Below are 56283 nucleotides of genomic sequence, written 5' to 3'. Positions count from 1 at the left end.
GTCTGCGTCCTCTATGGTGTCATAGATACGGACATCCCGCAGGTTCAGGCTGTCCTCCAAAATCTTATAAGCATTGGCACGGCTGGTTCCATAGGTAGTGTAAGCTGCCACATCGTTGTAGGATACAGAAGATTTCCCCTTGATCTGCCATTCAGCAGTAAAGGAGGAATAGTTGACCTCAATGCTGCGCTGGAGATAAACCGGGGTGTTGAAGGTCTCGTACATAAACTGCTGGATGTACTCCTTGTCAATCCATGTAGCGCCCAGACGCACCTCAATTTCCGACGCATCCAGGTCTTTGGGCTGGGCGGCGGTAAGAGCTTCCACATTGACTGCAAAAGAAGGGTCCTGCTGTGCCGCCCTCTGTGCCTGACGCAGTTTGCGGCGTACATTGCCGGAAAGGTATTCATCAGCAGTCACATAATGGGGCGATCCGTCCTGTTCCAGCTGTCCCGGTACACGGAAGATCACACCTTGCAGTTCTCCCTCCAGTTCTTCTTTTGTTTTTCCGCTAAGCTGGCTCATATAGCCCATATCTACGCAGGCTTTTTCCGAGATGGACACCGCCAGTGCTTCGCTTGCCGTATCCACAGTAGCCACTGCCTGATGGGGCTTGATGGTTCGTTTGGTGAACATATCCGCCTTACGTTCCAGTTTCCCGTCCTCGTCGATGACTTCCAGCGCACAGAGCAGGTAATAGGAAGAATCATCTGCATAGGCCAGCCGATTTGCACGGTCATTGATAAGGCCATATTTTGCAGAAAAGCTGTCATAGAGGCTGTTCAGTTCCGCCTGCTTTTGGGTAATGGTGCTGTCCGGAACCGCTGCGTCCATCTGAAGGTCGATCAGTTCCTGCACACAATCCCGCAGTCCCACAAGACCTTTCACGCGGGCTTCGGCGGTGGCGTTGAGGTCAGGGCGCACCATACGACTGTTTTCCCGGTAGTACACCTGCCCGTCTACAATGGCATAGGAATAGTTCTTCACATTGGGGTCGGCAGGAATGGAGGTGTCAATGGCTTCGCATTCGCCCAGCTCCGGCAGCTCTGCCTCCTGATAAGTGCCATGAATATACTTCACCGCATCATGCAGTTGGTCGGAAAGCTCCAGTCCCTCGATAGGGTTCACGGTGTAGTCCATACCATGAGCAGTGCTTACCGGCTCCTGTCTGCCCAGCACCATTTCCGGGTGGTCCAAGAAATAGCGGTTGATGGAAAAGCCGTCCTGCGTCGTCGCGGACTGCGCCTGCTCGTTTCCGCCTTGCGGCGAAAAGCTCGCTTGCTCCGTCGCTCCTCCTTCTCCCACAAAGTCTTGCGACTTTGCGGGAACCCTGATAATGCCGGTCTGGGTCCACTCTGGTGCAATGTCCAGCGGACGGTCACGCTTTTGCAGGAAAATGATGTCCGATACCACCTCGGCACCGGCATTCTTTTTGAACGCGTCATTGGGCAGACGGATCGCTCCCAGCAGCTCGGCACGCTGGGCAAGATAGCGGCGCACGGTGGAATCCTTGGCGTCCATGGTATAGCGGGAGGTTACAAAAGCCACCACACCACCGGGACGCACCTGGTCCAGTGATTTGGCGAAAAAGTAGTTGTGAATACTAAAATTCAGCTTGTTGTAGGCTTTGTCATTGACCTGATACTGACCGAAAGGCACATTGCCGATGGCAAGGTCAAAGAAGTCACGCCTGTCGGTGGTCTCAAAGCCGCCTACTGTGATGTCCGCCTTGGGATAGAGCTGCTTTGCGATGCGCCCGGAAACAGGGTCCAGCTCCACGCCATACAGACGACTGTTTCGCATTTCCTCCGGCAGCATACCGAAGAAATTGCCCACACCCATAGACGGCTCCAGAATATTTCCGGTCTCAAATCCCATACGGCTCACCGCTTCATAGATTGCCTGAATGACCGTAGGGCTGGTGTAGTGGGCGTTGAGGGTGGAGCTTCTGGCGGCGGCATATTCCTCCGGGGTCAGCAGCTCTTTCAGCTGGGCATACTCGGAAGCCCATGCCGGTTTTTCCGGGTCAAAGGCATCGGCAAGGCCACCCCAGCCCACATAACGGGAAAGAATCTCCTGTTGTTCGGGGCTTGCCTGCTGTCCGGCAGCTTCCAGCTCTTTCAGCAAACGAATGGCATTAACATTTGCCTGGAACTTGGTTTTTGGACCGCCTTCGCCCAAATGCTCATCGGTAATGCGGAAGTTCTGTGCATTGCGGCGCAGGTTAGCCTTGTATTCCTCATAGGAGGCTTCCTCGGCAGCTTTGGCATTGGGGAAGGTCTGCCACTGGCCGTTGACCTGAATGGAAACCGGGTGTTCATCCAGCACTTCCTCAAAGGTTTTCTCCGGCTCTGTTGCAGGGGCTGGCGGCTCTGGCTCCTCGATATGCAGCCGTTCCACCACCACATCATAAGGCAGATGGTTCTTATCGCCCGGATAGACGGCCACGGTCTCGGAATGAAAGGCTGGGGATTCGGCAGACGGTTGGGGCTGTTCTTGTCCAAAGCCATCCAGCTGACGGGCATACATCCCGCGCAACAAAGGCACAACCTCATCCCAGCGGAAATATAGCATAGCCAGACGCTTTTCCTCTGCATCCATGACTTCCAGTTCTATGCCCTGTGCCGTGGTACGGTAATCGGCAATATCGCCGGTCTCCAGATTCAGGGTCTCAATCTCATGAGGGTAGGCTCTGCTCAGCCAGTAGGCGATCTCACTGTTGCTCCTGCCAGATTGCAGTAGCGTGGAAAGCTGCTGTTTATCTGCTTCATCCATCAGTCCATGGGACAATACATCCCGCAAGTCCTGATCTGCCTTGTCCGGGTCAATGGGAAGAGACTCGGTATAGTAAGCATTACGGCGATCTGCCCGAAGCAGCTGCTCGAACTGTTCTTTACGCTCTGCCCGGTAGATGGGATATACCATACCGGTGGGCAGAAGCTGTACGGTGTCATCCCGCAGCTCGGTGATCTGATAGGCGTCATCCTCGATATACACGGTATCGCCCACGGCATAAACCGGGGCGGCAGGGTCATAGGAGGTTCTTTGCGGAGTTGGGCGGCGAACTGCATCATATTCCTCATCGGAAATGGAAACTTCGGAAGTCTGCTCTGTCTCGGCAGCTGCGATCTGCTCTGCATCCGACATCACCTGCTGGATAAACGGGTCATTGTCCAGTTTTTCCGGGTCTGCCACCTGACCGTTGACAATCCCTCTTTCCTCCAGGGCTTCCCGGATGGCGATAGGGTCGATGTTGTCAAAACGGTCCTGTTCTTCTTCGGTATAGAACCGGTCCTCCTGAATGAGCTGGGCAATCCGGCGCTGTACCTTCGGCCAGGGCAGCTGCGTTTCCTCTGGACTTCCGGCACGGACAACGAACAGTCTGTTGCTGTCACCGTATTCCTGAGCCAGCCATGCAGCGGTATCTTTCTCCCTTGCATGGTCTTTCATATAGCGGACGACAGCGTGTTTACTCTCAATATTGCCGTTCCATGCACAAAGGGCAGTATCAATATCTTCCTGAGACAGAGGGCGCAGAAGTTCATGGAGCTTTGGATAGGTCTCGTCGATCACTTCCCGGTGCAGGCGCTGGCGGAACTCCGGCACATCCGAATAAAGGCGGATCAGCTCCATATCCTTAGAACCAAGAACCGCACGGCGCACAGCGGCATTGCCCTCGATGACAGCATTTTCACGGTCGGAATGACCGCAGGCATTTCGATATGCCACATCCTCAGATATGGCGGCAGTCACCACAGGCTTATACTGCTCGAAGGGTAGGCTTTGGCGTTTCTTCCTCTATCTCCGGCTGCTGGGCTTGAATGGCATCTTCTTCTGCCAGATCCTTTTCAGCCTGGATCTTGTCATACTGCGCTTGTTCCTGTTCGGTAAGATAGCGGCCTTTCTGGACAAGTGAGGTAATGCGCTTGGCAACCTTTTCCCAGTTCAAGTGAACATCCGGGCAGTCCTGCTTTTTATAGTGCAGTCCTTTCCCATCGTGATCTTCGCCGCTGTGTGTTGCGCCGGACAGGGCATGAGAGCGTCCGCCAATGCCATACTCGTCTTTAAGGAATCTCACTTTTTCCTTATCCGTATGGTTTTCCATGAAGAACGCATAGATACGGCCTTTTCCTCCGGCAAAACTGCTGCCGCCGGTCATGGCGGCGTCGATCTCATCCTCGGTAATGAAATGCTGGACGGTTGGCACTTGGGAAAGGTCCGAAGAAAAGGTCCTGCGGGGCAGGTCAAGGTCCTTCAGGTTCTCCCAGATTTCCCTTGGCCTATGGTAATGAAAGCGCAACAGGTCACGGTCCTGCTGATAGTCAGTCCAGAAGGCAGCGTATTCTTCCTTTAGGGTTTGGCGGAAAGCCGGGTCACTCAGCTGCTCGGCAAGCCATGCAGTTTCTTCCGGGAACCCGGTTCTCTGAATACCGGACAGACAGGACAGATACCCGGAATCTCTGGCTTTATCGCTGAAATCGTGGTACAGATGCCAAAGTTTTTCTGCAAGGAGGGAGCGTTCATAGCCTGCCGCTTCTGCAAGCTCCACATTGGAGGCAAACTGGCCACTTTCCAAAAGTTCCCCGATGCGCTCTGCGGCACTCTCCCAGGAAATGACCTGGGCAGACCTGTCATAACGGACAGACTTCCCGTGGGAAAGATGGATACCATCCTCGGCATACCATGCGCTCACGCTGCCAAGGCCATTGCCGCCGTGGTACAGCGTTTTCAGTATCTCGGCAATCTCAGCGGTGGTTTTCAGCTTTTCAAATGCTGCAACCACACGCTCTCTCTGGCGGTCTGTATTGCCGCCCAAACGCAGCACATGGTCAATATCATTTTGGGCAAAAGAAAAAGCAGAGGATGTATGCGCTACATTCTCTGCTTCATCTATGGATTGGATCTGCTCCGCTTCGGAGAGGAACAGGTTTAGGGTCAGCTGTTGATAAGCTCCGCCATCAGGATCTCCTCTGCCTGGGCTTTGCAGGTGTTCATCAGGCCCACCCACTTCATGGGATCGCTGGCTTTCAGTTCCTCGGTGGCTCCCGCTTCCTTCGCCAGCTGGGGCATCATCTGTTCCAGTCTGCTCTGGGCGGTCTCGTCGATCTCGATGAGGTGCGGGTATAGCTTCTCGCTCAGCAACATCTGGTTGTAGAGGATGGGACGGTGTTCTTTCAGGTAGGTTTTCCTCATCCTGCCGTACTTGCCCAGGGGTTTCTCCGGCTGCTGGCTCAGCTTCAGGTCGGGAATCTGATAGTCTCCGTTCTGGATGTAGGTCATGGGATTGTTCATCTTGCTTGCTCCTTTCTTGGTTGGCTTCGCGCTCTGCATTTCGGACGGTAACGCCGATCTGCCGCAGCACCTGCTGGTTGATCTGGCTGACCGCTGTTCCCAGCGCCCCGATGGTGGACGGGGTGTTGAAATCAAAGATCGCCATGAAATCTTCGTGGTCGAAGTAGCGTTCCGGCTCCAGTCCACAGCGGGACATCAAAGCGTAAGTGATGCTGACGGTGGCGGCTGCCTTGAACTGCACTCCGATGTTATACTCATCATATTCCTCCAAAAAGGAGCCGTCAACGATATAGAAGAAGTCCTGCTGATGCTCCGTCCAATATTCCTCGGCCAGTTTTCCAGCTACCTCCGTGAGCTGTCCGGCAAGATCATCACCGGAAACATCATAGGTGCGCTCCAGCATGGCCTGCACGGAATCCAGATGGCGCTCCTCCAACTGCCACAGCCAGGGAGTGCGGGAATGTTCACGGGTTCCGGTGTCGGAAATGTCAAAGACATAACGCAGGCGAGGTCTGTCCCCGGAATCATCCACCAGAGCGATTCCCTTGGAACCGCGCCTTACATAACGGCCCATCTTTTCATTCCACAAATCGTACTCCGCACAGGCGGTGGCGTCCGGTCGCTGGGCATAGATCATCAGCTGCTCATGGAATGGGTACTTGTAAAGGCGGGAAGCAGTGGTGAGAAACCCTGCCCATTCCTGCCAGCTCCCCGTGAGCTGTGTTGCCACCTTGTCCGCCATCTGTGCATATAGTTCAGCTTTGGTTGGCATAGTGTTCTGTCCTCCTTTCAGTTTTGGGGTAAAAAGGCGGGGTGGCAGATCGCCACCCCATCCCTGCGGTTATGTTGTTTACTGGTCAAAATCCGGGTACAGCTCCAGTTCGGCAAACTCGGCATCACTCATGGCCTGGAGCTTGCCCAGTGCGCTGTCTGTCAACTCCCGCAGCTCGGTTTCCTCCGGCGAAAGCTCGCCGCGCATCTCACGCAAACTGTCAATCAGCCCGGTGCGGCTGCCGGTATTGTAAATGCACATCAGGTTCATTTCCTCAAAAGTAAAGTTTCCCATATCAAATCTCCCTTTCCGCACTCTTTTTGGGTGCTGTCTTTTTGTGTTCTGCCTTGGGCTGGCTTTTCAGCTGCTCCATGACGGACTTTTTCTTTTCCCGTTCCTCCCGATGGGCAGCGGCAGCCAGATCCATCAGGGAAATGGGCTGACCGCTTCGGGCCTGCTGTTCCAGCTCTGCCACCGTAGGTTCTTTTGCGCCATTGTTGATGATACCGTCGATCATGCCGTAATCGTCCTCCAGCATCATTTCCGCATTTTTCAGCGGGTTTTCTGGCAGGAATCCGGGGATCTGGGTAAAACCAACACTGTCACAGTAATGACAGGATACCTTACCGTCCTGTCTGATCGCAACGATGTCGCTGACGCTCATGGAGGGACTGTGAAAGTCCACGGGCTTTTCCAGATTGAATTGCTGATAGAGTTTTTCCAGCTGCTCCGGCACAGTGCCAGACTCCCTCAGAGGAGCTGTGTAAATGAGGTCATAATTGCTGCGGTCTATGGAAATGTCGTGGGACTTTAACCAATCCAGATTCATAAAGCGCACATTCTGCGGATCGTCACTACTTACCTGATAGATGGCAAAGCAATCTCTGTTCTGAGAGAGAAATGCCTGTTCGCGTTCCTGCTGATGTTCCTGACGCTCCATGACCTTTTCGTGGAACTGAGGGCTTTTCTCCCATTCATCACGGCCTACGCCGAAAAGACCGCCATGATCCATGATTTCCTGCGGGTCAAACACCATGCTCTCCGTATTGTCCTCATGCAGCACATAGACAGTCAAACCGGCGGCATCCAGTTCCAGCGCCCGTTCTCTGGTAACAGGGAGCATCCCATCATAGGAGTAGCCGTATTCCTGCATATCCGGTGTGGAGACCTGCTCATCCGGCATGGGGTATTCATCCAGTGCCTGCTCCTGTGCCTCCGGCAACTGGGAAGAAGCAATCATCTGACTGGTCTCTGCCTGCATTTGCTGATAGGCCGCTTCCTGCAAGGTCTCAATCATGGACATAGGAGCGTGTCTGAGCGAAGTGCTGTCCAGATTGTTGTCATCACAAATCTGGAGAACTGCATTTTTGCGGGAAAGCTCCGGCATATCCAGCTGACCACCATCCAGCTCTTTCATGGATGCGGCATCGTAAAGGGTATAGTCCCATCCGCTGTCACAGGGCTGAATATGAAGATAGGTGGCATCGTCAATTAGAAACAAAGCCTCCTGCTGGTTTGCCTCCGCATCAAGAACCGCCATTTCCGGCTCTTTTTTTGCATTGGGGTCAATTCCACGCTCTTTGCAGATTTCCTTATAGTGGCGCTCAATGTCAGAGATCAAAGTGCCGGAGGTCTTATTGATGGTCTCCAAACTGGCTCTCAGCTCTTTCAGTTCCTTGCCCTGACTCCAGCTTGCAATATAGCCGAAGCTGTTTTCTCCGGTCTCAATGCCAAAATATTTGCAGACCGCATAGGAGATGCTTTCAGCCTCCACTTCCTCCGTGTGGCGGTCTTTCCTCTGTTCTTGCAAAAACTGGGCGAGGGTAGAAAAGCCGCCAACAAAATTCAGCCCTTCTTCCTCGGTCAGGATCAGGCGTCCATCTTCCGCCAGCTCCAGCGGCTCTGTCAGCAGAACGGAACCTGCATGGTTTACAACCACTTGTTCTTCTACACAGACCGGCTCTCCGGGGTCGTAGTCAGAACCGCGCAGGTCATAGCAATAAACGCCCTCCGGCAGATTATCACGGACAATCCGCCCATTGGAGAACAGACCGGATTTATCAAACAGCTCGATTTCCTGATACTTCTCGTCATTGGCAATCTGAATCTTTTTCTGATTGTGGAGCTTGCTGTGGGCAATCTCGTGTACTGTGGCCGAAACCGTCTGCACCTCACTCATGCCCTGACGAATGGCAATTTTCTGATGATCGGCAGAAAAATAGCCGTCCGTATCGGCGGCCATTGCTTCAAAAGTGATCGGCACCGGCGCGCTGCGGCGCAGGGCCTCCATGAATGCCTCATAATTTGGCACATTGCCGGAAAGGGAGGAAGCAAGCTCCGGCAAAGGTTTCCCGTCAGTCTGGCTCACATCAAAGACCTTGACCGGGCGAAACATGGGGATCTCGATTTCTTTTTCCTCTGTAACGATCTTTCCGTCTTTATCCAGAATCGGAGCCTTGGTATCCGGGTCCAGTTTCTGCTCCTCAATTTTCTTCTTGTACGGTGTGGGGGCGATGATGGTAATGCCATGCTCTCCCTTTTTAACATGACGCTCAAACTGGTCTTTCCACTTATTGTATCCGGCTACCAAAGTGGCGTCCGGCTTCTGCATATAGATGAGCATGGTGTTGTTTACCGAATAGCGGTGGAAGCGGGACATAACGGACAGATAGCGCATATACTTTTCACTCTCAAACAGTTCCTTGATGCCCTGCTCGATGCCGTCTGTGATTTCCCTTAGCCGCTCTCGGTTGGTGGGTTTGTTCTCAGCCATGATTTTCAATCTCCTTTCCAAATGTGTGATTTCTGCTGTGTGTTCTGCAATCCATGCCTTTTGTTCTTCTTCACTTTCATAAAGAAAAAGGTCCAACAGGTACTCTACATAGGTTTTCTTCTGGATTGCTTCCACAAAACGGGGGTGCGGTTCTTCCTCCGGTGTCCGGGGAGAATTGTCGGCCTCCCATTTTTTCAGCAGATAGTAGTAATCGGACAGTACGCGATAACACCGCTGCCGGTCCTCCCGAAACTTTTGTGCCTCTGTTTTCTGCCGGACATATCTCCTACGGGGAGGGGCCTGACTGTCATAGATCAGGCCAAAGTCCTGTGCCAGTTTCTCCGCCGCTTCTTTTGGGGAGAGGTCAAAGAGCTTTGCGGTAAAGTCGATCACATCCCCATCTTCACCGCAGCCAAAGCAGTGGAACCGCTGGTCTACCTTCATGCTGGGGTTCTTATCATCGTGAAAGGGACAGCAGGCCATGCCATTTCGTTTGACCTCGATCCCATAAAACGCTGCCGCATCTCTGGTGCTGACCGACTGCTTGACTGCTTCAAATACATTCTCTGTCATGTGCCTTTAACTGCTGGACTTTCTCACAGGGGGCTGGTATCCGGCAGCTTTCGCACGCTCACTGGCGGCTTTGCGGCGTTCTACGCTATATGGCTCCCGGACTGATACACACCGCTTTGGGACGGTAAAGTTATGGGCGTCCTTTCGGGTGATCTGGTCGGGGTGCTTTTTTGCCAGCAGTTCCAGCTTCTCCATCAGACGAGGATCGTGGGTGTAGACCTCAGCCATTGGTTCTGCCTGGTTATAAAGGAGAATGGTTTCCCGTTCCACTAAAGAGAGCTTCATCGGCTGCCTCCTTTCCGCTGATCAAATTCCAGCTTGAAGTTGGCGTACTGTCCATCGTCCTCCAAAACCACAGTGGCATCGTAGGTCTTGCCGGTTTTCTCCGAATATAGCCCCGTCACACGGACACGGCCATCGTTAAGCAGTGCAGACACCACAGCCTTGGTCGGCTGTTTTTTCTTGGCAGCCCACCATTTGTTATTTTTCCAGATTGCAAATTTGCAAGAATCATTCTGACAGAAGAAGCCTTTTTGCAGTTCTGCAACTTCACCGCCGCAGCGAGGGCATTTGCCCACCACCTCACGGGGCGGAGTGAACAGGTACTCAGTTCCTTTGATGACCTGATAAGTTCCCACCAGATCTTTCAGCATGGTGCTGATCCCGTCCAAAAACTCCTCCGGGACAAGCTGCCCGCGCTCGATCTCGCCCAGTCGGTACTCCCACTCGGCAGTCAGAAGCGGCGATTGCAGTTGTTCCGGCAGAACGGTGATCAGGGAAACTGCATCGTGGGAAGGGAGAAGCTGCACCGTTTTCCTGCTCTTTTTTCGTTCCAGAAAACCGGCAGATACCAGCTTTTCCAAAATACCGGCACGGGTTGCCGGTGTCCCCAGGCCCTTTCGCTCGGCATCCTCCGGCATATCCTCTTTTCCGGCAGTCTCCATCGCGGACAATAGGGTGTCCTCCGTAAAGTGCTGAGGAGGACTGCTTTTGCCTTCTTTGATGATTGCAGCAGCAACCGAAAGGGTCTGTCCTTCGGTCAGCTCCGGCAGGGCTTTCTCTGCGCCCTCTTTTTTCGGCTCTGCATCCTTCATTTTGGCACGGTAGGCGTCCTCCAGTGCTTTCCATCCGGGGTGCTTCACCGTTTTTCCTTTGGCGGTAAACTCCCTACCGGCACACGCTGCAATCACAACGGTTTCCGAATAGATATGGGGCTGGGCCACGGCACACAGCAGACGCAGGGCCACCAGCTCCAGCACCGCTTTTTCTCCCGCAGGAAGGGCAGAAAGGTCTGCATCCTTGAGATTTCTGGTAGGGATTACTGCGTGGTGGTCGGTTACTTTCTTATCGTTGATGACCGTCTGCGGATCACAGGTAATGGCGATCCCTTTGCGAAACGGCATAGCATTGGCAACCAGATTCACCAGCACCGGCAGGCTGTCTGCCATATCACTGGTCAGATAGCGGCTGTCAGTACGGGGATAGGTGCAGAGCTTCTTTTCATACAGGCTTTGCAGATAGTCCAGGGTCTGCTGGGCTGTAAATCCAAGCAGGCGATTGGCATCTCTTTGCAGAGTAGTCAGATCATAGAGGGCAGGCGGCTTTTCGGACTTTTCCTTGCACTCCACCTTTTTGATTGTGACATTTGCACCCTGACAGGCTTCTTTCAGCTGCTCAGCAGCAACCTTATCCGCCATGCGCTCCCCGGATACGGTAAGACCGGGCAGCTCCAGCGCCACGGTATAAAAGGGAATCGGCTTAAAGGTGTCGATCTCAGCTTCTCGCTGAACAATAAGCGCCAGCGTCGGGGACATCACGCGCCCGATGTTGAGGGTTCGGTGATACAGCACGGAAAAAAGCCTTGTGGCATTGATCCCCACCAGCCAGTCGGCCTTGGCACGGCAGAGGGCAGCATCCCGAAGTCCGTCATAATCCGCACCGGGGCGCAGGTTTGCAAAGCCCTCCCTTATGGCAAAGTCCTCCATCGAAGAAATCCAGAGCCTTTTCATAGGCTTTTGACAGTCTGCCAGCTCATAGACGCTGCGGAAGATCAGCTCACCCTCGCGTCCGGCATCGCAGGCATTTACCACTTCCGTCACATCCGGGGCATTCATCAGCTTTTTGAGAATATCAAACTGCTTTTTCTTATCCTTTCCCACCACCATCTGCCAATGCTCCGGCAGGATAGGCAGGTCATCATATCGCCACTTGGCATACTTGGGATCATAACTGTCTGCATCCGCAAGACCAGCCAGATGGCCCACGCACCAGCTGACACGCCAGCCGTTACCCTCCAGATACCCATCCTTACGAGCAGTTGCACCGATTACCGCAGCCAGACTTTGTGCAACCGATGGTTTTTCAGCGATTACCAGTTTATATCTCATCATCTTCAGCCTCCCATTCATTCTGCCAATTATCAGACAGTTTTTTTGCAATGCTGTGTTCTGAGGCAAGTGTAATGTCATAGCCAAAGCGATAATCATATCGGTACAACCTGCCAATCAAATCATTGATTATGATATTGCAGGCCATAATCACACGCTCTTTATCCACCTGCATCAGTTGATAGCGTTGATAATTGTTGTAATATTCTCGATGTCTGTGGGTTCTGCTGACCGTATCTTCCATCAGACAATCTATGGCATCTTTTTCACCATCTTCTTTGCTGCCCTGTGTATAAGACAACAGTTCCTTAACCATGGGAAAACTTTGTTCATCTACCGTTGCTTCTTCGCTCAAAAAACCGATATAAGCTTTTAGTAACAGGCTAACTGCTGTTTTTTCAGCTTCAGATAAAGCGTTCATGGTCTCCGCTGCATCAGGCAACAGTTCCTTTTCCACAAATTCATCTATCTCACCAGAATAAAGCATTCGGATTGAGTCCACACATAAAGAGCGCTTTTGGGGTGCGGTCTCAATTTCAAAATCATAAAGATCCAAGTCATCGTCCTTCTTTGATTTTTTTTGAACTTTGCTGATAGCAGTGAAAAGAATGTCTCCTCCAAAGTAAATTCCGAAGGCGACCAGATCAAAAATAATCAGAAAGTGTAATAACCAGTTCCATGTGTTCATTGTGAGGTCCTCCTTTCTTTGACCATGTGCTGATTTTGGGTGTGGATTTACAGTAAGAGAGTGAGTAGAGCAGCAGAGGACAGTAATTTCTCCCTGTCCTCTGTCCCTTATCCCGCAATGATTTGAAATACGCTACGCTCAAATGGTTCAATCTGCTCTATCGCGTTCCTCATTAGGGTCAGAACCCTCAAAACCATCCTCAAGGACTTCCTCATCTTCGGTTTCCCATTCCTCGGAATCTTCCTCACCATAATCATAATCGTCCAGACTGTCATTGCCCTTGGTCTTAGGCTTATTCTTAACGAGCTTCAAGTAGGCAAATACGCCACCGCCGCCCAGCAGAGCCAGCAGAAGGATCAGCGCAGCCGGGTTCAGTCCGGCAGGCTTCTCTTTTTCCGGCTCCGGTGTTTCTGCCGGAGGTTCCGGTGCTTTTCCCGTACATTTACTCTTATCAGTTACACAGACCGGACAGGCCGTATTAACTGCCCCTGCTTCACATTTCTTCGTGCAGCTGCACACAGCAGGCGGCTCCTCTTTGGGTTTTCCATCTTCCATCAGCGCCATCAGGTCCGCTTCATCCACCTGGTTCAGAAAGTGAACAGCAGTCTTTTTATCCTCGTTGGCCCTGTCGATCAGGATATAAAAATAGTTGCCCGCCTTGGTGGTAACGGTAATGAGCTGTTTATTGCCCCCGAAATCATCCACCAGAGCGGCGTTGCCCTCCGGGGTCAGCGGAGGTGCTTTTTCCGTTTCTTCCACCACCACATTGCTGTCATTGGTGGTATCCTCTGCCGGGGGCGGCGCTGCGCCCTGGGCAAAAGCGGGAACGGTAAAGCCCGATGCCAGCACCAGCGTCAGGCAAAGGGCGGAAAGTGTTCGGAGCAATCGTTTATTCCTCATAGCTGTTTTCCTCCTGTTCGTTGTTGTCATCAGCAAAACTGCCGGGAACTGTGCCTCCGGACAGCATGGCGCTCAGCTGAGCCGGGGTCATACGCAGTGCGCGCACCATCTGGACGATCTCCAGATTTTCTGCCTCGGTTTTCTGTACCTCCAGCGCCTTGAGCTTTTCCTGATACTCTGCGATCTTCTCGCGGACCTTAGCAATCTCCTGGTCAATGCGTTCAATTTTGTTCTTTGCCATCGTCTATCACTCCTTCTAAAAAATCTCTGTTACCAGTTCATCAGGCCGTAGCCCTTGATACTCTGATAATTCAGGTCATAACTTTTGATCTTGCAGGCATCGCCGGAATTTCCCTCCACGGTATAAACACGGCTGCCATCGGTGCCGACAACAATTCCCACATGGTCTGCGGAACCATCCAGATCCCAATCGAAGAAAATGGCATCACCGGGGGCGATGTTTTCATATCCTCGTGCGCCCCACTGTCCATGAGACTGGAACCACGGAACACCCTGAGACTGACAACCAGCAAAGCGTGGTTCCGTTCGACCGGATTGACCATAGCACCATGATACAAAGCAGGCACACCATTCCACACGGGAGTCAAAGCCGTACCAGCTCCAATAAGGTTGTCCTCCCACATTGCCCACCTGACTTTTCGCCAGTTCCACCAGCTGCGGATTGCCGGGGCGGGTGCCATTGATAAATTCAACACCAGTCAAATCTTCAGAAACACCTGTATCGGGAGAACCGCCACCAAATAACAGCGGCTTATTGCCCATAGTCTGTCGGTAGACCTGGTACATCTCCATCTGCTCCGGAGTCAGTAGTTCTGGCGCAAGAGAGGCAATGGAACGGCTTGTTAAAGTTACATGGAGAATACGATATTCATATTCATGCTCATCACCATCTTCGTCAGTGTAAGTGCGAATCTGAATTTCTTCTCTCAGCGTAAGCTGATACTGTGCATCAAACACACGATCCAGCTCTGCCTGTGCGCTGTGGCGTGTATAGCCTTGCAAGACAGCAGAGAGAACTGCCGCCAGCTCATGGGGGTCATGGCCAATCATATCCAGGTTATAGCGATACTCGTCATACCCTGGGTGGCTGCTTTCGATGTTGTCGATTTTCTCCTGCAACCGAGCTTCTCTGTCTGCATAATCTGCCTCCACCGCCAGCATTTCCGGGTCATCCGATGGATAGGTAGTGCCGGAAATTACAGAACCAATACTCTGTGCCATCATAGAGCAGGAGGACATGGTATTCATCAGCATACAGGCGATGAGGAAAAAAAACCCTGCCATCAGGAAGCCCTTCTTGTGGCGCATGACGAATGCCCCTGCCTGCTGTGCCTTTTCTTTTACCGTCCTTGCGGCTTTTCCGGTTTTGGACGCAGCCTGGGCGGTATTTCCGGCAGTCTGACCGGTGCGCTTGGCGACGGCATACTGCTTTTTGATACTCTGTTTTTGCTGCCAGCGGGAGAGAGGGTTGCTGGTAAACTGAGGATTTTCCCGTAGGGACTTCTGGTACAGGGCATTTACATTTGCCTTTTCCAGCTTCTGCTCGGCCTGGGCTGCTTTGCGGTACGGCTTCAGCTTGTGGCTGCGATAGCCCTCCCGCACCAGATAAGCGCTGGTCTCCACCGCCTCCTCGGACTTGTGGGCGCTTTCCACGCCCACATTGTCCTGTTCTGTTTCCCGGATCTCTTTGTGAAACTTGCCCGCGACCAGATGGACGGGAGCTTCCTTAACCCCTTGAGAAAGTTTGGAAGGTGGTTTTTTCTTGTCCTCAAAGGTCAGCTTCGAGGTCTTTTTCCCGGTGTCCGGGTCAATGACCGTCTGTCTGACTTTTTTCTTTGGAATATTGGCCTGCGCCTTATCTGCTCTGGCCGTAGCTTTCTCCGTTTTGCGGATCGGCTTTTCCAGTGCAGGGTCAGCCCGTTCCTCATCAGTAAAGCGCAGGCGCGGCTCTTTATTCAAACCAATCACCCATTAGGATAGCATCCATCATGTGGTGCAGCTCCACATAGAGGGCCAAACCTTCCGGATCATATAGCGGATGCACGGTGAGATACGCATGGACTTGCGCCAGAATCTCAGAGAGCATTGTGATAGGTCTGCACCCTACAATGGTTGCTGCACCAGGGGCACACATCATATTCGCCCAAATCGAAAAGAGACGGGCAAGACCAATTTCGCCATCCTCATTCAAGGTTTTGAGTTCTTTGTCAGCGGTACGACACTCAACAACAGCGGAGGCCATTACCGGAAGCAACATGAATTCGTGAGCCTCCAATGCCTCACGGAAAAAAATCATGGTATCAAGTTCGCAAATATTCTGTTTCATAGTTATTCATCCTCCTTTTTCAGTTCCTGGGGTTTGGTGGTCATAATGCGGTAAAGCTCAGTATTCTTCGGGAAGTGGTCAACGAAGGGCAGGATGGTGGAGCCATAGAACAGCAGGCCCTCGCCCTCACCGGAGTGGGTCACATAGCTAAGCTGGTGCGTGGAAATGCCCAGCTGCTTGGCGAGAATCTGACGGTCTCCGCCTGCCTGGTTGAGCATATACACGAAGTCGGAGTTTTCAAAGATGTTCTCCACCTCGCGGCTGCTCAAAAGGTCTTTGACATTCTGGGTGATACCTGTCGGAATACCGCCCCATTTGCGGAATCGCTTCCAGATTTCCACCGTATAAGCGGCGGTCTGCTCCTCCTTCAAAAGCAGGTGCATCTCGTCGATGTAATAACGGGTGGACTTGTGGGCAGCGCGGTTAATGGTAACGCGGTTCCACACCTGATCCTGGACCACCAACATACCGATTTTCTTGAGTTGCTTGCCCAGCTCCTTAATGTCATAGCAGACAATGCGGTTATTGATGTCCACATTGCTCTGGTGATTGAACACATTGAGGGAGCCGGTTACATAGATTTCAAGGGCCGTGGCGATATACTGGGCTTCCTTTTCCTCCTGTGAACGGAGCAGGTTATATAGGTCCTCCAGTATGGGCATATTCTCCGGGCGCGGGTCATTGAGGTAGGTCTGATAGACCAGACGCACACAACGGTCGATGATGGTTTTCTGCACCGGCTGCAATCCGTCCTTACCGCCCACGATCAGCTCACACAAGCTGAGGATAAAGTCAGACTTGAGGGACAGCGGGCTTTCATCATCCGAATAGTCCAGGTTCAGATCCATCGGATTGATGTAGTTGGTTGAGGTAGGCGAGATCTTGATGACCTGCCCATGCAGACGATCCACCAGAGGTGCGTACTCCGCTTCCGGGTCACAGATGATGACATCATCATTGGTAAGCAAAAAGCAGTTGGCAATCTCACGCTTGGCGCTGAAAGACTTACCGGAACCCGGCGTACCCAAAATCAAGCCGTTGGGGTTTTTCAGCAGCTTTCTATCCACCATGATGAGGTTGTTGGACAGGGCATTGATGCCGTAGTACAGGGCTTCCTTGCCGTTCTGGAATAATTCCTGTGTGGTGAATGGTACAAAGATAGCCGTAGAACTGGTGGTCAGCCCTCGCTGAATCTCGATCTGATTGAGTCCCAGGGGCAGACAGCTCATCAGCCCTTCTTCCTGCTGGAAGTCCAGTCTGGTCAGCTGGCAGTTATACTTCTGGGCAATAGAGCCTGCCTGAAAGATGTTGTTGCCAAGCTGACGGGGGGTGTCCGCTGTGTTCAGCACCAAAAAGGAGACCAGGAACATTCTCTCGTTTCGGCTCTGCAAATCCTGCAACAGCTTTTTCGCTTCGCTGCCGTAGGTGGCAAGGTCAGAAGGAATGATGTCCATGTCGTATCCGGCGCGGACTGCTTTTTTCTGTTCCTCGATCTTACTGCGGTCCAGATCGGTAATCTTACGCTTTACCGTTTTGATGGCTTTCACCTGATCCACCGACTGAATGTGCATACTCACAATGAGCGAGCTTTCCATATCCAGAAAATCAGCCAGCAGACGGTCATTCAGCTCTGGGGCTAAAATCTGCAAAAAAGAAACAGCCCCGTATTTCTTGCCCATACGGAACTGCTTGCCGGTGCGGAACTCAAAGGAGCTTGGTGCAATAAAATCTTTCGTGGACAGGCCGGAAGGAGCCAGCCAGTCCCATTCAAACTGAAACGGGAGCTGTTCATCCATGTGGAATACCGCATGAAGCTGGGAAAGCCTTTCCTTACCGTCCAATGTTCTGGCGGCTACACCAAGACGCTTGAAGTTATTGAGTATATCGGTCTCAATACGCTCCAGACGGGGCTTGGCGGCTTTGATGCTGTCAGCGTTGATACCAAAGGTCAGGTATTTGGTCTTGATGAGACCGTTGTTGCCTCTGACCAGCTGATTTTGCAGCATCGTGGTATATTCCTCACGGATACTGTCAAAGGCATCCCCCTGGGGCGGAATGGAAATGGAGTTGGCAAAGGTCTCCTCCGATGCCGCAAGGTTCAAAAAAGACAGCTGGAAGTGAATCGAGCTGTCGAAATAATTGAGGAAATCACACCAGCCCTCAAAGATCGCGGTCTTATCTTCATTTTGGGAGAGCTGATAGTTGATGTCCTGAAACTGAATGGTCTTTGTGTAGTGGCTGTCCGATACGCGGCAGATCCCGTCCGGCCACATTCGTTCATAGGGGATACTGTCCTGTGCCGATTTTCCTTTTTTGTCCGTGCGGTTGGCGCGGGCAATGGCCGCTTCGATCTGCTTCTTATCGGCGCGGGACAGCTTTTTCTTTGTCTTTACCGGATGCACGGTCTTTTCTTCCGGTTTTCCCAGCAGACGGCGCAGCCAGCTTTTCATTGCGGTGAACAATGTCATACACCTCCTTATCGAGCATTTCCTGCCGCTTTAATACGGCATAAAAGTTATTGGTCTGGTAGGGACGCTGCTTGGGACGGATCACAGCTACTTTGAGGATGTTGCCGACGATCTTTTCCAGGGGCTGTCCATGCTTTTCATACATTGCCAGCAGGAAGAAGGGCATCATGACCAGCATCATACACATGGCAGCCATGCTGTTTCCCGCAGGCTCACGGAGCCACAAGAACAGCGGTACACCTACAAGCGCCCCGGCGGTAAAGCAGACCAGCTGCCTTCGTGTCAGATTGAACATGACCTTGGTTTTGACTTTGGTTAAATCTTTGGGTACGGGTACATAAGCCATATTATCCACCTCCTTTATGGGAATGAAATAGAGCTGTCCACTTCATTTCCCCACACATCCCAACCGGGTGTGGATTGACGAGCAAACAATTCTATGCGCGGGAGATCACCCATCAATGAGACAATGCGTTCTCTGGCTTCCTGCGGTTTTTTTGAATGTTCTTCAATGTGAGAGACAATGACCTGATGAACAGCTGCGTTTATACGCTTGGGATGTCCTTTCGTTGCGAGGATACAAAGTTCCACATTGGAGCGCGTCCAATATCCCATTCCCCAGAACAAGCTATCTGCCTTTCGATTTTGCTTTACCCAAACAAAGCCGACGGTTTTATAGGTAAATCCCCATGCCTTCAGAACTGAGAGACCTTCCAGTAAACATGGAATCGTGACCCATAAAAACAAGGCACAGTCTTTATCCGCCAAGTTGCCTACTGGCAGCGCACAAATATCCTCGATACTCATGGTCGGATAGTGACTTTCTGCACTGCGTCCCAATCCTTTCTTGGAATATACTTTGTAGTTCCATGGCGGGTCTGCGTAAATGATTTGATATTTTTTCATACAGAACCCTCCTTTAGTGCGCCTGAAAGACTGATTTTGCGAGACTGCCGGTTTTGAACAGCGTAAAGCACAGCAGTACGGTGTAGCCCACGCAGCTCCAGATTGCCATGATGATGTCATCTTCCAGAGCGATGTTCTGCACCAGCACAGCATAAATTGCCACGCAGACGATAATGAGAAACGCCTGAAAGCCCAGCGCCAGCAGGGATCGGAGGTAATTCTGTCCCATACCGCCCCATTCTTTACCCATCATTGCAGCCATTGGAACGGGAGCCACCGAAGTCACAAGGTAGATTTCGATCATACGGCCATAAATAACGATAAAGATACAGATATATAACGCCCACATAGTAATGCCAATAAAGAGGGATTGGAACCACAGTCCGAACAGCGGTCCCAGATCCATTTCCATCAGCCTCGGTTCCAGATCGGTCATAACTGAGGAAATGTCAATGGACGCATCCGAATTGATAACCCCTGCCGCCTGCGCCACTACGCTCTGCGCCATATCAAAGACGCCCATCACGATATTCCATGTATTTGTGACAATGAGGATGGCAGCGGCTGATTTGAACACCCACTTGAAAATCATCCAGGTGTCCACATCATGCAGGTTGTTCTTGTCTGCGATCATCTGGATCAGGTCTACGGTCATCACGATAGCCAGGATCACGCCTGCAATCGGCACCATGATGGAGTTGGACAGATTCTCAATCATGCTGAAAATACTGCCATTCCATCCCTGTGGGGTCTGGCCTACCTGTACGGATATATCCGCGACCTGCTGGTTTACACTGTCAAACATCCCCGAAAGGTTGCTCATAATGCCGCCCACCAGCATTTCTTTCAGCCAATTTGTCAGGGCTTCAAGTAAGAAATCCATACGGTGTCAACCTCCTTTCCGCCGCCCCCGCAAAACTGCGGGAGCGGCAAGGATTTCATACGGAGACGCTTAGACAGAGAAAAGCCCGGAGAGCAGAGGTACAAGGACCATGCCTACCACGGCTACACCAGCACCGGCCATGAGCTGTTTTATCCCCAATTAGGTGTAAAACTCTGCTCGATGGCGGGCGGCGGCGTACAAGAAATCTATATGGTGTTTTTAAGAGAACCGTCCCGGCGGGACAGGTCAGGCAGTGACCTGTTCCACCTCCGGGATGGGTTTGAGATTAAAATGAATTTCGATAGAAATGTGTCTTGTTTTATCTTCGTCTATGCGCTCATGCACGACGATTTCTTTGATTAAGCGGTTGAGGGTGGCTGCGTCCAGCTCTGTGATATTGGCGTATTCCTGAACGGCTTCCACCCATTGTTTTGCGTCATTGGCAAGCTGGACTTCATCGGACAGCCGCTTTCTGCCCTCGGACACTTTTGTTTTAAGCTCCGTCTGCTCGGTCTGTGTCTTTTCCAGCATGGTGTTGAAATTCTGCTCACTGATACGCCCTGCAATCATATCCTCATAAAGCCGCATTACCATTTTGTCCAGAACCTCAATCCGTTCCTCGTCCCTTGTAAGGGAGCGTTCCATTGCTTCCCGCTGTTCCCGCTGCTCGGCTTCACAGGTATTGGTCAGGCGGTCGGCAACCGCTTCCCCGTCCATCAGGGCAGCTCTGGCACATTCCCGGATTTTCCGCAGCACATGGCTGTAAAGGGTGTCATAGTCAATCCGGTGCTGGGTGCAGTGGTTCTTTCCAAAGGCATTGTAGGTCTTGCAGGAGTAAATCCGCTGGGGATGTTTTGCGTTTGTGTAGCGTATCGTCAGCGACTTCCCACACTCGCCGCATTTTATCAGTCCGGCAAACAGGCTGATTTCATTGGTCTGCCCCGGACGCTGGCGGGATTTCAGCTTGTTCTGCACAATATCAAAGCTCATGCGGTCAACCAGCGGTTCATGCTGTCCCTCCACCACAATCCAGTCCTCCGGCTTCTTTTCCCCAATCGTGCCGATTTTGAAACGGTAGTCCTTTTTCTGGGAAGCAATCGCCCCGGTGTAGACGGGATTCATCAAAAGGTCTTTGATAACGGAGAAGTCCCACATATACCGCCCGTTTTCCGGGTCTTTCTTTTCCCATTTGGTGCGGGTATTGCGAAGCCCCCGTTCCCGGTTCCACCATGTGGGGCAGGGGATTTTTTCTTCCTCCAGCCGTCTGCGGATATAGTTCGGACCATGACCGTTTAGGGCATATCCGAAAATCAGCCGCACAATGGGGGCGGTTTCCTCGTCAATAAGCAGATGGTTTTTGTCCTCCGGGTCTTTCCGATACCCAAACGGGGCAAGACACCCGGTAAACTGTCCTTTCTGCGCTTTCAGAAGATAAGAGGAATGGACTTTCTTGGAAATATCCTTGCTGTACATCTCGTTCAGGATATTCTTGAACGGGGCAATATCGTTGTTATCCCGCAGGGTGTCGATACCGTCATTCATGGCGATATAGCGGACACCGTTTCTTGGGAAAAAGTCCTCAATCAAATGCCCGGTTTGCAGATAGTTACGCCCCAGTCGGCTGAGGTCTTTCGTGATGACAAGGTTGATTTGCCTGCGCTCAATGGCTCTCAACATTCTCTGTAAATCAGGACGCTCCATATTAAGACCTGTGAAGCCATCGTCCTGATAGACTGCCACAACCTCCCATCCCTGCTTTTCGCAGTATTTTTCCAGCATATCACGCTGGTTTGCGATACTGGCACTTTCGCCTTGCAGGTCATCGTCCTTTGACAGCCTGCAATAGACCGCCGCACGATAGCCCCCGGCAAGTACCGAACCGATTGTTCTGTATTCCATTTCGTTCATCATAGCCATTTACCCACACAATCCAGACGGTATCTGGCTCTTTTGAACCTCATCTTCATTATACTTCAAAACTTTCTTTTTAGCAAGATATTCTTTCGTATTTGTCCTTCCATATTTCTGGGAAATCAGGCTGACGAACACATCGGTTGCGTCCAGTTCCCCGTCAAACACCGTTGTAACATGAATCTCTGTTTTGTTTTTTGCCATAGGCAGTTATCCTCCATACATGAAAATAACCAGACAGAGGGTGTCGGCAACGAAGTCCGGCAACGGGCTTCAAAAGACCTTGCAAACAATCTCAATCTGGCGATGGTTACTATTTATACTTTTCTTTTATTTTTCTGTTGTTTTGGTTGTCATAGGGGAGAAAAGCCGATAGTTTCGGGATTTTCCACGGCAACCGGCTCGGCAACGGGATAGCAACAGGGGGTGCAACGGGCTGTCATTTTCAGAATGGAAGCTCCATCTGTTCTGTGACCTCCACAAAACCGTCCATCGTTTTTTCAGACGGGTTGCCGAAGTCCGTTGCCGGGTTTTCACGCTCCCAGCCCTTTTGTCTGCCATATTCTGAAAACATTCTTGGGTTCGTGAAGTACCGCCAGCCGGAAATGCACTGGTTCATAATCTCGTTGATTTCCCGGATTTCCCATTGCTTCGGTTCGTCAAAGGCATGGTTCAAGGCTTCCTTGTAGAGCTGCTTGGAGCAGACCATGCTCCCGGTGTACTTATCAAGATACGCCTGTATCATTCCGGCTTTGGTGTCCTCCGGCATAAAATCCCGCTGGTGTTCTTTGAGATACCGCTGCATGGCGGGGCTGAAAGCCAGCTTGAACCTGCCGCTTCGGTAAATCTCCATCGCTTCCGCCCACATCTGCTCAATATAGGCTCTGGAAGCAGCTTCATCCTCCAAAATGTGAACCTCGGCTTGCTCCGGGTACACCATGACGGGGATAAAGCGGCGGTTGCCGGAACGGTCAAGGGGCAGGAAGTCAAGGGCATTGGAAGTGCCGCCAAACACGCACTGACGGGGGCGGTCTGCCGGGTGGGTTTCATAGGGTATCTTGTAAACCTCTTTCTGCCGGCTTAAAAATGACTTGATTTCCTCAATGCTCTTGGCATTGGCGGTTGCCATCATTTCCGACATTTCGATAATCCAGTGACCTTGCAGCTTGCGGTACACATTGTCATCGTCCAGCTTCCGCAAATCATCGGAGAACCACTCGTCCCGGATTGCCAACAGACGGAAGAAAGTGGACTTGCCAGCCCCCTGACCGCCGACCAGACAGAGCATGATTTCAAACTTGCACCCCGGCTGAAAGGCTCGTGAGATTGCACCCAGCAGGAACAGCTTCAACGCTTCATAGGTGTAATCGTCTGCGTCAGCCCCCAGAAAGTGCCGCAGGCAGAAACGGATTCGTTCTGTCCCGTCCCACACACGGGTATTGAGATAGTCCCGGATGGGATGGTACTTGTTTTCATTTGCCACAATCCCGATGGCGTTATCAATCTTTTTCTCATTGGTAAGCCCATAGGTTTCTTCCAGATAGAGAAGCAGATACTTCATGTCCGTATCGTTCAGGGCTGTGCTTTCCCTGTGGAAGCCGATGGGCTTTATGATGTCCTTGCGGTCGGTCAGGATGTTGTATGCGATAGCCCCGGAAAGCAGCGGGTCATGCTGGAATACGGTCAGGCAGTTCCGTATGCTCTGACGGACACCGCCTTTCTCGGTAGTTTCCAGTCCCACCTTGATTTCCTCAACGCTCTGGGGCGGCTGTATGGTGTTCATGGTGTTTTTTAGTTCTTGCTGCGTCTGCGGCTGCAAGCTCTGCCATTCGCTGTTCAAGCTGTATCACATCCTTTCCGTAGTCCGTAATCAAAGCCGCTTTTTCCTCCGTTTCCCCGAACAGCAGCACATCCAGCAGATATTCCACTTGGTCTTGCTTCTGTAAGGCTTCCACAAACCGGGGATGAAAGGCTTCCTCCGGGGAGTGCGGGGCATATTCCTTTCTCCATGCCCGGAGCAGGTGGAGATAGTCGGCAAGAATACGGAAGCAGCGGCTCTTTGCTTCCTGAAACTGTTCCTCCGGGGATTTCTGCCGGGGCTTTGGTTTTTTTGCCTTTCCCGGCGGTTTCCAGTCCTCATAGGAAAGCCCGAAGTCCTGTGCCAGTTGTACGGCGGCTTCTTTCTTTCCCAGCCCATACAGGGCGGCGGCAAAATCAATCACATCCCCATCAGCACCGCAGCCGAAGCAGTGGTAACGCCGATCCAGCTTCATGCTTGGGGTTTTATCGTTATGGAACGGGCAGCAAGCCATCCCGTTCCGACCTACATGGATTCCATAATGCTCCGCAGCCTGTCTTGTTGTGACGGACTGCTTCACAGCTTCAAATACATTCAAATCTATCCCTCCTTGAAAACAAAAAAGCACCTGACATTCTCTGATTGAAAATGGCAAGTGCCTGTTAAAGTTCCATATCCTGTTGTTTGTGTTTCGTCTGTGCCGGGACAGTTCTTTGTGCTTTTTTCTCGTCAGCCTTATCCTGCAAGACTTCCTTGATAAGCTGCTTCTTGGGCGGCTCTTTGCTTTCTTCTGTGCCGGGTGTAGCTTTCCGTACCCAGTAGCGGATGTCCCGCAGCTTCTTCAAATCAGCCTGTACCTCGGTCAAAGGTTCTTTCAGCTCTGCGATTTCGCTGAGAAGTTTTTCCTGCTCCTCTTGCAGCTCATTTTGGGTACTGTCCTTATCGTCCGGGTGCTTGGCAAGGTAGGCGGCGGCTTTCTCATACCGGGCAACCTCCGGGTGTTCCTGTTTGAATTTCTCCTTTGTTTTCTTAAAAAATATCTTCTGGTACTTCTCATAGACAGGTTTACATTCCTTGCAGTCCGTTCGGGCAGCAAGAATCCCGTCAATCACTTTGCTGCGGGCTTCCTTTGGCTTCATCTGACTGCGGTAATCGGAGGCTGATTTCCCGGAAGATTCCAGAAATGCTTCTAAGTCCTCCACAGTGGAAAGCCCCTTTTGCCGGAGATAGGACAGTGCTTCGCTGACTGCCTTTAAGTCCTGTGAAGTCCCCCGGTTCTGTCCAGCCCTTGTCCAGTCTTTCCGTTCTTCCTTTCGTATCTCCATATACTTCATCAGCAGATTAGGAAGAAGTGTCGCTTCCTCCGCCGCTTTTTGTGCAAGCAGCTCTTTCCGTTTTTCGCCCAGCTCGGTAATCCAGCCTTTGAGGTTTTGGATGAGCTGACGGATAGACTTCATCAGGCGGTTGGCGGCTTTGATTTCCCGGTTCAGGTTGCCGATATTCGTTTGGATACCCCGCTTTTCCATCTGCCGGACAGCAGCTCCCTCATGGACAGTAGGGATAATATCAAGCCCCTGTCTGGCATAAGAACGCAAGTCCACACGTTCCGGGCGGTCATTGGCTTCCAGATAGCGGTTCTGGATGACCTCCCATTTATGCCGCCAGATTTCGCAATACTTCTGGTCGTTCCAATCAACCGTATCCTCCTTGTGGCTTTTCCACCTGCCGGACGGAAGTTTTATCCGTTCCCCGTTTTCGTCAAGGTCATAAACCTTGCGGCTCTTGGGAAGCCATTTTCCATGTTCGTCCATTGCCCTCATAGTCAGCAGGACATGGGCGTGGGGATTGTGTCCCGGCGGATGGGGGTCATGGATGGCAAAGTCAGCAATCATGCCTTTGGAAACAAACTGCTGCTGGCAGAACTCCCGGACAAGGACAGCGTACTGGTCGGGCGGTATCTCTCTGGGGATGGTAAGCACCCACCGCCTTGCAAGCTGGGAGTTCCATTGCTTCTCCATCGCTTCGACTGCGTTCCATAAAATATTGCGGTCTGCATACTCCGGCGGGGCATTAGGTGGGAGCAGGATTTCATTGTGGACGATACCACGCTTTTCCGGGTAGTGCTTCACTTGCTGGTCGTATTCACAGAACAGCTTTTCGCCGCTTTGGTAAGCAGCGGCGGCAACCGCAGACTGCCGCTGGCTTCGCTGAACAATTGTGATTTCGTTGTGTGGACAGGGCATTTCGTGTCCCTCCTTTCTATGCTTGGCAGATGGGGTGGCGTTTTACCACCTCATTTTGGGCAGAAAAAAAGCAGGAGACCTTTTTCAGATTTCCTGCTCGGTGTGCCGCTGTGTGGGCGGCGGGTATTTAGTTGTAAAAGTTCGGGACAAGTTGACCCGATGTAAAGCTAACAAACTGAAATTTGACTTGCCTATTTTCTTAAAATCTCATGTGGAGCTTCTATTTCATTTGCCAAGGTATGCTCTGTTAATTCTGACATCAATTTCAATTTTTTATTAATCAATGGTCGCATACAATTAGGAACATGTTCCTGATGCGCTCTGTGGATTGCTACACATTCCTTACAGTTTCCGTGATAACGACAGGCTTTCAGGCAAGGACAGTGATCTTTGTCTTTATACTCCTTACGAAATTCCGCTGCAAATTCTTCTTGCAGTCTCAGCCCCTCGACACGGTTTCCCTTATGAAATTCTACCATTGCATCCAGTTCTTTCTGGTTCCCTTCAATCTTCATGTTATTATAGCGCCTCCATTTCAACTATTCCTCATTTTCTGATAAATTACGATTTATTGCTGACTTTATTATACTTTATTGCCTATCAAAAAGATAGCATATTTTATGAAACTTGTCGGCTGGGAACAGCTTGCAACGCAAGGTGTCCCCAGATGGCAAGTCCACAAAAGGGTAGCTGGCGAAAGCCAGCGCAGGGGAAGCGTAGCGTCCCCTGTTTGATTTGGAGCAGACCATGACTGCGGAAAATCACAGCCCTCCGGCGAGGAGCCTTCGGAGAACGCAATGCACCAACCTCTGGGTGGTGTATAATTGCGCCCTTAGTAAACTAAGGGGTTTCCGGCTTCTTCCGTTCCAGCAGTTTTTTCAATAGTTCCTGCGTGTCCTGCCTGTGAAAAATGAGTTTTAACAACAGCATGACATCATCGTCTGTCAGGCGTTCCGGCTCTTGCAGAAAACTTTCCAGCATACCGCCACGAGTGCAGAGCCGGTGCGTCCGTTCCTTTCGGGTAAGCTGCTTCAACTGGTGTTGTAATGCCTTTTCATCATTGATAGCTTTCCGCAGTTTCTTTTCGCTTTTTTCCAGCTCCCGGTTGAGTTTTTCCAGCTTTGAGGTATCAGGCAAGGGCAGCGTCCTCCTTTCCCGGTATCAGCACATAAATTCGGTTCGGTTCTCCAACACCCTGATGCACCCGCATGATAAGTCCGGCGGCTTCCAGTTCATTCAAAGAACGCTTGACCGTCATGGGACTGCGGGACAGGACTGCGGCAATGGCTGTGACAGGGAAGCAGACAAACAGGATTCCGTTCTCGTCCTCCTGTCCTTTAGAGAGTATAGCATCCAACATCCGGCAGTACATGACCTTTGCGGTGCTGCCGACTGGAAATCCTGTCAACGCTCTGGGAAATGGCATACATGGCGGCAATGGTGTGTCTATCGTCATAAATTCAAAATTCATTCGGTGTGTCCCTCCTTTTTCTTTGCTCGTTTGGATAAATAACGGGGGCAGTCAATCACAACCGCCCGGAAGCTCTGCTTGCACCCATGCTGGCATTTCCGGCATAATTCGTTGTAAGTGACACGCCCCCGGTCATTAAGGTAAAAGGAAAGCTCATGCTTCCTCTTTTTGCTCATTCTCGGCATATTGCACTTCCTCCCGTTTTAGTGTATGGTTTCGGGGCGATTTTCGGCAAAATTACAGCCATAGAGCCGCCTAAAATCTCCCGAAGTATCAGCGATAGGGTAGACTATCCCCCTATCAGATTGTCGTGTTTCGGTATCATTTCGGTATCAGTTCGCCAGTTCTCCCCGGTGTCGTTCCTCCCCTGAATCTCACAGCGGCGTATCGCTCCCTTTGGTACGCTCGTTTCGGTCAGGGTTCCTCCATATCCCTGCCAAAAGTCATGGCGCTACATCGCCGGGGAAGCATATCCCACACAGGCTGGTCATTCGATTGGAATAATCCATCGATGAACTACCTGTATCATAGAACATTTTTGTGCCCTGTGCCGTATGTCCACAAAGTAGGAATTAAGGGTAAAAATCAGAAATTTCCACGATTGCGGAAAGTATGATATAATCCAGTTAAGCGGCAGTAATGAAACCGCCGGAAAGGAGCGTGCGCCCATGAAAGGAGCGACAAGCATACAGGAACGCCTTTGGGAACTCCGCAAGGACAAAGGCTTAAATCTGGAAGAATTATCAGAGCTGACGGGCATTTCCAAATCAGCTCTTGGCAGTTATGAAAAAGAGGATTATAAGGAAATCAATCATGGCAACCTTATCACGCTGGCAGACTTCTATGGGGTTTCCGTTGATTATCTGCTGTGCCGGACAGAGAACCGGGAGCAGATCAACACGCCACTAACAGAGCTGCATTTGAATGATGAGATGGTGGCACTTCTGAAAGGCGGTCGGATTAACAACCGTCTGCTCTGTGAGCTTGCCACTCATAAGGACTTTATCAAGTTTCTTGCGGACATTGAGATTTATGTAGATGGGATTGCCACCATGCAGATTCAAAACCTCAACGCCCTTGTCGATACTGTCCGGCATGAAATCATTGAACGGTATCGCCCCGGCGAAGACGACCCGCATTTGAAAGTGCTGCAAGCCGCCCATATCAGCGATGATGAATATTTCAGCCACATGGTTCTTGATGACCTCAATCTCATTATCCGGGATATTCGGGAAGCCCACAAAAAGGACAGCGAGAGTGCGCCCCAGACCACCGTTGCCGATGAATTGAAAGAAAATTTGGAAGCGGTTGAAAATTTCAAGGGCAGTCGGGATGAAAAGCTGGTTGTCTTTTACTGCAAGCAGCTCGGCATCAACTATAAAAATCTGTCAGACGAAGAATTTCGCTGGCTCATTCGGATTCTACAAAAATCAAAGAAAACAGGAACTCCTATCAGTCAAAGGAAAAAACGGTAAAGAAAAACCGCTGTTGCATGGTTGTGTTTGCTTCCATGTAGCAGCGGTTGGTGCTATACTTATTCAGTTAAAATTTCAAAGCGATAAAGTGGAATTTATCTTAGAAATTACAGCAATGTTATTTTGATAAACTTTCAAGAATTGAAATATCATGCTTATCTTTATCTCTTAATTCATAACCTGAGTGGAAAACTCTTTGGCCTTTTAAGGATATACAAGGAATTGTTTTTCCTTCAAAAAAAGCACTACCAAAGTAATCTTTTTCAAACTCATACCAGCCACCCTCTAAATCAGCTTGTTTTGAAGTTCCGTCCTCATTTAAAACGAACGGGTGAATGTCTAAGTAACCAAGTTCATCACTATATAACTCTATTCTAACCGGTTTCCAGTCTGTATCAATTTTATAGCCCAGATTCAAAAGCACATTTAACAATTTTTCCGTATGTTGAGCATCAAAATTTATATCTATATCTCTATGAATTCTTGTTTGTTTACCAGCTAAAATATCTACACCCCATCCGCCATCCAACCAGTATGTAATTCCAGTATTTTCGAATAATTCTATTACTTTCATTAAATCTTCTTTTGTTGTTATTTCTTTTCTACCCATACAAAGTCTCCTTTACAACTTCTAATTTGTAATAATCATTCTACCATACCGTTATGAATAAATCATCTCATGTAAAACAATTTCTTCTGCCCGGTTGTGAATGTTATTGCAACGCTGCACCCATTCCATTTGACGGGTACGCTTCAATTCCTCGGTCACGCCCTCGGCAGCTTTCATCTGCTCCATGATGGTGTCTAACCGTTTCTGTGCCTGTTCGTTCAGGTCTGCAAGATATGTCCACAATTCCCCGGTCAGGGTCAATGTGTGTAATCTGGCTGGGCAGACTTCTCTTAAATATTCCCGGTGCATCCGTCCGTACTTTCCGATGGGGCGGTGTTCCTCCGGCAACTTCAAGTCCGGGATGTAGTAATCTCCAACAAGGATATAATCAATTCCGTTTTCTTTTATTCTTGGTTTCAATTCGCTCATGTTCCTTACCTCCTGTGGAAGCAGGCTCGTCTGGTACTAACTCAATCACATCGGTAATCTCACAATTCAGCGTTTCGCAGATACGGGCTAATGTATCCATGCTGATGTGCTTTCCCTCTTTGCTCATGTTGGCAATCATATTTGTTGTCATACCAGCAGCAAGCCTTAAATCCTCTTTTCTCATATCACGCTCTAACAGTGTGTGCCAGAGTGGTTTATAGCTGATGTGCATATTGTTTTCCTGCCTTTCTATCCATACCACCGGAGCGGCTGCCCCGGCAGGCACTTTTCTCTTATTATAGCACCAATCTTGTGAAATCACAATTTATTCTTGTAGCCTGCCGCTGATACCGTCTGGATTGGCTTTTCCTTTCTTTTTGTTCCCTTTAATTAGCCATGAACTGCTTCATGCCCTGGCTCTTTATTGATGTATGATAAAGAAGCAATAGAAGTGTAAAAAATTTTGCCGTTCCTATCCGGCACTTGGCCATTGTGTCGGATAGGTCGGGCGTTAGGCTTCGGGCAAGTCAATCTTGCCGACAAAGCTGTAATAAATCTCAATGTCCTGCCTGCGGGTGCCGTTCTCGTCATAACTGCACTCATGCACGACGATTTTCTCAATCATCTCCCGCAAGAGGGTGGGGGTAAGTTCCTCAAAGGCAAGGTGCTTTCGGACGATACCCATAAACTTTTCCGCGTTGACGGTGGCGGCCTGCGACTTGTCCAGTTCGGCCTGCAAAGCGGCGGCGCGGTCTTTCAGTTCCCGCTGTTCCTGCTCATAGTCTGCCGACAGTTCCATGAAACGCTCGTCGCTGATTTTGCCGTTCACATTGTCCTCATACAGCCGCTTGATAATGCGGCTCACTTCGGCAATGCGCTCCTGTGCCTGTTCAAGCTGCTTGGTGGCTGCGGCGGTCTTTCTCTTGCCGCCGATCTCGTTCTGCTGGATAAGCAGCTTCACAAAGCGGCTCTCATGCTTGGCGGCATACTCGGTCACTTGCCGGAGATTGGAGAGGACACCGGCGGTCAACAGGTCGGTGCGGATAAAGTGCGCCGTACAGTCGCGGGTGCGCTTCTTGTAGCTGCCGCAAATGTAACAGTCCTGCTTGCGGTTTTTGTTCTGATACCGCTGCTGGTACATCACATGGCCGCAGTCGGCGCAGAACAGCATACCGGAGAACAGTCCCACTTCATCATAGCGGTTCGGGCGTTTGCGCTGCTTGCGTAACTCCTGCACGCGCTCCCATGTTTCCCGGTCTATGATAGGCTCATGGTGGTTCTCAAAAACAGCCTGCTTCTCCACGGGGTTCTCTACACTGTGCTTGACCTTGTAAGAGGGCTTCTCCGTCTTGAAGTTTACCAGACAGCCGGTGTACTCCCGGTTTTCGAGGATATGAACGACGGTGTTCGTCGCCCATTTGCACTCATAGCCGGGGTGGTAGCGTCGTGTGCTGCCCGTCCTGCGGTATTCCAGCGTCCCCGGCGTGGGGATTTGCTGCTCCGTAAGCATACGGGCAATCTTGGTCGGGCCATTCCCGGCAAGGCAAAGCTGGTATATCTGCTGGACAACCGGCGCGGTTTCTTCGTCAACGAGATAGTTCTCGTCCTCGTCCATGAGATAGCCATATACCGGCTTGCTGGTAACGGGCTTGCCGCTCATGCCTTTTGCTCTTTTAACTGCCTTGATTTTCTTGCTCGTATCTCTCACCAGCCATTCGTTGAACAGATTTCGCAGAGGGGTAAAATCGTTGTCCATGCCGCCGTTTGCGCTGTCCACATTGTCGTTGACAGCGATAAAACGCACTCCCTTTTGAGGGAACAGCATTTCCGTGTAAAATCCCACCTGCAAGTAGTTTCGCCCTAACCGGCTCATGTCCTTGACGATGACCGTACCCACTTTCCCGGCTTCAATGTCTGCAAGCATGGCTTGAAAACCGGGGCGCTGGAAGTTTGCGCCGGAGAAGCCGTCGTCGGTGTACCAGCGCAGATTGGTAAAGCCGTTCTGCTTGGCGTAGGTTTCCAAAATCCGCTTTTGGTTGGAAATGGAATTGCTCTCGCCTTGCAACTCGTCCTCATGGGACAATCTCGGATAAAGGGCGGTAATGAGGTTTTGGGTGGCTTGTCTTAACATAAAATCCTCCGTTTCCGACAGCCAGCCCCACTATTCCGTAGCTTTATTGTACCACGGAATAGCGGGGGCTGTATAGCGGCAAAAGTGTAAAATCTGCTTCTTTATGATTTGTCAAATTTCCGGTTTTTGTGTAGCAGCGGCTTCCGCTTCCAGTACCCGCGCCATTTTGTCGGCGGCGGTGGTCGTGGTATCTTTCTTGAAATAGCCGAACACGACAAGGACGGAATTGCCCATGCGGATTTCCGTCACGCAGTCGGGGCGGCGGGTGGTGCGGGTGTCGTGCTGCTTGTTATCTGTCATAGGCAATACTCCTTTCAGTCGGTAATCAGTTTCTTCATGCTCTCCATTTTCCGCTGCGCGGCTTCCTGCCGGAAGTTGTCGCCGGTAAAGCGTACCGGGACGCACATGGAAAGCAGCCGGTCATAAATCCGGGAATGGGCGGTGTCCTCCGGGTTCCGCAGGTCGTCCAGCGTGAGGTTGGTCGTGACGATCAGCGGCTTGCCGCTGCGGTAACGGCTGTCAATCACATTGAAAACCTGTTCCAATCCGTACTCGGTGCCGCGCTCCATGCCGAAGTCGTCAATGATAAGCAGCGGATAGCGGCAAAGGCGGGAAATGTACTCGTTGCGGTTCTCAAAGCTGGCGGCAAGGTCGTTGAGGATAAGGGCAAAGTTCGTCATCTGGACGGGGATTTCTTTCTCCATGAGGGCGTTTGCGATACAGCCCGCAAGGTAGCTTTTCCCGGTTCCCACGCCGCCCCAGAACAGGCAGCCGATATTGTCGGCTCGCATATCCTCCCAATGCTCCACATACCGGCGGGCAATCCCGGCCTGCGGGTTCCTGCCGTTGTCGTTCTCAAAAGTCCAGTCCCGCATGGTGGGGTCGGTAAAGCCCCGGCGTTTCAGTTCCTCCACGGTGTCAAGGTGCCTGCGCCGCTTCTCGGCGGCCTCCCGTTCCTCGCGGGCGGCTCTCTGGCAGTCGCACTCTGCCGGGTGGCGGTCACGGCCAAAGATAGCGGCCTTATCCGGCGCAAAATAGGCTTCTTTCGGTTTGCGGCACTTGCCGCAGTACAGTAAACCGTCCTCGCCGGTGTAGTCCTCCGGCTCCGGGGTGGCAGTCGTCATATTCTCCAAAACAGCGTTGATTTCGTTCTTCATAAACTTTCGCCCTCCTTGCATGAGTAGTCTGGTATGCCCTTTTTCGGGGCTTTCTTGGCTGCGTCCTCCTGCGCCCATTTGTAGATTGTGGCGGCATGGCTGCGGTATCGCTTGCCGCTGGACGCGATATGGCAGGATAGCCGGTCAATGTAGTAGTTCCATTTGTCGGGCAGGTCTGCTTTCAGCCCGTCCAGTTCCGATTGCGAAAGAAAGACATTTTCATACCGGCCATAGGCGGCGCGGGCGGGCTGTCCCTTATCTAACTCTCGCTCTCTCTCTTTTTCTATCTCTATCTCTTTCTCTATCTCTATCTCTGGTGGACAAATGTCCGCTTGATATGGTGGACATTTGTCCGCCCCGGCCTTTGGCAAGGCTTTTTGCTCCTGCAAAGCCAGCCTTGCCCGCCGTTTCCGCTCCCCCTCGGTAGAGGATTGACCGATCAGCAGTTCGATGTTGCTCATATACAGCGCGCCGCTTGGCAGCGGCTCCACAAGCCCCAGCTTCATAAAAATCTGCAAGGCTCGTTCTACGGTGCCGACTTGCTGGCGGGTAATGGTGGCAATCATCTGCGCGGTGTAGGGGATATTTTCATCAAGCTGCAACTTCCCGCCGTTTTTCAGCGATTTCAGGTACAGTTTCAAGAGAATGTTGGAATAGAGGATACCGTCCTGCATACTTTCCAGCAGTACGATAGCGTCCTCGTCAAAGTAATTCTCTTTCAGCTTGAGGTAGTAGTATTTTCGGTTGTCTGACATGGTTCCTCCTTTGGGTGGATTTGGGGCGTTTGTACGCATTTAGAACGCCGTTTCCGGGGGAAAAGGATAAATGTATCAAGCCCCCGTTGAGGGCGGGCAAAAAAGCCTTGATTTACAAGGGTTTGACAGCCCCTAAATGCGTAGAAAGGTGGTAGCGTTTGCGCTGTCGCTCGGCTTCTTTGCGTCGGCGTACTCTGGCGGCGCAGTCGGGGCAGTATTTCCCCCGGTTGGATTTGGGGACAAATGCCGCGCCGCAGACCGCACACCGTTTCCGGCTCCCCCGGTACAAAAGGGCTGCGGCCAGCTCCCCGTCAAGGGGCAGGACAGCCACACGGAACCAGCGGCACATGAGAGAAAGGGAAATGCTCTGGACGCACACGCAAGGCTCCCCGTCGTCCAGCAGCAGGCAGTTTCCCCCGTCGTAGTTACAGCACTCATGCACCAGCCGCCGCGCCCGCCGGTGCTGGCGGTAGTCCATGCGGGGCAGGTTATCGCTCATGGCTCTGCTCCTTTCTGCGGTGGGGTTCCTCCCGGCGCAAAATCTGGTCGATGTTCCGCTTGACGGTCTGCAACTCCTTGAACCGCTGTTTCTGTTCGTGATAGGTGTTATACAGGCCATCTTTCTCGGAGATAAGCTGCTCGATCTCGGCCTGCAACGCTTTCCGGGCGGGCAGCTTGGTAATGCCATGCGCCTTGAAATACCGGGCGGCGGCTTCGGCTATGATAAAATCGCTCTCGTTTGCCTGCCGGTAGGCGGCGCGGGCTTTCTCGGATTTCTGCGCTTTCAGCCCGTCGCGGGCGGGCCTGGTCTTGGCATAGGCAAGTACCTGTTGCTGCAACTCCTTTTTCCCTTGTAGCTTTGTTTCCAGCGTTTTCAGCTTGCCGCTGGTCTGGTGCATTTCCTGATAGGCGGTATCAACGGCGGCTTCTAACTGCTCCGGGGAAGTAAAGCCGTGTTCCTGATACACATTCAGCGTCGCGGCCATTTGTTTGAGGTTGTGCATGGTCGCCCAGCGTTCATAGCCCCGGCCTTTGCCCTCGGCCAGCTTCTTTTCAATGTCCACAAGCCGCTGTACACTTGGGGCCCCCGCAAAGCCGTCTGGCTTTGTGGGGAGAGGAGAAGCAGCGGAATGAGTGAGCTTTCCCGCTTGCGGGGAAGCGAAGGATATGGAGCTTGCGCCGACGAGTTTCGGGGCGGTTTGTGGGGCTTTTGCGGGCTGTATGCCGGTTTTCTCCTGCCGGGGGTATTCGGGTATGGCTGCGGCCTTTTCTGCGGCTCTGGCGGCGTTCTGCTCCAAAACGGCAAGGACGGCGGCGCGGTCAAAGTCGTCGCCCAGCTTCCGGGCAGTAATGGGCTTCGTCCTGTCCGGCGTAAGGTAAGACAGCCGCCCCCGGCTCTCCTTGACGGTCACGCCCTCCCGCAGCAGCAGAGAAGAAAACTCGTCAAAGCTGGCGGCGGTGGCAAGGGCTTTCCGTATGGTCTGCCGCAGCTTCTCCTTGTTCGTTTCAAACTTGGTCTGCCGGGGCGTGATACCGCCTGCAATCATGGGGGCGTTCTGCTTGTCCAGCGCGGCCTGTCCCTTTTTCTGCGCCCAATACTCCCGGTCTGTGACGCGGTTCTTGCTGCCGTTCAAGAGGTCGATTTGATAAAGCCCCTCCCGGTGGCACATTTCCATGACTTCGGACTTGAAGCAGCGCAAGGCCGCGTCGGTACAGCGGTGCTTGCAACCGGCTTTCGTGTCGGCTGGCCTGTCCATGTAGGGCAGGAACGGCACTTCCTCAATCCGCAGGCTGTTAATGACGATATGCACATGAATGTTGCCGCTGTGGTTATGCCCGTCCGGGTGGGTGCATACAAGGGCTTGGTGGCCGGGGAAATGCTGGGCGCAAAACTTCTCGCCCAATTCCTGTGCCCGGTCTACGGTCAAGCCGTTGTCCGGCCCGTCCCGTGGGTCAAAGCTGATGATATAGTGATGGCTTTTCACATCTTCCCGCCGCTGGTTCTTCCCATAGCGGAGATTTGCCCGCATACAGGCAACGGCAAAATCCTCGCCGCCGCAGTTCAGCGTGGACAGCCGGTAGTTCTCGCGGGGGATAAGCCTGCCGGTTTCATCAAGGACGGGCTTCATGGTAAACTCGTCATGCTCAAAAAGCAGGTATTGTTCGGCGGCTCCGTAGTCGGCATTTTTAGAGTTGATATGCTTGAGTGTTGCCAACCGCGTCACCTACTTTCTGTAAGACTTCATACTTGAGGGCGGCAAGGTCGGCTATGGCGGCGCGTACCTCGCCGGAGAGGGCGTTGTAGGGTGCGCCGTACTCGTTCAGATACCGGGCTATCTGGTTGAGGTTGCCGCCGATCCTGCCGTACTCGGCGGCCAGCTTCCCGACAGCGGAGAGCAGTTCATCATTGACCGCCGACACATGGATAACGGGGCGTATGGTGGTGCGCCGTATCGCCTGCCGGAGAAATTCGGACTGGCTGATACCATAGGGCGCAAGCCGCGCTGTGAAGTCGGCGTATTCATCTTCGGACAGCCGGGTTTTCACAACGCGGCTGCGGTGGGGTGTGTTGTATTTCTTTCGCATGGTCGTGACCTCCTTTCTTGCCGCATGAGCGCGGCGGGGATAAACGGCGCAAGCCGCAAAGCAGGGTTTGGGGAAGGCACTCCCCAACAAGTTTCCCGCGAGGGGCAAAACCGCAGAATTGCGGATTTTGGCACCGTGGTAGAAACTTGCTCTTAGTAAGCCGCAGACTGCCTCTGTCCGGGCTTTTCCGTACATAGAGCGAACGGGGCGGGGCTTTCAGCCCGCTGTGCGCGGTCTTTTTCCCTTTCGCCAAAGATACATTTGAAAGGCCGTCAGCTACCCGCTGAACGGGGATTTTTCAAATTTTCTTTTGCCTTAGTAATCCGGGAAACAGGATTTTGGCAACCGGCGGGGCAGAGAAATTTTCCTTTCACTCCCTACAACACCGCGTTTTGAAATTTGCCAAACGGGGCAGGCAGCTTTTTCTGGCTTCACCTACCTACTACGGGTGGCTTTGCGATTTTGCCAAACGGACAACAAAAAAAGCAGCAAATCTTTTTCAGACTTACTGCTTTCGCTGGCCGCCGGTGACGGCTGGTATTCAGTTTAGTAAAAGGCTATCAGGCAAATGATGTTGAAAGTGATTTTGCGGTGTCTTAAAGCAGTTCCAACGCTCTTTTATACAGTGGGTCTAATTCACACCCGCAACTTCCACATTCCTCATCAGCCTGCTTAATTGCTGATATTAAAGATTCTTTATCAGATTTTCCGTCTAACCATTGTTGCGCGGGAATAGCTATTAAATCCCAACCGGATGCAACAAATTTTTGCATAATAGTTTTTAATTCTTCCATAGTGCGGCTCCTTTCAAGATAGCAACTGACAAATTTGCGGTTACTCTGATTTTACCATATCTACAGTGCAATGTCTATGCTTATCGGTCAAATCTGAACTTGAATAGCGCGGCAATTAGCTGTTGTTTCACATATTCCTCAACCTCGGCGTTGACCTGCCCGCGTACTTTGGAAAAGTAGCGGATATATCCGGCGTAGTGGGAAAGAACGGCGTTTACCGCGTCCGGGTCGCCCTCATGCGCTTTGACGATTGTTTCATAGGGGAGAAGTTTACTCATAGTCTTTCCCCTCCATGAGCCGCCGCAACCGTTTCAAAGCAAGCTGGATATGCCGCCCCGCTGTGCTGCGTGTCCGTCCGATATGTACGCCGATCACTCGCTGCGGCTGGCGCAGGAAGTAATAGCGGAAAATTTCTTCCTGTGTCTGCTCCGGCAAACGGGCAAGGGCGGCGGCATGTTCCGCATGATACAAAACGGCGGTTTGGTCGCAGGCGGTAAAAAGATATTCTTCAAGCTGCTCCGGCTCGGCAAGCTGGACAAACTTCTCATTCATCAGATAGTCAAGGGAAACTTCCCGTTCCCACCTCCGGCGCAGATTCAAAATTTTATCTATGGCTGCGTGACGAATGACAATCTTGCAAAAGGCATTAAAGGTGTACTGGATATGGACTTTATAGGCTTCATCTTCGGTCATGGAAATTCCCCCTCTCTGATAATAGTGCGGGGCGGCAGCACTCCTTGCTGTCGCCCCTTGATTGCCTGCCAGCAAAGGCGGGCGGGGCTGTCAACGGCGGCGCGTATGCGCCGTTCATCTTGACCGTTGACTGGCTCGGCTGGCTTTGCTATTCCGTTATCTCTTTCAGTTATTGTCAAAGGAAATGTAGATAGTTAGACTATCGGGTATGTAGCTGATACTTAACCACTTTTTGTCGTTTGATAAAAGTGTCCCGATAGAAACATAGTTTTCTCCCTCGATTTCCTCTGACACATTTTCAATTACGGAAAAGCCTTCTTGGTTCAAAAGCTCCATATACTCGTTATAGTCGTTTTCGCTAATGCCGGTAAGGTTGATATTGCAATTCTCATGTTCTGTATCAAGTGTAGCCCATGCAACCGTACCAGGCGCAACAGGAAGCCCCTCTGTGTACTCATTCGCAGGCCAAACACCCTCGTCCAATTTTGTAACACTATTAGATTGCGTATTGTTCTCATTGCTTGTCGGTGTAGATGATGTATTTTGATTAGAACACGCAGCCAAAAAAATCATAACCATGATTGTGAATACAGAAATATACTTTTTCATTAGTTACCTCCTGTTTTTGTGTATGGTTCGGATAATTAACAAAACAGCAATAGCTGTTGCTGCAAACCCAATAGCCAAAAGGATTTGCGAAATATCAAAGGCAAACGCGCCCTCAATCTGTATATTTGTTGTCGCGTCTGCTTGTCCGATTGCTCCTTCTGGTACTTTTCCTGATTGCGTAACAGCATATACCGAAAAGGCGGCAACCGCGATAACAAGCGCAGCAAGAGTAGAAATGATACCGTTCCTTTTTTTCGATTTGGTGTTATCAATGCCAAACTGTTCTGCGGTGCTGTCTGCAAATTCTTTTGGCGTCCCCAAACGCTGGATAATCTGCTGCTCTGTTTCTCCATGCTCCATAGCAGACGCAAAAACTTCATTCAAGTCACGCACAACCTCTTTTTTCATTTTGCGTGGTAAAGATAGTTCCTTTTCAACCTGTTTGATATATTGTTCTTTCATTTGGACACCCTCGCTTGTTGATAACTTTCTATAAAGCCGTTTACGCAGTTTTCATAGCTTGACCAAAATAAGATTAGTTCATCAAGTACATTCCTGCCTTTATCCGTTAAAGAATAATACTTTTTTGAGCCGCCATTTGCCGCAGCCGGAGCCAATCGGCATTTGATTAGTTCTGCTTCCTGTAAACGATACAGAATGGGGTAAATGGTTCCCTCTTTCGCATATCCCAAAACAGACGCACTATTGTTCAATTCGGTTATAATTTCATATCCATAAGTTTCCTTGCGTCCGATTAGGCATAAGAGTATCATTTCCAGAGAGCCTTTTTTGAATTGCTGGACATATTTGCTATTCATATCGTCGCCTCTCTTTAGTTTCGCTATTTAGGTTCGCTAAGTAGCAACTATATTATATCTCTTCCGAGGTATCAGAGTCAATAGGCTTAACGAAAAAGTTACAAGGTGTGTGCGTAAGGTAATAACGGAATAGTGGGCTGCTGTCTATCAAATTCTTGTGTGTTACTTTATGGCACATGAGCATTGGCGCCGGGGTTGTCGTTGCCGTAACCTTCCAGCAGGTTGATAACGCCCCAGATACCGAGACCGGCACCGAGCGCGATAACGAGGGTCTGAAGAACGGTGATTGCCTGTTCAAAAAATGCCATATAGTTTGTTAGCCGGAATCTGATTAAAAAATAGGTTTGTCATGTTTCATAGGCATACAAAAGCCGGAACAATCTGCCGCCCGGTTTCCGGGGGCATGATTCCGGCTGTCCTCCTTTTTCATTATTTTTTCTCGCGATTGTCCGCTTTGTACGCCAATGGCCCATAGAGGGCAGATGCGGCGAATAGATAAGATCACTCCCTTCTAAAGCGGAACGAAATTAAGCGCCCTTTGTGTCTACTTCATATACATCGCAGACCTCATTGGGCTTGAGTTTCAGCCTTGCGGACAAGAATGCTTCAATATCAAAAGCGTTCTTGTCATCCGCGTCGGCAGTGTACTTGAAATTGGGGTGCTTGGTGATGTCGTACTTATCCGAAAGGAAAGGACGCACACCGCGCAGCTGGAGGATACACTTGCCGCCATCCATAACAGCAAGCTCATCCTGGCTCATCAGCTCTTTCCCCAATTTTTGATAGTTGAGTGAATGGGATGTTTCCCTCCCACGGCTCTCTCCGGTGTTGTAGGTGTCGATGGTTTCCTTACCCAGCACGGCGGCCAGCTCCTTGAGAGTGGTCGGCTCCTTACCGCCCAGAAAGATGGAAGTATCCATGTTTCCGATAATGGTATCTGCGTTATCCTTATAAATCGCCTTGAGCTGACTCTGCGCCTGCAACACCAGACAGGCGGAGATCTCACGGCTTCGGATGGTGGCCACCAGCTTTTCCAACTTGGGTATCTGGCCAATGTTGGCGCACTCGTCGATCAGACAGCGCACATGAACCGGCAGTCTGCCGTCGTACACATCGTCGGCCTTTTCGCAGAGCAGGTTAAACAGCTGGGTATAACACATGGATATAAGGAAATTAAAGCTGTCATCAGTGTCACTCATGATGAGGAACAGGGCAGTTTTCCTGTCTCCCAGAGTATCCAGCTCCAGCTCATCATAAGCCGTGACCTCACGCAACTCTGCAATGTCGAACACGGCAAGGCGAGCGCCGCAGGAAATCAAAATCGACTTGGCTGTTTTTCCAGAGACGAAAAGTCAAGGACTTTTTCATCAAATTCACAAAGAAGTCACATTTTGAGGACTTCCTCACGGAGCAGACGCTTGATTTTGTCCTCCATCGTCTCTTTTGCGGTCTGGCTGAAATGGACACGGACGATATAGGTGGTCTTGCCGATCTGCTTTCTGACAGTCGGGCAAGGGGTGTTGGTGGTGGTGCTGTGGGTTGCGGTATTGTTCATTCAAAATCCTCCTGTAAATGAAAAATGCCCGGTGACTGTTCATCATCGGGCGGTGTCGGTATGAGGGAACAAGGCAAGGCGGCAACATTAAGGTATCTATAAAACCTTTGCCGTCTTTGCCACGCTTGCCGTGTTCCCGTTGTCAGTCTCGGAGATAGCAGACCCATGCTGTGCCGTCTTTCTCGGTCACAAGTCTGTCCCCGATACGGCTCTTTGCCGTTCTCATGGTGCGTGAGGAAATCCCACGCTCATTGACCGCTTTTTCCAGCTCTGCGCTCGGCATACGCTTTCCGTCCGCAAGCAGTTCCAGAATGAGCATTTGCGCCTGTGCGGTCTTACTCTCGGTCTTGCCGGAGTCCGTCCCAGCAAGAAGCTCGTCAGCGGTAATGTCATAAGCTCCTATCCACTCAAAACCTTTCTCGTCTCCCAGAGAAAAGGCAAGGGACTGTCCGGGCGGCGCAAGGGAGCTTTTCTCATGGATAAGCACCCTCATTGTGGGGCTGTCCTTCAGCTTGCCGATAAAGAGCAGACTGCGGACTGCCGCCGTAATGTCGATAGACCCTAATCCCCGGTAGGTGCTTTGCGTTCCTGCGGCTTTGTTGAGGTGTCCGATCAGCACGATAGCGCACCCGGTAGCCTGTGCAATGTCTCCCAGACTGCGGAATATCGGGCGCACCTCGTTTGCTCTGTTCATGTCCACATCTGCACCCAGAAAAGCCTGTACCGGATCGATGATAACCAGCCTTGCGCTGTTTTCCCGGATTGCCCTTGCTATGCGTTCATCGGCAAGGGTCAGCGGCGTGTCTCTATCGTCAATGACAAGCACTCGTTCAAGGTCTGCGTCTGCTTCTATCAGTCGGGGCTTGACGGTATCACCCAGACCGTCCTCGGCGGTCTGATAGATGATATTGAAAGGTTCAAGTGTCTCCATACCGGGCAAAGGCTTTCGATTGGTGCAAGCCGCCGCAAGGCGCATGGCAAAGTAGGTCTTGCCCTCGCCGGGATTGCCCTGGATAATTGTCAGCTTTCCAAATGGGATATAGGGAAACCATAGCCATTCCACGCTCGTCAGCTCCACATCAGCCATACGGAGCATTGGGACAGGCTGGGCGGTTGGCAGCTCTCGCAGCGTGATTGTCTCGGCTATGAATTTGCGGCTCGGAATATTCCCTTGCTGGCGGAGAACATCGTTCCAGTCTTTCCTTGCCGGGACAAGGCGAATGACGGCGATCTCGCAGGGAATGGACTGTGCCAGTCGGGTACAAGCTTCATTTCCTGCGGTGTCGCTGTCAAGGCAGAGGAACACTTTTTGGGTGTCCTTGCGCTCAGAAAGAAAACGGTCAAGGGCTTTGCCAGAAACGCCGCCCAGGGCAAGATAGCTCCTTGTCTGCCAGTCCTGCGGATAAAGGCAGATAAAGGACAAAAGGTCTATCGGCGCTTCAAAGACAAAGAGCTGGTTGCCGTTTCCCTCATAGCGGAACGGATAGGACTTGTCAGACCCGGTAATATCCTGTCTGAATGTGTCTGCCGTTCCTCGCACATGGGCGTATCTCGGTGTGCCGTTTCGGTCTCTGCCGACAAAGACAACATTGTGCCGCTTTGCGTCCTCATAAATATCCCCGGAAAGAAGAAAAGTCTCAACCAGTTTCGGGTCGAGACCTCGGCTTTCGCAAAGATATTGAATTGCTCTGTCGGCTGTTCGGTTGTGCAAGGGCAAGTGGAACGCTGTGGGCGGTGCTGTGGTGGCTTCAGTCTGTCCCTCACCGTTTTCTCCGGTCAACATCTGGATAGCTTCGGGAAAGGACTTGCCGTAAAACTCTATGACAAAATCAATGGGATAGCCGCCCCTGCTCTGGCTGTGGCGAAACCACTTGTTTCCCCGGACGGTCAGACTGTCATGTTCTTTCCAGCGGTATTCTCGTCCGCTTTTTATCAGTGTCTCTCCCTGTGTGCGGAGAAAATCTTCCAGACTGACGGCATTTGCCCGGTCAATCTGTGCTTGGGTGTAATTCATCGGGATAGTTCCTCCTTTTTCTGTCGTGTTTGGGGTCGATTTTGGAGCTTTTGTTCCTCTGTACGCTCGTTAAATCGGGCGGCAGTATCTACACATGACTTGACCTTCCAAAGGCGGTGCAAATCGTCTCTGACAGCCTTAAACTCGCCATAGGTGGTTTCGTGCGCCTGTTCCAGCTCGTCATACTTGTCGGACAGCTTTTTCATATCCACCTTGCCGTCCGGGAACTCCTCGGTCAGCTTTCGTCTGGCGGCGTAGAACTGTATCAGTTCCGCTTCATGCTCTGCCTTGTACTTGGCTCTGGGCTTCTCAAACTTGATTTTCTGCAAGCCGTCATAGACAGGCTTCAAGTTCTGGAAAGCAGCGGAGCTGTCATAGAGCTGCTTAATTGCTTTCATTCGGGCGGTCTGTTCGTCCAGCGTTTTCTTCAAGCTCTCTGTGGCAGCACTGTGTTCGCTGACACGGCTTTCCAAATCTTCAAGGGAGTAAATGCCGTTTGCCCGGAGATAATTGAAAGTCTCGTTCATCTCCTTTAGATTGCTGACCTTGCCTTTCTGCGAATACGCCCCGGCTCTGCGCTGGGTGTAATAGGCGTTCAGCAGAGAAACAAGGTCGGGGGCCTGCGGCTTGGCAAGCTCTGCTTTTGCTTCGGCAATCCAATCGAACAGGAGAGCGATTTTCTTCTTGATGTCCCGGATAACGGCATTGGTTGCCTTGATCCAGCGGTTGAACTCGCCCTTTTCGGTGCGTATGCCTTTCTTCTCCATCGCCCGGACGGTTGCGCCCTCATGGACGGTGGGAAGAAGCTCCACGCCCTGACGCTCATAGCTTCGGTGGTCGATGCGAACATCAAGCCCTTTCTCTGCAAACTTGGCGTTGCATAGTTCCGCCCATGCTTCACGCCAATGTTCCAGCGTTTCGGGACTGCCCCAGTCGGTAGTGGGAACGGCATTGAAAACAAACTCGCCGTTCTGGTCTCGGATACGGTTGCCGTCCTCGTCCAGCTCATACACCCGGCGTTGCTTTAGCCCCCATTTGCCGTCCTGCTCGATGGGGCGGATAGGGCAAAGCACATGAAAATGCGGGTTTGGTATGCCGCCGTCCTCCCGGTCTGGCTGGTGTACGGCGAAGTCAACCACCATGCCCCGGCTCACAAAGTTCTCCAATAAAAATTGCCTTGCAAGAGCGATGTTTTCCTCAAGGGAAAATTCATTCTGCAAGGCAATGTCAAAGCTGTATGCAAGCTGGGCGTTCTTTCCACGCTCGGCTTTTTCCACGGCGTTCCATAGGGTCTGGCGGTCTGCGTATTCGGGCGGTGCATGGGACGGCAGGAGAATGTCAGAGCAGATCACGCCGCCCTTTCTGGTGTAGTCGCTGTATTCGCCGTAATACTCGCTATACAATCGCTCCCCGGCACGGTAGGCGGCAGAAGCAATAGCGGACTGTCCTGCGCTTCGCTTAGTCTGCGTGACGCTCAGATGAAATAGTGCCATCGGCTTTCAACTCCTTTTCTCTGTTTGCTTGGCTGATGTGGGTAATCGCCATGTGACGGACGGCTCGCTGGACTTCGGACAAAGAAAAGATTTGTTCCATCAGCTCTGTCATTTCGGTGCGTGTGAGATCTTTGACCTCCGGGGCAAGGCTCTCAATCGTGCCGCCCAGATTGCAAAGACGATGGGTGCGTTTCTGCCTTTCGCCTTTCTCCAGATATTTCTTTCTGTTCTCAAGACGGTTGAGCTTGTGCTGTTCCTGTGCAAGCTGCGTCTCGGCCCGTTCCTTTTCGGCTCGGAGCTGGTCAAGGGTTTTCGGTTTTGTCATTGTGATTGACCTCCTATTTTTGATTTTGGGGATAAAAAAAGACCGTCAACTTTTCGCAGATTGCGACCAGTCAACGGTCAGTTTTTCGGTATTCAGTTGTTGTGTTCAGTTCGGTAAATTGAAGTTGGTCAAAGTTGTTGGCGAAGATATTCCACAACATTTCCATTCGTATCATAGAAACAGATGTTTCCTACATTGAGGGGCAGGACAATGGCGAAAGGCTTGCCACTATCAATATCAATCACCTGAATGCCGTTGCCATCATCTACTTCAAGTCGAACAATATTTTGGGTATTCATTGAGATAAATGCCCTTTCGTTATTTCCCTCAACAACAAACTCTGCAATGTAATCATCAACCTCAACTATATCTCCACCACTACGGAAGAAATATCCAAAAGACAAGCCAGGGCGATTTACATAGACAGAAAAAGTGTGGTCTGTCTTGTCCTGTGGGTAAGAAATAAATGCAGCCATTGTGTCGGAAATGCTTCCATCAACAATCCAATCATCCAAAATTTTTTGAGATTGGCGAATGTCTGCTTCTAAACTGTTTGCGGTTTTACCAATGTCATTGTTTGCATAAAGGAAACCGAAAACCAACACACAAGCCAAAATAACACCCAAGAGGATTATGGGTAATTTCTTTTTCATAGAATCACACTCCTTTATCAAATTAAGATTCTTGATTTTCAAACTTGCTGGCGGCGAACGGTTTGTCAAAACCGTTTGCGGACGGCAAGTCCACAGGGGATAGCCGCTTTAGCGGCGCAAGGGGGTGTAGCCACCTTGACGGAACGAAGTGACGCAACATTCTCGGTCATGCAGTTTTCTTCTGCTGACGGAGAATGAAGCTCCGCAGGACGCACGATACTCCCGATAGGAGAGTATAGAAGTGCGCCCTTAGAGTTCTAAGGGTATTTTTAGATAATTGGGAATGTTTCTTTGTCAAACTGCGTAACATTGAACACGATACGCCACTCGACATCATCACCAACCGGTTCAAAGTGCAGAGCAGAACAAGCAGCATGAAGTTTTTCTTGTGAATTTGTTCCATATATAACTGCTGTCGGACCATCTGCACCACCAATAACACCAACAACAAAACAGGAACTACTGCCAACTGGACGGAACGAATGATCGTCTGGTGTAACTTCTATCGGTCTATCGCCTTCATCACAATCAAAAACCGAAATGTTCTCCATCGGTTCAGGGGTAAGTGTATAACTCATGGCAATATAATGTGTCGGATAAATCCAGCGATCAGAACCAAAACTATTTTGAGGAACTGTCTGCTGTTCTATTTCCTGCACGGTCAGTGTATGGGTTATTCCGCTAACAGGATGGGAAAACATAAATGAATCTCCGGGTGCGTGAACTTTGAAATGTGAGCCTGGAACTTGTCCTGGTTGCTGCTCCATTGTAAGAAAAAGTTTATTGATTTCAGGGTGATGCTTGGTTCCCCAAGGAAATACGTCTCTGCATATGACCCAGCCATAAGTACTATCCAGCCCATAATGGTCGATTGCCCATTTTGCTTCCAACTCATTGATAACGCCATCTGGCAGACAAGGATTAAAGCTCACAGCGCAGCCATGGGTTGTCTGTAATATTTTCTCGTTTAACTTCAAGCAAGGTTTGAAGTTAAAACAAAGTGGGTTTTCCCATTCCATCTGCATCTGTTGCTCACGGGTAAAATTTTCACATGAGTCATTTTCCCAGTCCAGATTCCATTTTTTCATGAAGTCACGGATGCTTTCTGAATCAACTCGCATACAAAAATCAACGACAAGTCCTTTGCTACATGAATAAGCTGCCGGAATTACCCAATGATATCCAGCCCAATCGAATTGTTTATCCAGCTTGATCTCTTTTCCGGCACGGTCTTTACCTCGATGTCCCCAGAAATCTCCATCAAAGTAGACCTTCCATTCAGGGGCAACCAATTCTGCTTCTGAAGTCATATCATTATCGTAATAATCTTCTGTGTATTTAATCTGACTGTAATCAAAGGAAGATTGCAGGTTTTTGATATATGTCCACGGTTGTTCCATAGGCAACAAATTCATCTTCTCTGAAATTTCCGATAAAGTTTGCTGTTGTTCCTGGGTTGTAGGGTTTTCATTGAGAAAGGCTTCAAACTGTGCTTCGTTCCACATCCACGCTTGTTCCACTGCCGCCACATCACCACAAGCCAGTATAAGCCGCAGAAAGTCGGTAAAATTTTCAGCTACTGGATGAACATAATCAGGAGAAGTATTCATGGGGCTGACAGAGAAAACCATCTCTCCAAATCCACGAATGAAACAGAAGTGGATACCATCTATCCCTGCCCATCCAAAAACCGATGCCCCTTTTGGGGTACAAAAATAATTTGTATTATCCTCACGGAGTTCAACTCCCACAGGACTTAAATCGACACCCCGCTGTAAAAATTTTTTCAAAATTCTATTCATTAAGCATCCCCCCATAAAATTAGTGCTATCACGCTCTTGATTGTAGTAAATTTTATCACAAGAGTGTGAATAAATCTACTGGCGAATGCTGAAACCGCCCGAACAGTTTCTTTCTGCTCAGGCGGCTTTCTTCATCCATTTTTCTTTCTTCTGCTGCACTTGTTCATGGGCTTCCTGCTGAACATCAGCCCAGCGGAAAAGCCATACTTGAAGTGACTTTCACTTTCTTCACATTGGGCGATTGCTGTCTGCGCCCGGAGTTCCTGCACCAGCTCATAGTCCTCTTTGCTGAGCCGCTGGGACAACTGCTCCATGAGCTTTTCACAAGCTATGACTGCCTTTCGGTATTCCGGTGATGTAGGTACAACTGTCTCGCAGGGATAAAACTCCCCATTATACATGGCTTCCAAAATCATAGCTTTACCTCTCTCAACAGTAGATTAGTTCCGTCTTGATGATTTCCTCTGCCCGGCAGCGGATGGAGTTCATTGACTGCACCCATAACATCTGATTTTCCGCTTTCATGGCTTCGGTCACGCCCTCGGCTTTCATCATCTGCCGGATAATCAAGTCCAGCCTGTCTGCCGCCTGCTCGTTCAGATCGGCAACGACGGTGTGGAGGCTGCCGGACAAAATTAGCTCGTTGTAAAGCATGGGACGGTGCAATTTCAGATAGGACTGGTGCAAGCGTCCCCAATGCCCAATAGGTCGGCGTTCCTCCGGCAGCTTCAAGTCCGGCACATAGTAGTCGCCCACCAACACATAGTCCATACCGTTCTCATGGATTCTCGGTTTCAACTCTTTCATAAAATCACGCTCCCTTTCTCGGTCCCAGCTGCGGCAAACTGCTCACCGGGATAAATACCCCTCTGGCAATATCCTCGGTGCGGATTGCCTGTTTTCTGGCTTCAATCTCCGCTTTTTTCTTGGCTTTCGTGCGCTCCTCATACTCTTTCTGTTTACCATTGGCTTTCCGCTTCAAGTAGTTCTGGTGGAGCCTGTCCTTGCGTTCCTCACGCTTGCGGATTTCCTCTAATTCCTCCGGGGTAAGCTCCACTTCGCCAAACGCAGGGGGAACGAAACGACCCACGAAATTGAAGTAAATCTCGACCTCCTGTGTGGTCTGAATACTGCCCTTGCGGTCACGCTCATGCACAAGGATTTTCTCAATAAACTCATTGAGCATGGCAATGGTCAGCTTGTCGAAGTTCTCATACTTGTCAATCAGAGCGATAAAACGGTCAGCGTCCTTTTCGTGCTTCTCGTAGCTCTTGATAGCCTTTTCCAGATCGGAGATTTCAACGGTAAGCTCGGACTGTTCCTTTTCGTATTGAGCGTCCAGAGTGGCGTATCTGCTGTCGGACAGCTTTCCTAAAATGTTGTCCTCATAGATTTTGCAGAGCAGGACTTCCAGCTCGGAAACTCTCTGCTTTGCGGTGGCAAGGCGTGTCCGCTGTTTCTTGACCTCTGCCGTCTGCTGGCTGGACTGCGCTTCCTGCACCACACGGACAAACTCGGCTCGGTCATGCTTCGCATACTCGGCAATGGCTTTCAGCATTTCAGAGACAAGGGACAGTACCACATCTTCATTGATACGGTGCTGTGTCGTGCAGAGCTTTCCAACTGGGACTTTGCTGTATTGGGAACAGGTATATTGAGAAATACGCTTGCCGTTGTTGGTGCGGTGGACATACATCTTGCCACCGCAATCGGCGCAATAGAGCAAGCCCGTGAGGGGAGCCGCTTCGCCCCAGCCGTCTGGGTAGCGTCTGACATTCCCACGGATTTTCTGCACAAGGTCAAAGGTCTGCTGGTCAATGATAGCTTCATGGGTATTCTCGAAAATCGTCCATTCGTCCTCCGGGACATAATGGCTTTTCTTGTCCTTGAAGTGCTTTCGGGTCTTGAAGTTGATGGTGTGTCCCAGATATTCACGCTTTTCAAGAATGTTGCAGATGGTGGAAGAACCCCAGCCGTACACATCTTTGAAGGTCTTATTTTTGTTCACGCCCTCGCCGTGCCGGGCAAGGTAAGCGGACGGAATGAGGACTTTTTCTTCTTTCAGCTTGCTGGCGATCTGATACGGACCGTAGCCGTCAATCGTCATGGCAAAGATGCGCTTGACCATCTCGGCGGCTTCGGGGTCAACCAACCATTGGTCTCTGGCTTCGTTCCAGAGATAGCCGTAAATGACCGTGCCTGTAAGGTGCTTGCCGGACTTGCCTTTGGACTGGAAAGTGGAACGGATTTTACGGCTGGTATCTCTGGCGTAATACTCGTTCATAATGTTGCGGAAAGGGGTAAAATCATCATCACCTCTGGCACTGTCCACGCCGTCATTGATGGCGATAAGGCGAACGCCACGCTGACGCAGGATTTCCATAATCTGACCGACTTTCAGATAGTCACGACCCATGCGGCTCATGTCCTTGATACACAGATACTCCACATTCCCGGCTTCAACCTCTCTCATCATTGCCAAAAATCCGGGACGGTCAAAGCAGGTGCCGCTAATGCCATCGTCCGTGAAATGGACAATGTTTGTAAAGCCCTGCCGTGCGGCGAACTCCTCCAACATAGCTTTTTGATTGGAAATGGAATTGCTCTCACGCTGTTGGTCATCATCTTTGCCCAAGTCATCACGGCTCAATCGTTCGTACAGAGCTGTGATTTTCTCGTTTTTTCTCATAACTTGCGCTCCTTTCTTCGGTTTTAGGTTGTGTGTTCTAAGAGACTTCCCAACCGCTTGATTAAGAAGTCTTTTAGAGCATACAACACCGGCGGCCAGCTTATATTTCTTATACTGGCGCACCGCAAAGTGGTTTGGCTTCTCGGCTTCCAGTGCATCAAACATCAGGTCTACGGGGTTTTTGAACTCCTCGTCATCCTCACGGACTTCCATGGCGTTGATGAACTCAATGAGGGTGGAGAAGTTTTGTTCCTCCACCGGAGCCTCATAATGGATATAGCCAATAAGCGCGCAGTACAACAAGGTTTCTGCTTTTACCCAGAAATCGTCTCCGGCCTTGCCTTCGCCTTTGGTATTGGCGATCAGCGTTGTTACCAGCTTCAAGATGTCCTTTTCGCTATGGATATAGGCGAAAGGGTTATAGTGCATGGACTTCTTGAAGTTAATGGTATTTAGGACCTTGATTCGGTACGGCTCATAAATGACCTTGCCGTGCTTATCCTTCATAGGCTTTCCGTCTTTCCCCAGCTTGGGTGCGCCCCTTTGGAGCATTTTTCCGCACTCCACCAAAATGGTTCCCTTCGGGTCTGTGACCACATAGGAACTGTGCATCTGCATCAGATTCGGTTTGAGCCAGAAGCGGGTCTTACCGGAACCGGAGCCGCCAATCACCAGCACATTTTTGTTTCTGGCGGTCTTTGGGTCCTTGGGGCGGCTGTTCATTGTCAGGCTCTCCGTTTTCGTCAGAATCACATTGTTCTGGAATACCGGGTCGATGTAGGGTGTAATGTCCTCATGGGTTCCCCACCGGGCGGAACCGTATTCCATGCCGTGCCTGTACTTCTTGGCGTTCTTGCTTTTCAGGTACACAGCCAGCCGCAGGCCGCCGCAGCAGCACAGGCCCACCAGCAGGTCCAGCGGGTGCAGGCTGGGCCACCAGCTGGCCAGCGCCACCGGCAGCGTGGAGAAGAACGAGAGCATTTTTGCCGAAGCGTCCGCACCCACGGCCATCCGCCACGCTTCACCGAAGTTGGTGGAGAAAAGCCCCATCAGGATATACGGCAGATTCAGCAAAATGAGCTTTTTGATGTTCAGCTGCTTTTTCATCGTTCCAGCTCCTTCCGCTTGTTCCGGTCCACGACGGCGTGTTTTACCAGTTCTTTGAACTGGCTCAGCTTTGCCAGCACGGACGGGCGCTCGGATTTCTCCGCCTTTCTGACCTTTTTCCCGGTGTACTCGGTAAAAGCAGCGGTCAGGGCATCCGCGTCCCGACCCTTGAAAAAGATCAGGTACTTGGGTGGGGAGCTGCTGCGGTCCTTCTTCACCGCATAGTCCACGCCGTATTTCCGGGCGATCTTCTCAAACTCCTTGATGGAGGGGTCGGTGATCTCGATGTTGGAAACCCCTTGGTTTTGACCAATCAGCTGTTTCACCGTCTGCTTGCCCTGGGGCTTCACAGGCGCGTCACGGCTTCTCTGCTTTTGCAGCTTCTTTTCCTTGCGGTGGGCAAGGTACTTGCTGATGGCGGCTTTGAGCAGCCTGCCGGTGAACTTTGTTCCGCTGACAACCAGCGTTAAAGTCCTGTTTTCCACTTCTTCCTGCATTTTCATCGCCTCCTTTCCACAAAATGTGCAGGGGTGGTGCATTTATTTCTAAGGCGGGACCACCAGCCGCCGGAGAAGGTATTTCTTCATCGAACCGCCCTCAACGAATTTGCTCAGAACGGTCATAGAGCAAATCTCCATTTCTGACCTTTGCATGACTGAGAATCTTGATCTGTCCCTTTGCCTGACTGTCCAGAGCTTTTTCATAGCCCTTATCTGACAAAAACAGGCGGGTTCGTTCACCTTTCCAGCCCACCGGGGAGTCATGCGTCAGCACATCAAAAATAATCATGTGCCGGGTGTTCTCAGCAAATCGCTGGAGATCCATGTAGTCATGGCCGTGATAGTTCTGCGCTCCAGCTTTCTGGCGCATTTCTTCCATCAGCTGACCGATTGTTTTGCCTTCTGGCATAAAACTCACTTCCTTTCCCACTCTCATACAACCATCAAAATCATGTCTCTCAGCTGAGCAAAGTAGAGTTTGCCTTGCGGGGTTATCAGCGTATAGGAGCCGATATGCCCGTGATTGCAGTAGTCTTTGACACAAAACAGTCCTTCATTGGCTGGCTTTGCATAGGGCAGTACATTACCGGATGCGGTGCGGTACACAAAACGCTTTTCCAGAAGGAAACGGACAAACCGACGCTCCGGGACAAGCAACTCTTTGGCGGTGGTGCGGAGGTTGGTACTGTGATTGAGGTCGATGAACAAATCATAAAAGGCTGCCTTACTCTCCAGCAGGGCATTTTCCTCTCGTAGCGACGCATTTTCTTCCCGCTCAGCAAGCAGCTCGGAGCAGAGCTTTATCAGAGCTTCCGGAGAAGTGGCTATCTCCCACAACTTCTCTTTTGTGAGATAGGCTCCGTGCTTGCGAATGGCAGGTAGAACTTCATCAAACACCCATTGTTCAAACCGTTCCGCTGACGGCAGTTTACTATGGGCGATCAGACGATATAGATCACCTTCGGGGATAAAGAGCATTTCGACCATTTGTACCGCGGGGCTTCCATCTGCCTTTTTCCCAGTCTGGACCCCTATGGAACATTTCGTTCCACCCCTGGTATGGTCGCGGACGGCTTTGCGTGGATTGGTATATCCCAGCGCTGTTGCCACATCTGTACCGCAAAATAATACTTTGCCATTCTGTTCCAAAGTGCGAATGCTTCCGAACTCTGGACTATTGAAAATTTCAATCTGATTCATGCTGTGCCTCCTTTGGTGTAATACAAAAGCGGCTGATTACCAGCCGCCTGCGTGCATATCGTGATTTACCAGTGAAGTGTAGTGGTTATTCATGGTGGTAGGAGCGTTGAACAGCACTGCAAGCAGGTACTGCTTGATGTTGTGTACCTGGGTGGTGTTCTTTTGCAGACAGTCCATGACAAACTCGATGTGAGAGCTGTCCAGCTTCAAAAAGCGGGAGCGTACAATTTCATGAGGAAAGTCCGCACCAGAGATCCGGGTGGTCTTTCGTTTGGCACAGACCGTTTCTACCAACAGCTCTACGATCTCATTCAGGTCATCCAGGTAGAGAGGATAACGCTGCTTCAGACAATCATACTCGATATTCTCCAAAATCAATTCCCGATAATTTTCTATCTCTGTGACAGACATCGCATCCCTTCCTTTCCGTTCCGGCGGTATTACCGCCGCTGTTTCCCGGAAGGGAATGGAATCGGTATTTGATCCATGAGTATTTTGTTTTTGGGTATTTGATTTCTTAGTATTTAATTGTGTTGGATTTTCCGGTAACGGATTTACCGCTGACGGGTTTACCGTTATCGGGTTTTCCGACAACGGCTTATCCAACATCGGTTCTCCCTCGATGGGACGCTCAAAAATGGTATACTCATTGGCTGCGAATTTACCAGAAGCATCAGTTGTCTGTCTGCGCCGAATGTATCCGGCTGTTTCAAGCTCATTGACAGCAGAGCGGATTGCATCTTTGCTTTCTCGATTGATATAGCTGAGTCCTGACAGCGTATAATCCCAGTCATCAGGCAGAGATAACATTTGCGACAAGAGACCCTTTGCCTTCAAAGAAAGTCGTTTGTCTTTTAGATGAAAATTGCTCATAACCGTGTAATCGCCAGTGCGTTCTACACGAAAAACAGCCATTTACTTCACTCCTTTCATTTCTCAGGTATGAAAAAAGCCGCAATTCATAAAAGAATTGTGGCAGCGGTTAGGGTCTGTCTGTATCTTTTTTCTTGCGTCGGTAGGGGCGTTTTGGCATTGGTGGTTTATCAAACAGATCCCTTTCCTGAGAAAATGGTAAGGTTTGAAAAACACGGTCAATCTCGGTGGATTCCATATCACGCTGTGAGCGGCAATCTTCTTGAATAGCTTCTCGGATTTCTCTTACAGTACACATATTCATTCCTTTCCTTTCGTTGTATCGGTTATGAACGACGGTGTTTTTTAGGCTTGAAGTCGAGGATATGCCCCTCAATAACATGGGCATATCTCTTAATTTTGATTTCTCGACGCTGCTGGCTTTGCAGAGCTGACTGATACCCGTCCTCTGTGAGAAAAAGCCTCATTTCGTCACCAGGTTCTCCATAAGCAGTAGGGCGCAAGACAGTAAACTCAATCATCCAGAAAGTGCTGTCCCAAAATCGCTCCACTGCAAGAATGTTGTGGCCTTTCAGTTCCCTTGCTGCAATATCTTTCATAGGCTCTCCCTTCATCGTTCCTGATCTCGTTGGCGTTTTTTCTGCCATTGTTCCAGCAGTTTAATAATGGTTTCCTGCATTTTGGCCGGTGTATAGCTTTTGGGGAAATACTTTCGCAAGGTATCGCTGCTCAAGGTCACTTTATCCAGATCACCCTTTTTTTCCTCTGACATGATGGCAAGCATCACATCTTCTGACAATTTCCCTTCCTGGCTGAACTTTTTCATTCGCTGAGCCTGAGAGAGAGAAGGGGTAGCCTGCTCATAGTCCATTGTTTCCACCAGCATTTGCTGTTCGTCCGGTTTCAAAAAAGAGAGTTCATAGGCTGGGTTAAATGCGATTTTCTTTTCATCCACCATATCCAAAAGCTCTGGAATCAGTTCAGTCAAACGAACATATCGCATTACCTGGATACCGCTTCGTTCACCGGCTTCTTTTGCCACCTGGTCTCTGGCGCTCAACTTCTGTTCAACTTGAACAGAAGTCAGGTCTGTTCTTGCTCCTTGATGTTTAATGGCTTCCAGCTTCATTTTGTAGGCAAAAGCCCTTTCACTGGGGAGCAGATTTTCTCGCTGCAAATTGCTGTCAACCATAATAATTGTGGCAGCATCGTCATCCAAGTCGCGCACAATGACAGGCATGGTTTCTTTTCCGGCCAATTCGCTGGCTCTGCGGCGTCTGTGACCGGCTACCAGCTCATAACCGCCATCAGGCAGTGGTCTGGCAATCGCAGGAACCAACACACCATACTTTTTGATGCTGTCTGCGGTTTCTATCATTGCATCATCATCCTTGACCTTGAAGGGGTGATCCTTGAACGGATGCAGTTCAGATAGGGGAATTTCCTGAATTTTTTCCAGTTGCTCGTCTTGCCGACTTTCTTCTGTAGAAAACAGGTCATCTACTGAGGCCAGCTCTATTTTTTTCGCGCTGCTTTTCAAGTTTCAATACCTCCTTCGTCAGATTTTTGTAGCCCTCAGCCACTTTGCCATTAGGATCATGGGCATAAATGCTTTTTCCTTCAGCACTGATTTCTTTAGCCCTGACAGAATGAGGAATTTCTGATGTAAACACCTTGATCTTACTGCCATAGGTTTCGCGCAGAAGAGCGGAGATTTCTTTGGCAAAATTGGTTCGGCTGTCTACCATCGTCAGCAGAATCCCATCAATTTGCAGCTTGGGATTGATTTGTCTGCGAACCTTATTGATAGTTTGCAAAAGCTGCTCCAAACCTTTAGCTGGAAGATACTCTGCCTGGACGGGGATTATAACCCTATTAGCGGCAGCCAGTGCATTGACCGTAAGCATACCCAGGGAGGGCTGGCAATCAATAAGGATATGGGAGTATTGCCCCTTCAGCGTGTCCAGATATTGTCGCAGAATGGTTTCTCGGCTCATAGCGTTTACCAGAGATACCTCCATACCAGATAGCTGGATGTCCGCAGGCATCAGGTCTACGCCCTCAGGGTGGTGCAGGATACCCTCGCCGGGACGAATTGGTTCATCCATCAAAATACGGCCCATAGCGTCTGACAGTGTAAAGGGCAGCTTATCAGGCTGAGGATTGCCCAAGCTGATGGTCAGGCTTCCCTGTGGGTCTCCGTCAATCAGAAGGACTTTCTTCCCGGACTGCGCCAGACCAATTCCAAGATTGGCACAAGTGGTTGTTTTGCCGACACCACCTTTTTGGTTGGCTATGGCAATAATCTGTGTATTCATGATTTCACCTCATTTCTTTCTAAGTTTAGATATGAAAAAAAGTGCCTGCTTTACCTTTCCTGAGAAAGATAAAACAGGCACTTTCACTGGCTCAATACCTCTTGTAATGAACCTCTATGTATGGTAAACTATGTCCACGATACCATGAATATAATTAAGTCTCGACGGGAATTGAACTTTTGGCTAACGCCAAATTTCGCGCCTTTGCAAACAGAGTGCAAACAATAGGGGGCTAAAATCCTTTGTTTTTGTGTTGTGGTCAAGCTTTTTTGTAACACTTGTGGC

59 protein-coding genes and 5 pseudogenes (1 of these 64 only partly in view) are annotated in these 56283 nt (G+C 50.7%); 2 read left to right on the top strand and 62 right to left on the bottom strand.

Annotation, left to right across the window (positions count from 1 at the left end; translation table 11 throughout):
* The 3 genes and pseudogenes from DXA87_RS18745 to DXA87_RS12065 all read right to left on the bottom strand — a co-directional run.
* Positions 1-1230, bottom strand: a pseudogene (locus DXA87_RS18745) (SNF2-related protein) (its annotated part extends 1862 nt beyond the left edge of the window); the annotation flags it as partial.
* 2530 nt (positions 1231-3760) lie between these two features.
* On the bottom strand, positions 3761-4825 hold the full coding sequence (locus DXA87_RS18740) for a hypothetical protein (protein WP_348982224.1): 1065 nt from the start codon (positions 4823-4825) through the stop codon (positions 3761-3763).
* Between the two features lie 110 nt (positions 4826-4935).
* A complete protein-coding gene (locus tag DXA87_RS12065; protein ID WP_117472346.1) occupies positions 4936-5292 on the bottom strand; it encodes a TnpV protein in 357 nt (118 codons plus the stop codon).
* Between DXA87_RS12065 and DXA87_RS12060 the strand changes: the two genes are divergently transcribed.
* A complete protein-coding gene (locus DXA87_RS12060; RefSeq protein WP_117472344.1) occupies positions 5279-6046 on the top strand; it encodes a hypothetical protein in 768 nt (255 codons plus the stop codon). The genes DXA87_RS12065 and DXA87_RS12060 overlap by 14 nt on opposite strands.
* A gap of 96 nt (positions 6047-6142) precedes the next feature.
* On the opposite strand, the gene DXA87_RS12055 is transcribed toward DXA87_RS12060, so the two are convergent.
* From DXA87_RS12055 to DXA87_RS11935, 23 genes and pseudogenes are all read right to left on the bottom strand, one after another.
* Positions 6143-6358, bottom strand: a complete 216-nt coding sequence (locus DXA87_RS12055; protein WP_002588976.1) for a transposon-transfer assisting family protein — start codon at positions 6356-6358, stop codon at positions 6143-6145.
* 1 nt (position 6359) lies between these two features.
* Positions 6360-9410 (bottom strand): LPD28 domain-containing protein, encoded by a 3051-nt coding sequence (locus DXA87_RS12050; protein WP_117504569.1) that lies wholly within the window; start codon positions 9408-9410, stop codon positions 6360-6362.
* Positions 9411-9416: 6 nt separating this feature from the next.
* On the bottom strand, positions 9417-9695 hold the full coding sequence (locus DXA87_RS12045) for an immunoglobulin (RefSeq protein WP_117500159.1): 279 nt from the start codon (positions 9693-9695) through the stop codon (positions 9417-9419).
* On the bottom strand, positions 9692-11800 hold the full coding sequence (locus tag DXA87_RS12040; RefSeq protein WP_117504567.1) for a type IA DNA topoisomerase: 2109 nt from the start codon (positions 11798-11800) through the stop codon (positions 9692-9694). The genes DXA87_RS12045 and DXA87_RS12040 overlap by 4 nt, the downstream gene beginning before the upstream one ends.
* A complete protein-coding gene (locus DXA87_RS12035) occupies positions 11787-12485 on the bottom strand; it encodes a hypothetical protein (RefSeq protein WP_008723343.1) in 699 nt (232 codons plus the stop codon). Before DXA87_RS12035 ends, DXA87_RS12040 begins: the two co-directional genes overlap by 14 nt.
* Positions 12486-12632: 147 nt before the next feature.
* The gene (locus tag DXA87_RS12025) at positions 12633-13385 is read right to left on the bottom strand and encodes a DUF4366 domain-containing protein (RefSeq protein WP_002589132.1); all 753 of its coding nucleotides are present in this window, start codon (positions 13383-13385) and stop codon (positions 12633-12635) included.
* Entirely contained in the window at positions 13375-13626 is a 252-nt protein-coding gene (locus tag DXA87_RS12020; RefSeq protein WP_002589133.1) for a DUF4315 family protein, read from the bottom strand. The genes DXA87_RS12025 and DXA87_RS12020 overlap by 11 nt, the downstream gene beginning before the upstream one ends.
* Positions 13627-13655: 29 nt before the next feature.
* On the bottom strand, positions 13656-15365 hold the full coding sequence (locus tag DXA87_RS12015; protein WP_117504563.1) for a CHAP domain-containing protein: 1710 nt from the start codon (positions 15363-15365) through the stop codon (positions 13656-13658).
* The gene (locus DXA87_RS12010) at positions 15358-15732 is read right to left on the bottom strand and encodes a DUF3851 family protein (RefSeq protein WP_002569211.1); all 375 of its coding nucleotides are present in this window, start codon (positions 15730-15732) and stop codon (positions 15358-15360) included. The genes DXA87_RS12015 and DXA87_RS12010 overlap by 8 nt, the downstream gene beginning before the upstream one ends.
* A 2-nt stretch (positions 15733-15734) precedes the next feature.
* Entirely contained in the window at positions 15735-18134 is a 2400-nt protein-coding gene (locus DXA87_RS12005) for a VirB4-like conjugal transfer ATPase, CD1110 family (protein ID WP_006059580.1), read from the bottom strand.
* On the bottom strand, positions 18091-18546 hold the full coding sequence (locus DXA87_RS12000; protein WP_002589059.1) for a PrgI family protein: 456 nt from the start codon (positions 18544-18546) through the stop codon (positions 18091-18093). Before DXA87_RS12000 ends, DXA87_RS12005 begins: the two co-directional genes overlap by 44 nt.
* A 14-nt stretch (positions 18547-18560) precedes the next feature.
* Complete coding sequence (locus DXA87_RS11995; protein WP_002589060.1) at positions 18561-19106, bottom strand: MT-A70 family methyltransferase; 546 nt, start codon at positions 19104-19106, stop codon at positions 18561-18563.
* 13 nt (positions 19107-19119) lie between these two features.
* Complete coding sequence (locus tag DXA87_RS11990) at positions 19120-19989, bottom strand: VirB6/TrbL-like conjugal transfer protein, CD1112 family (RefSeq protein ID WP_024724981.1); 870 nt, start codon at positions 19987-19989, stop codon at positions 19120-19122.
* A 69-nt stretch (positions 19990-20058) separates the two neighbouring features.
* Positions 20059-20145: pseudogene (locus tag DXA87_RS11985) on the bottom strand (Maff2 family mobile element protein); the annotation flags it as partial.
* Between the two features lie 90 nt (positions 20146-20235).
* The gene (locus DXA87_RS11980) at positions 20236-21906 is read right to left on the bottom strand and encodes a recombinase family protein (RefSeq protein WP_117504561.1); all 1671 of its coding nucleotides are present in this window, start codon (positions 21904-21906) and stop codon (positions 20236-20238) included.
* On the bottom strand, positions 21907-22104 hold the full coding sequence (locus DXA87_RS11975) for a hypothetical protein (RefSeq protein WP_117504559.1): 198 nt from the start codon (positions 22102-22104) through the stop codon (positions 21907-21909).
* Between the two features lie 241 nt (positions 22105-22345).
* Entirely contained in the window at positions 22346-23683 is a 1338-nt protein-coding gene (locus DXA87_RS11965) for a virulence-associated E family protein (RefSeq protein WP_117504557.1), read from the bottom strand.
* A complete protein-coding gene (locus DXA87_RS11960) occupies positions 23652-24296 on the bottom strand; it encodes a CHC2 zinc finger domain-containing protein (protein WP_117504555.1) in 645 nt (214 codons plus the stop codon). The genes DXA87_RS11965 and DXA87_RS11960 overlap by 32 nt, the downstream gene beginning before the upstream one ends.
* Positions 24297-24360: 64 nt before the next feature.
* Positions 24361-25941: a MobQ family relaxase gene (gene mobQ, locus DXA87_RS11955; RefSeq protein ID WP_117504553.1), complete on the bottom strand. Its 1581-nt coding sequence runs from the start codon at positions 25939-25941 to the stop codon at positions 24361-24363.
* A 191-nt stretch (positions 25942-26132) separates the two neighbouring features.
* Positions 26133-26456 carry a hypothetical protein gene (locus DXA87_RS11950; protein ID WP_004613237.1) on the bottom strand — a complete coding sequence of 108 codons (324 nt, stop codon included), beginning with the start codon at positions 26454-26456 and terminating at the stop codon, positions 26133-26135.
* Positions 26457-26781: 325 nt separating this feature from the next.
* Positions 26782-27078 carry a DUF3847 domain-containing protein gene (locus DXA87_RS11945; RefSeq protein WP_097786106.1) on the bottom strand — a complete coding sequence of 99 codons (297 nt, stop codon included), beginning with the start codon at positions 27076-27078 and terminating at the stop codon, positions 26782-26784.
* Positions 27071-27412 (bottom strand): DeoR family transcriptional regulator, encoded by a 342-nt coding sequence (locus tag DXA87_RS11940; protein WP_117504551.1) that lies wholly within the window; start codon positions 27410-27412, stop codon positions 27071-27073. The genes DXA87_RS11945 and DXA87_RS11940 overlap by 8 nt, the downstream gene beginning before the upstream one ends.
* A complete protein-coding gene (locus DXA87_RS11935) occupies positions 27409-27597 on the bottom strand; it encodes a hypothetical protein (protein ID WP_117504549.1) in 189 nt (62 codons plus the stop codon). The genes DXA87_RS11940 and DXA87_RS11935 overlap by 4 nt, the downstream gene beginning before the upstream one ends.
* 483 nt (positions 27598-28080) lie before the next feature.
* Here DXA87_RS11935 and DXA87_RS11925 point away from each other — a divergent pair, with 483 nt between their 5' ends.
* A complete protein-coding gene (locus tag DXA87_RS11925) occupies positions 28081-28887 on the top strand; it encodes a helix-turn-helix transcriptional regulator (RefSeq protein ID WP_117504547.1) in 807 nt (268 codons plus the stop codon).
* 118 nt (positions 28888-29005) lie between these two features.
* Here DXA87_RS11925 and DXA87_RS11920 read toward each other — a convergent pair whose 3' ends face one another.
* The 36 genes and pseudogenes from DXA87_RS11920 to DXA87_RS11750 form a co-directional block, all read right to left on the bottom strand.
* Positions 29006-29497, bottom strand: a complete 492-nt coding sequence (locus DXA87_RS11920) for a hypothetical protein (RefSeq protein ID WP_009266803.1) — start codon at positions 29495-29497, stop codon at positions 29006-29008.
* Positions 29498-29548: 51 nt separating this feature from the next.
* Positions 29549-29926 carry a TnpV protein gene (locus tag DXA87_RS11915; RefSeq protein ID WP_002584333.1) on the bottom strand — a complete coding sequence of 126 codons (378 nt, stop codon included), beginning with the start codon at positions 29924-29926 and terminating at the stop codon, positions 29549-29551.
* A complete protein-coding gene (locus tag DXA87_RS11910) occupies positions 29886-30158 on the bottom strand; it encodes a helix-turn-helix domain-containing protein (protein WP_002584334.1) in 273 nt (90 codons plus the stop codon). Before DXA87_RS11910 ends, DXA87_RS11915 begins: the two co-directional genes overlap by 41 nt.
* Before the next feature lie 279 nt (positions 30159-30437).
* Positions 30438-32057, bottom strand: coding sequence for a recombinase family protein (locus tag DXA87_RS11905; protein WP_117504545.1), 1620 nt, complete (start codon positions 32055-32057; stop codon positions 30438-30440).
* Positions 32058-32168: 111 nt separating this feature from the next.
* Positions 32169-32357 (bottom strand): transposon-encoded TnpW family protein, encoded by a 189-nt coding sequence (locus DXA87_RS11900; RefSeq protein WP_117504543.1) that lies wholly within the window; start codon positions 32355-32357, stop codon positions 32169-32171.
* 14 nt (positions 32358-32371) lie between these two features.
* Positions 32372-33214: an ATP-binding protein gene (locus DXA87_RS11895; protein ID WP_117504541.1), complete on the bottom strand. Its 843-nt coding sequence runs from the start codon at positions 33212-33214 to the stop codon at positions 32372-32374.
* The gene (locus DXA87_RS11890) at positions 33211-33969 is read right to left on the bottom strand and encodes a phage replisome organizer N-terminal domain-containing protein (protein ID WP_021659606.1); all 759 of its coding nucleotides are present in this window, start codon (positions 33967-33969) and stop codon (positions 33211-33213) included. Before DXA87_RS11890 ends, DXA87_RS11895 begins: the two co-directional genes overlap by 4 nt.
* Before the next feature lie 112 nt (positions 33970-34081).
* A complete protein-coding gene (locus DXA87_RS11885) occupies positions 34082-34468 on the bottom strand; it encodes a cysteine-rich VLP domain-containing protein (RefSeq protein ID WP_117504539.1) in 387 nt (128 codons plus the stop codon).
* Entirely contained in the window at positions 34458-36185 is a 1728-nt protein-coding gene (locus tag DXA87_RS11880) for a relaxase/mobilization nuclease domain-containing protein (RefSeq protein WP_117504537.1), read from the bottom strand. The genes DXA87_RS11885 and DXA87_RS11880 overlap by 11 nt, the downstream gene beginning before the upstream one ends.
* Positions 36157-36555, bottom strand: coding sequence for a plasmid mobilization relaxosome protein MobC (gene mobC / locus DXA87_RS11875; RefSeq protein WP_117504535.1), 399 nt, complete (start codon positions 36553-36555; stop codon positions 36157-36159). The genes DXA87_RS11880 and mobC overlap by 29 nt, the downstream gene beginning before the upstream one ends.
* 596 nt (positions 36556-37151) lie before the next feature.
* Positions 37152-37349 (bottom strand): hypothetical protein, encoded by a 198-nt coding sequence (locus DXA87_RS11870; protein ID WP_024738890.1) that lies wholly within the window; start codon positions 37347-37349, stop codon positions 37152-37154.
* Between the two features lie 80 nt (positions 37350-37429).
* Positions 37430-37627 (bottom strand): helix-turn-helix domain-containing protein, encoded by a 198-nt coding sequence (locus tag DXA87_RS11865; protein ID WP_024738889.1) that lies wholly within the window; start codon positions 37625-37627, stop codon positions 37430-37432.
* Entirely contained in the window at positions 37620-38042 is a 423-nt protein-coding gene (locus tag DXA87_RS11860; RefSeq protein WP_117504533.1) for a sigma-70 family RNA polymerase sigma factor, read from the bottom strand. Before DXA87_RS11860 ends, DXA87_RS11865 begins: the two co-directional genes overlap by 8 nt.
* A 165-nt stretch (positions 38043-38207) precedes the next feature.
* Positions 38208-38651, bottom strand: a complete 444-nt coding sequence (locus DXA87_RS11855; RefSeq protein WP_024738887.1) for a hypothetical protein — start codon at positions 38649-38651, stop codon at positions 38208-38210.
* A gap of 3 nt (positions 38652-38654) precedes the next feature.
* Complete coding sequence (locus DXA87_RS11850) at positions 38655-39113, bottom strand: DUF1700 domain-containing protein (protein WP_024738886.1); 459 nt, start codon at positions 39111-39113, stop codon at positions 38655-38657.
* A complete protein-coding gene (locus DXA87_RS11845; RefSeq protein ID WP_024738885.1) occupies positions 39110-39469 on the bottom strand; it encodes a PadR family transcriptional regulator in 360 nt (119 codons plus the stop codon). The genes DXA87_RS11850 and DXA87_RS11845 overlap by 4 nt, the downstream gene beginning before the upstream one ends.
* 179 nt (positions 39470-39648) lie before the next feature.
* Positions 39649-39777: pseudogene (locus DXA87_RS11840) on the bottom strand (Maff2 family protein); the annotation flags it as partial.
* A gap of 219 nt (positions 39778-39996) precedes the next feature.
* Positions 39997-40812 (bottom strand): annotated as a pseudogene (locus DXA87_RS11835) (VirD4-like conjugal transfer protein, CD1115 family); the annotation flags it as partial.
* Between the two features lie 41 nt (positions 40813-40853).
* On the bottom strand, positions 40854-41024 hold the full coding sequence (locus DXA87_RS11830; protein ID WP_117504531.1) for a transposon-encoded TnpW family protein: 171 nt from the start codon (positions 41022-41024) through the stop codon (positions 40854-40856).
* A 142-nt stretch (positions 41025-41166) separates the two neighbouring features.
* Complete coding sequence (locus tag DXA87_RS11825; RefSeq protein ID WP_117504529.1) at positions 41167-43038, bottom strand: AAA family ATPase; 1872 nt, start codon at positions 43036-43038, stop codon at positions 41167-41169.
* Complete coding sequence (mobQ, locus tag DXA87_RS11820; RefSeq protein ID WP_117504527.1) at positions 43035-44531, bottom strand: MobQ family relaxase; 1497 nt, start codon at positions 44529-44531, stop codon at positions 43035-43037. Before mobQ (DXA87_RS11820) ends, DXA87_RS11825 begins: the two co-directional genes overlap by 4 nt.
* Entirely contained in the window at positions 44497-44856 is a 360-nt protein-coding gene (locus tag DXA87_RS11815) for a DUF3847 domain-containing protein (protein ID WP_117504525.1), read from the bottom strand. Before DXA87_RS11815 ends, mobQ (DXA87_RS11820) begins: the two co-directional genes overlap by 35 nt.
* 128 nt (positions 44857-44984) lie before the next feature.
* On the bottom strand, positions 44985-45509 hold the full coding sequence (locus DXA87_RS11810) for a hypothetical protein (protein WP_117504523.1): 525 nt from the start codon (positions 45507-45509) through the stop codon (positions 44985-44987).
* Between the two features lie 269 nt (positions 45510-45778).
* Positions 45779-47311, bottom strand: coding sequence for a hypothetical protein (locus tag DXA87_RS11805; protein ID WP_015573038.1), 1533 nt, complete (start codon positions 47309-47311; stop codon positions 45779-45781).
* 131 nt (positions 47312-47442) lie between these two features.
* Positions 47443-47727, bottom strand: a complete 285-nt coding sequence (locus DXA87_RS11800) for a DUF6809 family protein (RefSeq protein ID WP_021630766.1) — start codon at positions 47725-47727, stop codon at positions 47443-47445.
* Positions 47728-47740: 13 nt separating this feature from the next.
* Positions 47741-48118: a TnpV protein gene (locus DXA87_RS11795; RefSeq protein WP_021630767.1), complete on the bottom strand. Its 378-nt coding sequence runs from the start codon at positions 48116-48118 to the stop codon at positions 47741-47743.
* Positions 48119-48122: 4 nt separating this feature from the next.
* A complete protein-coding gene (locus DXA87_RS18735) occupies positions 48123-50000 on the bottom strand; it encodes a DUF4368 domain-containing protein (protein WP_348982225.1) in 1878 nt (625 codons plus the stop codon).
* 87 nt (positions 50001-50087) lie between these two features.
* Positions 50088-51107, bottom strand: a pseudogene (locus DXA87_RS18730) (type IV secretory system conjugative DNA transfer family protein); the annotation flags it as partial.
* Positions 51104-51604, bottom strand: coding sequence for a PcfB family protein (locus tag DXA87_RS11785; protein ID WP_008723309.1), 501 nt, complete (start codon positions 51602-51604; stop codon positions 51104-51106). The gene DXA87_RS11785 and the pseudogene DXA87_RS18730, both read right to left, overlap by 4 nt.
* 100 nt (positions 51605-51704) lie before the next feature.
* Entirely contained in the window at positions 51705-52016 is a 312-nt protein-coding gene (locus tag DXA87_RS11780; RefSeq protein ID WP_008723307.1) for a DUF5720 family protein, read from the bottom strand.
* A 23-nt stretch (positions 52017-52039) separates the two neighbouring features.
* Positions 52040-52807, bottom strand: a complete 768-nt coding sequence (locus DXA87_RS11775; protein WP_002589066.1) for a phage antirepressor KilAC domain-containing protein — start codon at positions 52805-52807, stop codon at positions 52040-52042.
* A 36-nt stretch (positions 52808-52843) separates the two neighbouring features.
* Positions 52844-53722 carry a DUF6017 domain-containing protein gene (locus tag DXA87_RS11770; RefSeq protein ID WP_006059572.1) on the bottom strand — a complete coding sequence of 293 codons (879 nt, stop codon included), beginning with the start codon at positions 53720-53722 and terminating at the stop codon, positions 52844-52846.
* Positions 53723-53789: 67 nt separating this feature from the next.
* Positions 53790-53978: a hypothetical protein gene (locus tag DXA87_RS11765; protein ID WP_006059571.1), complete on the bottom strand. Its 189-nt coding sequence runs from the start codon at positions 53976-53978 to the stop codon at positions 53790-53792.
* 28 nt (positions 53979-54006) lie between these two features.
* On the bottom strand, positions 54007-54279 hold the full coding sequence (locus tag DXA87_RS11760; RefSeq protein WP_007862445.1) for a DUF5720 family protein: 273 nt from the start codon (positions 54277-54279) through the stop codon (positions 54007-54009).
* Positions 54280-54290: 11 nt separating this feature from the next.
* A complete protein-coding gene (locus tag DXA87_RS11755; RefSeq protein WP_006059569.1) occupies positions 54291-55220 on the bottom strand; it encodes a ParB/RepB/Spo0J family partition protein in 930 nt (309 codons plus the stop codon).
* The gene (locus DXA87_RS11750) at positions 55177-55998 is read right to left on the bottom strand and encodes a ParA family protein (protein ID WP_002569249.1); all 822 of its coding nucleotides are present in this window, start codon (positions 55996-55998) and stop codon (positions 55177-55179) included. The genes DXA87_RS11755 and DXA87_RS11750 overlap by 44 nt, the downstream gene beginning before the upstream one ends.
* Between the last annotated feature and the right edge of the window lie 285 nt (positions 55999-56283).

It is taken from the genome of Desulfotomaculum sp. OF05-3, from assembly GCF_003435535.1.
In the GTDB taxonomy this organism is placed as follows: domain Bacteria; phylum Bacillota; class Clostridia; order Lachnospirales; family Lachnospiraceae; genus Pilosibacter; species Pilosibacter fragilis.
Note: the sequence above shows the minus strand (reverse complement) of the source record. Positions and strands in the feature narration are given on the sequence as shown.

Coding starts and splice junctions, on each gene's coding strand:
- DXA87_RS11855 (WP_024738887.1), bottom strand. CDS start 38,651: ATGAAAAAGTATATTTCTGTATTCACAATCATGGTTATGATTTTTTTG.
- DXA87_RS11810 (WP_117504523.1), bottom strand. CDS start 45,509: ATGAAAAAGAAATTACCCATAATCCTCTTGGGTGTTATTTTGGCTTGT.
- DXA87_RS12055 (WP_002588976.1), bottom strand. CDS start 6,358: ATGGGAAACTTTACTTTTGAGGAAATGAACCTGATGTGCATTTACAAT.
- DXA87_RS11980 (WP_117504561.1), bottom strand. CDS start 21,906: ATGGCTATGATGAACGAAATGGAATACAGAACAATCGGTTCGGTACTT.
- DXA87_RS11850 (WP_024738886.1), bottom strand. CDS start 39,113: ATGAAAGAACAATATATCAAACAGGTTGAAAAGGAACTATCTTTACCA.
- DXA87_RS11990 (WP_024724981.1), bottom strand. CDS start 19,989: ATGGATTTCTTACTTGAAGCCCTGACAAATTGGCTGAAAGAAATGCTG.
- DXA87_RS12020 (WP_002589133.1), bottom strand. CDS start 13,626: ATGGCAAAGAACAAAATTGAACGCATTGACCAGGAGATTGCTAAGGTC.
- DXA87_RS11825 (WP_117504529.1), bottom strand. CDS start 43,038: ATGAATTACACCCAAGCACAGATTGACCGGGCAAATGCCGTCAGTCTG.
- DXA87_RS11905 (WP_117504545.1), bottom strand. CDS start 32,057: ATGTTAAGACAAGCCACCCAAAACCTCATTACCGCCCTTTATCCGAGA.
- DXA87_RS11950 (WP_004613237.1), bottom strand. CDS start 26,456: ATGAAGATTGAAGGGAACCAGAAAGAACTGGATGCAATGGTAGAATTT.
- DXA87_RS12045 (WP_117500159.1), bottom strand. CDS start 9,695: ATGAAGCTCTCTTTAGTGGAACGGGAAACCATTCTCCTTTATAACCAG.
- DXA87_RS11830 (WP_117504531.1), bottom strand. CDS start 41,024: ATGAACAATACCGCAACCCACAGCACCACCACCAACACCCCTTGCCCG.
- DXA87_RS11935 (WP_117504549.1), bottom strand. CDS start 27,597: ATGCCGAGAATGAGCAAAAAGAGGAAGCATGAGCTTTCCTTTTACCTT.
- DXA87_RS11805 (WP_015573038.1), bottom strand. CDS start 47,311: ATGAATAGAATTTTGAAAAAATTTTTACAGCGGGGTGTCGATTTAAGT.
- DXA87_RS11920 (WP_009266803.1), bottom strand. CDS start 29,497: ATGGGTAGAAAAGAAATAACAACAAAAGAAGATTTAATGAAAGTAATA.
- DXA87_RS11780 (WP_008723307.1), bottom strand. CDS start 52,016: ATGCCAGAAGGCAAAACAATCGGTCAGCTGATGGAAGAAATGCGCCAG.
- DXA87_RS11775 (WP_002589066.1), bottom strand. CDS start 52,807: ATGAATCAGATTGAAATTTTCAATAGTCCAGAGTTCGGAAGCATTCGC.
- DXA87_RS11865 (WP_024738889.1), bottom strand. CDS start 37,627: ATGAGTAAACTTCTCCCCTATGAAACAATCGTCAAAGCGCATGAGGGC.
- mobQ (WP_117504553.1), bottom strand. CDS start 25,941: ATGCCCTGTCCACACAACGAAATCACAATTGTTCAGCGAAGCCAGCGG.
- DXA87_RS11760 (WP_007862445.1), bottom strand. CDS start 54,279: ATGAAAGATATTGCAGCAAGGGAACTGAAAGGCCACAACATTCTTGCA.
- DXA87_RS11750 (WP_002569249.1), bottom strand. CDS start 55,998: ATGAATACACAGATTATTGCCATAGCCAACCAAAAAGGTGGTGTCGGC.
- DXA87_RS12065 (WP_117472346.1), bottom strand. CDS start 5,292: ATGAACAATCCCATGACCTACATCCAGAACGGAGACTATCAGATTCCC.
- DXA87_RS12050 (WP_117504569.1), bottom strand. CDS start 9,410: ATGACAGAGAATGTATTTGAAGCAGTCAAGCAGTCGGTCAGCACCAGA.
- DXA87_RS11965 (WP_117504557.1), bottom strand. CDS start 23,683: ATGAACACCATACAGCCGCCCCAGAGCGTTGAGGAAATCAAGGTGGGA.
- DXA87_RS11870 (WP_024738890.1), bottom strand. CDS start 37,349: ATGGAAGAATTAAAAACTATTATGCAAAAATTTGTTGCATCCGGTTGG.
- DXA87_RS11900 (WP_117504543.1), bottom strand. CDS start 32,357: ATGACAGATAACAAGCAGCACGACACCCGCACCACCCGCCGCCCCGAC.
- DXA87_RS12025 (WP_002589132.1), bottom strand. CDS start 13,385: ATGAGGAATAAACGATTGCTCCGAACACTTTCCGCCCTTTGCCTGACG.
- DXA87_RS11890 (WP_021659606.1), bottom strand. CDS start 33,969: ATGTCAGACAACCGAAAATACTACTACCTCAAGCTGAAAGAGAATTAC.
- DXA87_RS11785 (WP_008723309.1), bottom strand. CDS start 51,604: ATGCAGGAAGAAGTGGAAAACAGGACTTTAACGCTGGTTGTCAGCGGA.
- DXA87_RS11800 (WP_021630766.1), bottom strand. CDS start 47,727: ATGATTTTGGAAGCCATGTATAATGGGGAGTTTTATCCCTGCGAGACA.
- DXA87_RS11995 (WP_002589060.1), bottom strand. CDS start 19,106: ATGAAAAAATATCAAATCATTTACGCAGACCCGCCATGGAACTACAAA.
- DXA87_RS12010 (WP_002569211.1), bottom strand. CDS start 15,732: ATGAAACAGAATATTTGCGAACTTGATACCATGATTTTTTTCCGTGAG.
- DXA87_RS11860 (WP_117504533.1), bottom strand. CDS start 38,042: ATGACCGAAGATGAAGCCTATAAAGTCCATATCCAGTACACCTTTAAT.
- DXA87_RS12035 (WP_008723343.1), bottom strand. CDS start 12,485: ATGAACACATGGAACTGGTTATTACACTTTCTGATTATTTTTGATCTG.
- DXA87_RS11940 (WP_117504551.1), bottom strand. CDS start 27,412: ATGAATTTTGAATTTATGACGATAGACACACCATTGCCGCCATGTATG.
- DXA87_RS11845 (WP_024738885.1), bottom strand. CDS start 39,469: ATGAATAGCAAATATGTCCAGCAATTCAAAAAAGGCTCTCTGGAAATG.
- DXA87_RS11895 (WP_117504541.1), bottom strand. CDS start 33,214: ATGAAGAACGAAATCAACGCTGTTTTGGAGAATATGACGACTGCCACC.
- DXA87_RS11795 (WP_021630767.1), bottom strand. CDS start 48,118: ATGAAAGAGTTGAAACCGAGAATCCATGAGAACGGTATGGACTATGTG.
- DXA87_RS11765 (WP_006059571.1), bottom strand. CDS start 53,978: ATGTGTACTGTAAGAGAAATCCGAGAAGCTATTCAAGAAGATTGCCGC.
- DXA87_RS11925 (WP_117504547.1), top strand. CDS start 28,081: ATGAAAGGAGCGACAAGCATACAGGAACGCCTTTGGGAACTCCGCAAG.
- DXA87_RS11915 (WP_002584333.1), bottom strand. CDS start 29,926: ATGAGCGAATTGAAACCAAGAATAAAAGAAAACGGAATTGATTATATC.
- DXA87_RS12040 (WP_117504567.1), bottom strand. CDS start 11,800: ATGATGAGATATAAACTGGTAATCGCTGAAAAACCATCGGTTGCACAA.
- mobC (WP_117504535.1), bottom strand. CDS start 36,555: ATGCGAAAGAAATACAACACACCCCACCGCAGCCGCGTTGTGAAAACC.
- DXA87_RS11910 (WP_002584334.1), bottom strand. CDS start 30,158: ATGCACATCAGCTATAAACCACTCTGGCACACACTGTTAGAGCGTGAT.
- DXA87_RS12000 (WP_002589059.1), bottom strand. CDS start 18,546: ATGGCTTATGTACCCGTACCCAAAGATTTAACCAAAGTCAAAACCAAG.
- mobQ (WP_117504527.1), bottom strand. CDS start 44,531: ATGGCACTATTTCATCTGAGCGTCACGCAGACTAAGCGAAGCGCAGGA.
- DXA87_RS12060 (WP_117472344.1), top strand. CDS start 5,279: ATGGGATTGTTCATCTTGCTTGCTCCTTTCTTGGTTGGCTTCGCGCTC.
- DXA87_RS11815 (WP_117504525.1), bottom strand. CDS start 44,856: ATGACAAAACCGAAAACCCTTGACCAGCTCCGAGCCGAAAAGGAACGG.
- DXA87_RS11770 (WP_006059572.1), bottom strand. CDS start 53,722: ATGGCTGTTTTTCGTGTAGAACGCACTGGCGATTACACGGTTATGAGC.
- DXA87_RS11885 (WP_117504539.1), bottom strand. CDS start 34,468: ATGAGCGATAACCTGCCCCGCATGGACTACCGCCAGCACCGGCGGGCG.
- DXA87_RS18735 (WP_348982225.1), bottom strand. CDS start 50,000: ATGAGAAAAAACGAGAAAATCACAGCTCTGTACGAACGATTGAGCCGT.
- DXA87_RS11975 (WP_117504559.1), bottom strand. CDS start 22,104: ATGGCAAAAAACAAAACAGAGATTCATGTTACAACGGTGTTTGACGGG.